The sequence below is a fragment of the Mesorhizobium sp. M1088 genome, from assembly GCF_040318575.1.
GTDB lineage: Bacteria > Pseudomonadota > Alphaproteobacteria > Rhizobiales > Rhizobiaceae > Mesorhizobium.
The window spans coordinates 1-57,671 of sequence record NZ_JAMYMO010000002.1 but is presented as its reverse complement, the minus strand read 5'-3'; the positions used below and the strand labels follow the sequence as shown (position 1 = coordinate 57,671).

Annotated in this window: 46 protein-coding genes and 1 pseudogene (1 of these 47 running past the window's edge); 14 read left to right on the top strand and 33 right to left on the bottom strand. The window is 63.0% G+C overall.

Annotated elements, in window-relative coordinates:
• The 7 genes from NKH49_RS03055 to dhaK form a co-directional block, all read left to right on the top strand.
• A protein-coding gene (locus NKH49_RS03055; protein ID WP_352925172.1) for a dihydroxyacetone kinase subunit DhaK crosses the window boundary here: on the top strand, positions 1-922 show its 3' portion. 722 nt of this gene lie to the left of the window's left edge; 922 of the gene's 1,644 nt are visible here — the last part of the coding sequence; its start codon lies beyond the left edge, outside the window; it ends in the stop codon at positions 920-922.
• 81 nt (positions 923-1,003) lie between these two features.
• A complete protein-coding gene (gene dhaL, locus NKH49_RS03050; protein ID WP_352767236.1) occupies positions 1,004-1,606 on the top strand; it encodes a dihydroxyacetone kinase subunit DhaL in 603 nt (200 codons plus the stop codon).
• A complete protein-coding gene (gene dhaM / locus NKH49_RS03045) occupies positions 1,603-1,992 on the top strand; it encodes a dihydroxyacetone kinase phosphoryl donor subunit DhaM (RefSeq protein WP_352469937.1) in 390 nt (129 codons plus the stop codon). Before dhaL ends, dhaM begins: the two co-directional genes overlap by 4 nt.
• A gap of 22 nt (positions 1,993-2,014) precedes the next feature.
• A complete protein-coding gene (locus NKH49_RS03040) occupies positions 2,015-2,317 on the top strand; it encodes an HPr family phosphocarrier protein (RefSeq protein ID WP_023676329.1) in 303 nt (100 codons plus the stop codon).
• The gene (gene ptsP, locus NKH49_RS03035; protein WP_352849791.1) at positions 2,301-3,917 is read left to right on the top strand and encodes a phosphoenolpyruvate--protein phosphotransferase; all 1,617 of its coding nucleotides are present in this window, start codon (positions 2,301-2,303) and stop codon (positions 3,915-3,917) included. Before NKH49_RS03040 ends, ptsP begins: the two co-directional genes overlap by 17 nt.
• Positions 3,918-3,926: 9 nt before the next feature.
• Positions 3,927-4,349 (top strand): hypothetical protein, encoded by a 423-nt coding sequence (locus NKH49_RS03030; protein WP_352925170.1) that lies wholly within the window; start codon positions 3,927-3,929, stop codon positions 4,347-4,349.
• Positions 4,350-4,375: 26 nt separating this feature from the next.
• Complete coding sequence (dhaK, locus tag NKH49_RS03025) at positions 4,376-5,362, top strand: dihydroxyacetone kinase subunit DhaK (RefSeq protein ID WP_352448464.1); 987 nt, start codon at positions 4,376-4,378, stop codon at positions 5,360-5,362.
• 285 nt (positions 5,363-5,647) lie between these two features.
• On the opposite strand, the gene NKH49_RS03020 is transcribed toward dhaK, so the two are convergent.
• Positions 5,648-6,439, bottom strand: a complete 792-nt coding sequence (locus NKH49_RS03020; RefSeq protein WP_352925168.1) for a DUF2259 domain-containing protein — start codon at positions 6,437-6,439, stop codon at positions 5,648-5,650.
• Positions 6,440-6,609: 170 nt separating this feature from the next.
• On the opposite strand from NKH49_RS03020, the gene NKH49_RS03015 reads away from it, so the two are divergent.
• Together NKH49_RS03015 and NKH49_RS03010 are read left to right on the top strand one after the other, a co-directional pair.
• The gene (locus NKH49_RS03015; RefSeq protein WP_352925166.1) at positions 6,610-8,517 is read left to right on the top strand and encodes a propionyl-CoA synthetase; all 1,908 of its coding nucleotides are present in this window, start codon (positions 6,610-6,612) and stop codon (positions 8,515-8,517) included.
• Between the two features lie 193 nt (positions 8,518-8,710).
• On the top strand, positions 8,711-9,412 hold the full coding sequence (locus tag NKH49_RS03010; protein WP_352769088.1) for a metallophosphoesterase family protein: 702 nt from the start codon (positions 8,711-8,713) through the stop codon (positions 9,410-9,412).
• 15 nt (positions 9,413-9,427) lie between these two features.
• Here the strand turns inward: NKH49_RS03010 and NKH49_RS03005 are convergent, their stop codons facing one another.
• The 6 genes from NKH49_RS03005 to NKH49_RS02980 all read right to left on the bottom strand — a co-directional run bounded on the left by NKH49_RS03005 (position 9,428) and on the right by NKH49_RS02980 (position 17,036).
• Entirely contained in the window at positions 9,428-11,848 is a 2,421-nt protein-coding gene (locus NKH49_RS03005; protein WP_352925163.1) for a polysaccharide biosynthesis tyrosine autokinase, read from the bottom strand.
• Positions 11,849-11,997: 149 nt separating this feature from the next.
• Entirely contained in the window at positions 11,998-12,894 is an 897-nt protein-coding gene (locus NKH49_RS03000; protein ID WP_352540412.1) for a UTP--glucose-1-phosphate uridylyltransferase, read from the bottom strand.
• A 75-nt stretch (positions 12,895-12,969) separates the two neighbouring features.
• Entirely contained in the window at positions 12,970-13,920 is a 951-nt protein-coding gene (locus NKH49_RS02995; RefSeq protein WP_352925161.1) for a glycosyltransferase family 2 protein, read from the bottom strand.
• Positions 13,910-14,860 (bottom strand): glycosyltransferase family 2 protein, encoded by a 951-nt coding sequence (locus NKH49_RS02990; RefSeq protein WP_352540410.1) that lies wholly within the window; start codon positions 14,858-14,860, stop codon positions 13,910-13,912. The genes NKH49_RS02995 and NKH49_RS02990 overlap by 11 nt, the downstream gene beginning before the upstream one ends.
• Complete coding sequence (locus NKH49_RS02985) at positions 14,860-15,852, bottom strand: glycosyltransferase family 2 protein (RefSeq protein WP_352818584.1); 993 nt, start codon at positions 15,850-15,852, stop codon at positions 14,860-14,862. Before NKH49_RS02985 ends, NKH49_RS02990 begins: the two co-directional genes overlap by 1 nt.
• A gap of 11 nt (positions 15,853-15,863) precedes the next feature.
• Positions 15,864-17,036: a glycosyltransferase family protein gene (locus NKH49_RS02980; RefSeq protein WP_352540408.1), complete on the bottom strand. Its 1,173-nt coding sequence runs from the start codon at positions 17,034-17,036 to the stop codon at positions 15,864-15,866.
• A 302-nt stretch (positions 17,037-17,338) separates the two neighbouring features.
• Here NKH49_RS02980 and NKH49_RS02975 point away from each other — a divergent pair.
• Positions 17,339-18,391 (top strand): annotated as a pseudogene (locus NKH49_RS02975) (polysaccharide pyruvyl transferase family protein); the annotation flags it as partial.
• A gap of 222 nt (positions 18,392-18,613) precedes the next feature.
• On the opposite strand, the gene NKH49_RS02970 reads toward NKH49_RS02975, so the two are convergent.
• The 8 genes from NKH49_RS02970 to NKH49_RS02935 form a co-directional block, all read right to left on the bottom strand.
• Positions 18,614-20,077: a lipopolysaccharide biosynthesis protein gene (locus NKH49_RS02970; protein WP_352925159.1), complete on the bottom strand. Its 1,464-nt coding sequence runs from the start codon at positions 20,075-20,077 to the stop codon at positions 18,614-18,616.
• Positions 20,074-21,360 (bottom strand): glycosyltransferase, encoded by a 1,287-nt coding sequence (locus tag NKH49_RS02965; protein WP_352925157.1) that lies wholly within the window; start codon positions 21,358-21,360, stop codon positions 20,074-20,076. Before NKH49_RS02965 ends, NKH49_RS02970 begins: the two co-directional genes overlap by 4 nt.
• 70 nt (positions 21,361-21,430) lie before the next feature.
• Positions 21,431-22,510 carry a glycosyltransferase gene (locus NKH49_RS02960; RefSeq protein ID WP_352469924.1) on the bottom strand — a complete coding sequence of 360 codons (1,080 nt, stop codon included), beginning with the start codon at positions 22,508-22,510 and terminating at the stop codon, positions 21,431-21,433.
• 31 nt (positions 22,511-22,541) lie between these two features.
• Positions 22,542-23,873 carry a UDP-glucose dehydrogenase family protein gene (locus NKH49_RS02955; RefSeq protein WP_352448451.1) on the bottom strand — a complete coding sequence of 444 codons (1,332 nt, stop codon included), beginning with the start codon at positions 23,871-23,873 and terminating at the stop codon, positions 22,542-22,544.
• A gap of 85 nt (positions 23,874-23,958) precedes the next feature.
• Positions 23,959-24,825 (bottom strand): endo-1,3-1,4-beta-glycanase ExoK, encoded by an 867-nt coding sequence (gene exoK, locus NKH49_RS02950; protein ID WP_352872242.1) that lies wholly within the window; start codon positions 24,823-24,825, stop codon positions 23,959-23,961.
• Positions 24,826-24,956: 131 nt separating this feature from the next.
• The gene (locus NKH49_RS02945; protein ID WP_352469921.1) at positions 24,957-25,358 is read right to left on the bottom strand and encodes a hypothetical protein; all 402 of its coding nucleotides are present in this window, start codon (positions 25,356-25,358) and stop codon (positions 24,957-24,959) included.
• A gap of 269 nt (positions 25,359-25,627) precedes the next feature.
• A complete protein-coding gene (locus NKH49_RS02940; RefSeq protein WP_352469920.1) occupies positions 25,628-26,650 on the bottom strand; it encodes a glycosyltransferase family 2 protein in 1,023 nt (340 codons plus the stop codon).
• A 455-nt stretch (positions 26,651-27,105) separates the two neighbouring features.
• Entirely contained in the window at positions 27,106-27,426 is a 321-nt protein-coding gene (locus NKH49_RS02935; RefSeq protein WP_352925155.1) for an exopolysaccharide production repressor protein, read from the bottom strand.
• Between the two features lie 558 nt (positions 27,427-27,984).
• Here NKH49_RS02935 and NKH49_RS02930 point away from each other — a divergent pair.
• Both NKH49_RS02930 and NKH49_RS02925 read left to right on the top strand, forming a co-directional pair.
• Complete coding sequence (locus NKH49_RS02930) at positions 27,985-28,662, top strand: sugar transferase (RefSeq protein ID WP_023676307.1); 678 nt, start codon at positions 27,985-27,987, stop codon at positions 28,660-28,662.
• A gap of 207 nt (positions 28,663-28,869) precedes the next feature.
• Positions 28,870-30,081 carry a polysaccharide biosynthesis/export family protein gene (locus tag NKH49_RS02925; protein WP_352540403.1) on the top strand — a complete coding sequence of 404 codons (1,212 nt, stop codon included), beginning with the start codon at positions 28,870-28,872 and terminating at the stop codon, positions 30,079-30,081.
• Between the two features lie 125 nt (positions 30,082-30,206).
• On the opposite strand, the gene NKH49_RS02920 is transcribed toward NKH49_RS02925, so the two are convergent.
• Positions 30,207-31,478, bottom strand: a complete 1,272-nt coding sequence (locus NKH49_RS02920; protein ID WP_352454701.1) for an O-antigen ligase family protein — start codon at positions 31,476-31,478, stop codon at positions 30,207-30,209.
• Positions 31,479-31,806: 328 nt separating this feature from the next.
• Between NKH49_RS02920 and NKH49_RS02915 the strand changes: the two genes are divergently transcribed.
• Positions 31,807-32,559, top strand: a complete 753-nt coding sequence (locus tag NKH49_RS02915; protein ID WP_352925153.1) for an SDR family NAD(P)-dependent oxidoreductase — start codon at positions 31,807-31,809, stop codon at positions 32,557-32,559.
• 40 nt (positions 32,560-32,599) lie between these two features.
• Here the strand turns inward: NKH49_RS02915 and NKH49_RS02910 are convergent, their stop codons facing one another.
• Both NKH49_RS02910 and NKH49_RS02905 read right to left on the bottom strand, forming a co-directional pair.
• Complete coding sequence (locus tag NKH49_RS02910) at positions 32,600-33,181, bottom strand: DUF1349 domain-containing protein (protein ID WP_352925151.1); 582 nt, start codon at positions 33,179-33,181, stop codon at positions 32,600-32,602.
• Positions 33,182-33,218: 37 nt separating this feature from the next.
• On the bottom strand, positions 33,219-34,655 hold the full coding sequence (locus tag NKH49_RS02905) for an aldehyde dehydrogenase family protein (RefSeq protein ID WP_352454833.1): 1,437 nt from the start codon (positions 34,653-34,655) through the stop codon (positions 33,219-33,221).
• A 175-nt stretch (positions 34,656-34,830) separates the two neighbouring features.
• Between NKH49_RS02905 and NKH49_RS02900 the strand changes: the two genes are divergently transcribed.
• Positions 34,831-35,862, top strand: a complete 1,032-nt coding sequence (locus NKH49_RS02900; RefSeq protein ID WP_352925149.1) for a hydroxyacid dehydrogenase — start codon at positions 34,831-34,833, stop codon at positions 35,860-35,862.
• A gap of 27 nt (positions 35,863-35,889) precedes the next feature.
• Here the strand turns inward: NKH49_RS02900 and NKH49_RS02895 are convergent, their stop codons facing one another.
• The 15 genes from NKH49_RS02895 to NKH49_RS02825 all read right to left on the bottom strand — a co-directional run.
• Entirely contained in the window at positions 35,890-36,375 is a 486-nt protein-coding gene (locus NKH49_RS02895; protein WP_352813841.1) for a hypothetical protein, read from the bottom strand.
• A 104-nt stretch (positions 36,376-36,479) separates the two neighbouring features.
• Positions 36,480-39,311: a nitrate reductase gene (locus NKH49_RS02890; protein WP_352813842.1), complete on the bottom strand. Its 2,832-nt coding sequence runs from the start codon at positions 39,309-39,311 to the stop codon at positions 36,480-36,482.
• 3 nt (positions 39,312-39,314) lie between these two features.
• Positions 39,315-39,644: a nitrite reductase small subunit NirD gene (gene nirD, locus NKH49_RS02885; RefSeq protein ID WP_023676297.1), complete on the bottom strand. Its 330-nt coding sequence runs from the start codon at positions 39,642-39,644 to the stop codon at positions 39,315-39,317.
• Positions 39,645-39,710: 66 nt separating this feature from the next.
• Entirely contained in the window at positions 39,711-42,161 is a 2,451-nt protein-coding gene (gene nirB / locus NKH49_RS02880; protein ID WP_352925147.1) for a nitrite reductase large subunit NirB, read from the bottom strand.
• Between the two features lie 19 nt (positions 42,162-42,180).
• Positions 42,181-43,482: an MFS transporter gene (locus NKH49_RS02875; RefSeq protein WP_352540396.1), complete on the bottom strand. Its 1,302-nt coding sequence runs from the start codon at positions 43,480-43,482 to the stop codon at positions 42,181-42,183.
• 58 nt (positions 43,483-43,540) lie between these two features.
• Positions 43,541-43,738 (bottom strand): twin-arginine translocation signal domain-containing protein, encoded by a 198-nt coding sequence (locus NKH49_RS02870; protein ID WP_352469909.1) that lies wholly within the window; start codon positions 43,736-43,738, stop codon positions 43,541-43,543.
• A 391-nt stretch (positions 43,739-44,129) separates the two neighbouring features.
• Positions 44,130-44,927 (bottom strand): ABC transporter ATP-binding protein, encoded by a 798-nt coding sequence (locus tag NKH49_RS02865; RefSeq protein WP_352681456.1) that lies wholly within the window; start codon positions 44,925-44,927, stop codon positions 44,130-44,132.
• A gap of 11 nt (positions 44,928-44,938) precedes the next feature.
• The gene (gene ntrB, locus NKH49_RS02860; RefSeq protein WP_352925145.1) at positions 44,939-45,835 is read right to left on the bottom strand and encodes a nitrate ABC transporter permease; all 897 of its coding nucleotides are present in this window, start codon (positions 45,833-45,835) and stop codon (positions 44,939-44,941) included.
• A 74-nt stretch (positions 45,836-45,909) separates the two neighbouring features.
• On the bottom strand, positions 45,910-47,226 hold the full coding sequence (locus tag NKH49_RS02855) for a CmpA/NrtA family ABC transporter substrate-binding protein (RefSeq protein WP_352925143.1): 1,317 nt from the start codon (positions 47,224-47,226) through the stop codon (positions 45,910-45,912).
• Positions 47,227-47,585: 359 nt separating this feature from the next.
• Positions 47,586-48,824, bottom strand: coding sequence for a CmpA/NrtA family ABC transporter substrate-binding protein (locus tag NKH49_RS02850; RefSeq protein WP_352925141.1), 1,239 nt, complete (start codon positions 48,822-48,824; stop codon positions 47,586-47,588).
• Between the two features lie 2 nt (positions 48,825-48,826).
• Positions 48,827-49,426: an ANTAR domain-containing response regulator gene (locus tag NKH49_RS02845; RefSeq protein WP_023676288.1), complete on the bottom strand. Its 600-nt coding sequence runs from the start codon at positions 49,424-49,426 to the stop codon at positions 48,827-48,829.
• A 442-nt stretch (positions 49,427-49,868) separates the two neighbouring features.
• Positions 49,869-53,072, bottom strand: coding sequence for an efflux RND transporter permease subunit (locus NKH49_RS02840; RefSeq protein ID WP_352925139.1), 3,204 nt, complete (start codon positions 53,070-53,072; stop codon positions 49,869-49,871).
• The gene (locus NKH49_RS02835; RefSeq protein WP_352470181.1) at positions 53,069-54,175 is read right to left on the bottom strand and encodes an efflux RND transporter periplasmic adaptor subunit; all 1,107 of its coding nucleotides are present in this window, start codon (positions 54,173-54,175) and stop codon (positions 53,069-53,071) included. The genes NKH49_RS02840 and NKH49_RS02835 overlap by 4 nt, the downstream gene beginning before the upstream one ends.
• 411 nt (positions 54,176-54,586) lie before the next feature.
• Positions 54,587-56,086 carry a helicase HerA domain-containing protein gene (locus tag NKH49_RS02830; protein ID WP_352501119.1) on the bottom strand — a complete coding sequence of 500 codons (1,500 nt, stop codon included), beginning with the start codon at positions 56,084-56,086 and terminating at the stop codon, positions 54,587-54,589.
• 150 nt (positions 56,087-56,236) lie between these two features.
• Positions 56,237-57,671: PAS domain-containing hybrid sensor histidine kinase/response regulator family protein (locus tag NKH49_RS02825; RefSeq protein ID WP_352925137.1), on the bottom strand; the 1,435-nt coding region annotated here is incomplete at its 5' end.

Sequence of the window (57,671 nt, the reverse complement as noted above, 5' to 3'; positions counted from 1 at the left end):
CCTTGCCGCGCGGCTCGATCCGGTCAGCGACTACGCCTTGCTGATCAATAATCTCGGTTCGGTGCCACCGCTGGAAATGTTGCTTGTCGCCAATGCGGTATTGGCTTCACCGCTGGCACAAAAGGTGACGCTGACAATCGGGCCCGGGCAGCTTGTGACCGCGCTCAACATGAACGGCTTTTCCCTGTCGCTGATCCGGCTCGATGCGTCGCGCGAAGCGGCGTTGCGGGCGCCGGTAGGCCCTCACGCCTGGCTGCCGGCAAGAGCCGTTCGCCAAGCCAGCGTCGTGCCGATGGCCAAAGCCGCCGGCCCGAACAACGCGTCGAAAGCCAGCCAGGACGCACGCACCGACCGGTTGGTTGTCGCGGTCTGCGAACGGCTGATCTCGCTTGAAGGCGCGTTGAACGGACTGGATGCCAAGGCGGGAGACGGTGACACCGGATCGACTGTGGCGGCCGGTGCGCGCAGCGTGCTTGGCCGCATTGCGACACTGCCGCTCGCTGAGCCTGCCGCAACGCTCGCCGTCGTCGGCGACATCCTGAGCGCCAGCATGGGCGGCTCTAGCGGCGTGCTGTTGTCGATCTTCTTCACCGCCGCCGCGCAGGCGCTGGAGTCTGGCGAAACGCTTCCCAAGGCGCTTCTCGCCGGCCTCGATCGGATGTCCTTCTATGGTGGAGCGAGGGTCGGCGATCGCACGATGATCGATGCCCTGGAACCCGCCTTGAGGGCGCTGGATAGGGGGAGTCTGGAAGATGCGGCGGTCGCGGCGCAACGCGGAGCCGAGGCCACCGCTGCCATGCGCAAGGCCAAGGCCGGGCGGTCCGCCTATATTGGCAGCCAGCTCGACGGCGTGGTCGACCCCGGCGCCTTTGCCGTCGCCGAGGTCTTCACTGCCCTCGCTGCGTTGCTCGAACCCGCTTGACTGGGGAAAAGAATGCTTCAATTGCCGGATATGCAATTTTCTCGTACTGCCGGCAGCGCAGGGGCCAGGAGCATGGGTGACATGGCGGCAGCGGATATTTCCAGGCTGATCGAGGCGGCGGCAAACACGATCGCCGCACATGCCGACGAGCTGACCAGTCTCGACCAGGCCATCGGCGACGGCGACCATGGGCTCAACATGAAACGCGGCTTCGAGGCAGTGCGGGCCGAGGCCGGCGCGTTTGCGACAAAGCCGTTGCCCGAGGCGCTGAAGGCGATCGGCACCAAACTGGTGATGACCGTCGGCGGAGCCTCCGGTCCGTTGTTCGGCACGCTGTTCATGGCGCTCGGCAAGGAGATTTCCGCCGCGCCGGGTCGCGCCGACCTGGCGGCGGCCTTCGGCAAGGCGATCGAAGCGGTTGCCGCCAGAGGCAAGTCGCAGGCCGGGCAAAAAACCATGTTAGACGTGCTGCAGCCGGTGCATGAGGCCCTGCTGCAGGGAAAGACGGCAGCGGACATCGTCGAGATCGCCGACAACGCGGCCGACGCGACCGTGCCGATGAAGGCGCTGCGTGGGCGCGCCTCGTTCCTTGGCGACCGTTCGATCGGTCATATGGATGCCGGCGCACGCTCGACTGCGCTTCTGGTGCGGGCCGTAGCGGAGGCAATCGAGAGGCGCGCATGAGCAATGTCGGCATCGTCATCGTATCGCATTCGCCGCTGGTCGCCGAAGGCACCGCCGACATGGTGCGGCAGATGGTCGGCAACGAAGTGCCGCTTGCATGGTGCGGGGGAAACGGCCATGGCGGGCTGGGAACCAATGTCGAGGCGATCATGGACGCCATCGACAAGGCCTGGTCGGAGGCGGGGGTCGCGATCCTCGTCGATCTCGGCGGTGCCGAGACCAATAGCGAGATGGCGGTCGAGATGATCGGCGAACCACGCGCCCAGAAGATCATCGTCTGCAATGCGCCGATCGTCGAAGGCGCGGTGATGGCGGCGACCGAGGCTTCCGGCGGCGCCTCGCTCAGGGAAGTGGTGGCGACGGCGCACGAATTGTCGCCGTCGTGAACGAACGGGAATTTTGACAAGCATGTCCGCAGCAGCCGAAGCCAGCGTCCTGATCACCCATGAGGTGGGACTGCATGCGCGTCCTTCGGTGAAGTTCACCAAGCTTGCCAAGACGTTTTCGGCCGACGTCGAGATTGCGCTCGCCGCCAACGGGCCATGGTTCGACGCCAAGAGCATCGTCAAGGTGATGGCGGCGAAAGCGCCGAAAGGCACTGTCCTGCATATCAGAGCCAAAGGGGACGGCGCCGGCGAGGCGGTCGGCGCACTGGTCGAGCTGGTGCGGCGCGATTTCGACGAAGGCAAGGACCATGCCCGAACCGCTTAGGCTGCAGGGCATTTCGGCATCGGCCGGCTATGCCGAGGGGCCGCTGTTCAATCTGGACCAGGCTGCTGTGCGTTATGTCCGCAAGGCGACTGCCGCGGACGAGAAGGCGGCGCTTGAGGCCGCCATTTCCATTGCCGCAGGCCGGCTCGCGACATTGATGGAAACCAGCGACAGCGAGGCGGCCGGTATCCTCGAATTCCAGCTCGCCATGCTGGAGGACGACGCGCTGACCGGCCCGGCCTTTGAGCGAATTGCCGAGGGCATGGCTGCTGATGTGGCTTGGCGAAAAGCGCTCGACGCCGAGATAGCCGGCTATGAAACATCCGAGCAGGACTATTTCCGGGCGCGCGCGGCCGACATGCGCGACATACGCGACCAGGTGCTACGCGCGCTTGCCGGGGGCGGCGACATTGCCGCGCCGGCAGGTGCGATCTTCTACGGCGAGGATATCGCACCGACGCGCTTCCTCGAAACCGACTGGAGTGCCGGCGGCGGCATAGCACTTACGGCCGGAAGTGCCGCAAGTCATGTCGCAATGCTGGCACGCTCACGCGGCGTGCCAATGGTGGTGGGGTTGGGGCTCGTAACGCGTGGGGTAGCCGGGCCCGGTGCTTCGCCGGCTCACCTTGCCGGAATCGCACTGCTCGATGCCGAACATGGCGGCATCGTGTTGGCGCCTTCGAAAGTGGAGATCGACGCATTCCGGCGATCGTCGTCGTCTTTCGCGGCGCATCGCGACAAAGCGGCAGCCTATTTGACAAGGCCGGCAGCAACGAAGACCGGCATAGCGGTCCACGTGCAGGTGAATATTGCCGATCCGTCCGATGTCGACCGCATCGATGCTGCGGCGTGCGACGGTGTCGGGCTGATGCGGACCGAATTCCTGTTCGGCAAGACGCTGCCGGACGAGGAGACGCAATATCGCGCCTACCGTAGAGTGCTGGAATGGGCAGGCGACAGGCCGGTGACGATCCGTACTGTCGATGCGGGCGGCGATAAACCTGTGCCGGGCCTGACCGTCGAGGAAGGTAATCCATTCCTTGGCCTGCGCGGGATCAGGCTGTCGCTGATGCGTCCGGAGGTCTTTGGTGTGCAGATCCGCGCCTTGCTACGTGCCGCCATGCACGGCAATCTGAAGGTGATGTTCCCGATGATCGCCGTTCCGGAAGAGTATGAACACGCCACCGCGCTGTTCGCTGAGGAGCAGGCTGACCTTTTGGCGCGCGGCATCGCGCACAAAATGCCGCCGCTTGGCATCATGGTCGAGGTGCCGTCGGTGGCCATCGCACCGGAGGCATTCGCCAAGGCCGCTTTCTTCTCGATCGGTTCGAATGATTTGACCCAATACGTGATGGCCGCCGCGCGCGACAATGCGTCGGTCGCACATTTGAATTCCGTCAGGCATCCGGCCGTGCTCCGGCTGATCGCCTCGGTTGCCGCCTTCGGCCGCGAGCATAATATCCCGGTCAGCCTGTGTGGCGATGCCGGCGGCGACCCCGCCTCGATCCCGGCGCTGCTCGAAACCGGCCTGCGTGACCTCTCCGTCGCTCCCGCCCAACTCGCGATGGCCAAGGCGGCCATCGCGGACGTTTCGATCTAGGGCCCCGGTATGGCAGGCAAGGCGTCGCAATCCGGCCCCGAAGAGGCGATCCGCGCCTACAAGACGATCCTGTCGCAGGTGATCGACCAGCGCCCGTCCGGCATGCGCCAGCGCCTCGCCGATGCGCTGGGCAAGCATCGCAGCTTCGTCACGCAGATTTCCAGCCCGGCCTATTCGACGCCGATCCCGTCGAAGCATTTGCCGGCTATCTTCTCCGTCTGCCATTTCAGCCCGGCCGAACGCGATCATTTCCTTGAGGCCTACCATCGGGCGCATCCGGGAAAGATGTCGCTGGCCGCAGGCTTGCGCAAGACACGCCATGTCTCGCTGATCGTTCCCGATTTCGGCGACGACAAGCAGAACGCGGCGCTCGACCGGGCGGTCAACGATTTCATCCAGAAGATCACCAGCATTGCCGGCAAGGGCAGCTGACGCTGGGCTATTTCGGGAGGACGGCCATGAAGAAATTTTTGAATTCGGTCGATACGGTGCTGACCGAGAGCCTCGACGGCTTCGTTGCCGCGCATGCCGATATCCTGGCGCTTGGCGCGGAACACAGATTTGTCCGCCGCAAGCTGCTCACACCGGGCAAGGTGGCGCTGATCTCCGGCGGCGGCTCGGGTCACGAGCCGCTACATGGCGGGTTCGTCGGGCACGGCATGCTGGATGCGGCCTGCCCCGGCCAGGTATTCACCTCGCCAACGCCTGACCAGATGATGGCGGCGGCCGAAGTCGTCAATACGGGCGCCGGCTGCCTGTTCATCGTCAAGAACTACGAGGGCGACGTGATGAATTTCGACATGGCCGCTGAAATGTCGGAAGGCGTGATGCAAATCGTGACCAATGACGACGTTGCGGTCGAAAACTCGTCCTACACCACCGGCCGGCGCGGCGTCGCCGGCACGCTGGTGGTCGAGAAAATCGTCGGCGCGGCGGCCGAACAAGGCATGGCACTGGAGCCGTTGAAGGCGCTCGGCGAGCGCGTCAACGGCGCGACGCGCTCGATGGGCGTGGCGCTGACCAGTTGCACCGTGCCGGCGGCGGGCAAGCCGACCTTCGATATCGGCGACGGCGAGATGGAGTTCGGGGTCGGCATCCACGGCGAGCCTGGGAGGCGGCGCGACACATTGAAAAGCGCCGATGCTATCGCCGAGGAGATCTGTACCGCAATCCTGGGTGACCTGGGCGACGGTGCCAGAGGCCAGGCGCTACTCTTCGTCAACGGCTTTGGCGGCACACCGTTGATGGAGCTTTATCTGATGTACAACAGCGCCCGCAAAATCTTCGAGAAGCACGGCGTGACGGTGATCCGGTCGCTGGTCGGGTCCTATGTGACCTCGCTCGATATGGCCGGCTGTTCGATCACGCTGAGCATGCTCGACGACGAGGCGGCTGTTTGGTGGGATGCACCGGTACATACGGCCGCGCTGCGCTGGGGCATGTAGCGGCGGAGAATGCCCCAGAAATAGTCGGTGACAAGACCGGTATCGGCAACGCCGCGCATCGCCAGACAGGTTGCCCTCCTCACCCTGCGCAAGATAAAGAATCTGCGGGTTTGGGGAGTTCGAGCATGCGTTACAATTGGGATCGGGCGCCGACGGGTTTCGAGCGCCATGGAAAGGTGCTGGCAGCCGCCTTGCTGATCGTCGGCGGGGTCGGACTTATGCTCGCTGCCCTCCCGCTTTAGGGACAACAAACTCGGGTAGCGGACTACGTCTCAGCGCGTTGCCTCAGTGCGCCTGGCCAGTCACGGCGATGAAACGGCGGTCGCGCCCTTCAAATCCCTGGCTGAAGCGCTGCACGAGCACCGCAAGCACGCCCGGTTTTCCATCCGGGGTGAATGCGTAAGATTCCGACAGGCTGTAGGAAGTCGGGCAATTCCTCGAACCGGGCACCGCCTTGTCCTCATGCAGCAGCTTGATCGGCTTGCCGTTCTGACCCTGCAGCGTCAGGCGAAAGCCGAGCGCCTTGCCGGTCGTTTCGCCTTGCAGCGTCGCGTCGAAACTCGCTGAACAATCCGCCGTGCTGTCGGCACGGATCTGCTCGAGCTGGATGGTGCCAAGCTCGTCATAGGCCGGCGAAAGCCATTTTTGCGAAACCTGCTCGAGGCGCGCAATGTCATTGTAGGCGACCATGTCGTCGGGAAAGGTGAACCTGTCCAAGGCAGTCCGCTCGCCGCGCGGCGCGATGGCATATTTGGCCAGCAAGGGCGCCGCCAGTTCGGCGGCCTGTGCCCTCGCCTGCGCAAGCGTCAATGTCGAATCCTCCGTCTCGTCGGCGATGACGATCGGCTTGCCGCCGACGAACTCATCGGTCCGCGTGTCGATGATGTCGATCTCCGACCAGCCCGAATCCGAAGCACCGGCATCGAGCGTGCCGTACTGTTCGAAGGCGAAGTAGTTGCCGTCTGGCGAAAAGCCGATGACGCGCCGAGCCGCCGCGTCGCCTGCCTGAGCAGCTGAAGCGAGCACCACCGCCAGCGTCGCAACCGCGGCAACCCCAAGCTCATATCGCAATTTCATCGCGCCCTGCCCCTAATGCCGAAAATTCGAACGATACCGGCCCCCAGACCACCATGACCCGCACTTGCGGCCAAGTTAGAACGACGGCAAACGAAACGCACAAATACATGGTTACGCAAACCAGCATACGCTATTTCAAGGACAGCAAACATTCCTGGGGAGGAAGCTGGATGGCGTCACGCTACCACGAGGTCTACGACGGCTGGAAACGCGACCCGGAAAAATTCTGGGCCGATGCCGCGGGCGCAATCGACTGGTTCTCGCCCTTCGAGACGGTGTTCGACGCCAATGCCGGCGTCTATGGCAGGTGGTTCATTGGCGCCTCGTGCAACACCTGCTTCAATGCCGTCGATCGTCATGTGGCGGGCGGCCGTGCCGACCAGATCGCGTTGATCCATGACAGCGCGATTTCCGGCACAATCAGGAGATTCACGTATGCCGAGTTGAAGCGCGAGGTGGTCGCGCTGACCTCGGTGCTCAAGAATCGTGGCATCCAAAAAGGCGATCGCGTCATCATCTACATGCCGATGGTGCCGGAAGCAGCCTTCGCCATGCTTGCCTGTGCGCGGATCGGCGCCGTGCATTCGGTGGTCTTCGGCGGCTTTGCCTCGCATGAGCTCGCCACCCGTATCGACGACGCCAAGCCGAAGCTGATCATCTCCGCTTCCTGCGGCCTGGAGCCAGGGCGCGTCGTTGCCTATAAGCCGCTGCTCGACAAGGCGATCGAGATGTCGCGGCACAAGCCGGAAAGCTGCCTTATCCTGCAGCGCGACCAACTGCGCTGCGAACTCAGGGAAAACCACGATATCGACTATGCCGACGCCGTGGCGCGGGAGCGGGCCGCGGGTGCCAATGTCGACTGTGTTCCGGTGCTTGCCACCGATCCGCTCTACATCATCTACACGTCGGGCACGACCGGCCAGCCGAAGGGAATCGTGCGTGACAATGGCGGCCATATGGTCGCGCTGAAATGGTCGATGGAAAACGAGTTCGGCGTCAAACCGGGCGAAGTGTTCTGGGCGGCTTCCGATGTCGGCTGGGTGGTCGGCCATTCCTATATCGTCTACGGCCCGCTGCTGCATGGCTGCACAACGATCCTGTTCGAGGGCAAGCCGGTCGGCACGCCCGATGCCGGCACCTATTGGCGTGTGATCGCCGAGCATGGCGTCGTCGCGCTGTTCACCGCGCCAACCGCCTTTCGCGCCATCAAAGGACAGGACCCGAAGGGCGAATTCGTCCCGAAATACGACCTGTCCAAATTCCGGACGCTGTTCCTCGCCGGCGAGCGCGCCGATCCCGAAACCATCAAATGGGCGGAGCAGAAATTGACCTTGCCGGTGATCGACCATTGGTGGCAGACCGAGACCGGCTCGCCGATGACCATCAACCCCGCCGGACTGGGCCTGTTGCCGGTCAAATACGGCTCGCCCGGCGTGCCGATGCCCGGTTATGACATCCGCGTGCTCGACGATGCCGGGCATGAGGTCAAGCGTGGTACGCTTGGCAATGTCGTGGTGAGATTGCCGTTGCCCTCCGGCTGCCTGCCGACGCTGTGGAATGCCGACGAGCGGTTTCGCCAAGCCTATCTCGACGAGTTCCCCGGCTTCTACAAAACCGCGGATGCCGGCATGATGGACGAGGACGGCTATCTCTATGTCATGGCTCGCACCGACGACATCATCAATGTCGCCGGCCACCGGCTATCGACCGGCGCCATGGAGGAGATTCTGGCCGCGCATCCCGACGTCGCCGAATGCGCCGTCGTCGGTATTGCCGATGCTATGAAAGGCCAGGTTCCACTCGGCTTCGTCGTGCTGAATGCCGGCGTCGACCGCGACGCCGGCATCATCGAAAACGAGGTTGTCACCCTAGTGCGCGAACGGATCGGCCCGGTCGCTGCCTTCAAGACGGTGGTGACGATCAAGCGCCTGCCGAAGACGCGCTCCGGCAAGATCCTGCGCGGCACCATGCAGAAGATCGCCGACAAGGAGGAATGGGCCATGCCGGCAACGATCGACGACCCGGCCATCCTCGACGAGATCACCGCCGCGCTGAACCGCCGCGGCATCGGCCTGTAATGGGCGCCGAAGCCGAGTTGCGTCCGAAGCTCCGGTATGGAACGACCGGCGCCGGACGTGGTATCCACGCGCGGTGTCGTCATGTTGTTTCGGAATCGAGACGCACCCACAGCCATGCGAGACGCCATACGTGACCCTGTTCCAGCGATCGAGAAAGCCCCAGGCCGCGGCACGCCAGCGGCTGGAGATCGATATGCGGGGCGCAGTCGTCTATGCGATCGGCGACGTGCATGGCTGCTACAAGGAACTCCGCGCCCTGGAGCAGAAGATCGTGCTCGATTCGGCGCCCTTCGAAGGGCGCAAGCTCATAATCATGCTTGGCGACTATGTCGATCGTGGACCCCAGTCGGCGCGTGTGCTCGATCATCTGCTGGCGCCACCGCTCCGTGATTTCCAGCGCATCTGCCTTGCCGGCAACCACGAAGTCGTGATGCTGAACTACGTCGACGGGGTCATTTCGAGAGAGTCGTGGCTGGCGATAGGCGGCCTGCAAACGCTGTTTTCCTACGGCGTCGACCCGTCGCGCATGGCCGATCTCTATGGGTCAAGCGAGGAGGTCGACAAGCGCATTCGGGAAGTCATTCCAGCCGACCACATTAGCTTCATGCGCGCGCTGCCGGTCATGGTCTGTTCGGCGAAATTCGTGTTCGTCCATGCCGGCATCAGGCCCGGCATCGACCTCGCCGCGCAGGACGAGGACGACCTGCTGAATATCCGTTCGGACTTCTTCGACGCTGCGCATCTTCTCGACCGCTATGTCGTGCACGGACATACGCCGGTCGACACTCCGAAGCTCGAGGGACGCCGGCTTGGCATAGACACCGGCGCCTTCCAAACCGGCCAGCTGACCGCCCTCAGGATCGTCGACAACCGCGCCAGGTTGATATTTTCCTGAGCGCGATGTCGTCGCTCAGGCGGCTGCCTTGGTGCGCGCTTCCGATTTTTCCAGATAGTAGCTCGAATATTTGTCGAAGAATTTTTCCGAGCCGCCGATCGCGCCATATTTGGCCAGCTTCTTCAGTTCGACCTTGTTCAGCACCGCGCCAATGATCTTCTTGGCGATGTAGGGCTCCGAGCTGAGCATGGATTGCACCATCGCACGCGGCGTGCGTCCCCATTCGGTGACCAGCACGAAGCCGTCGACAAGCGGAGCGAAGGCCTTGGCGTCGACGACAGGCCCGAGCGGCGGCAGATCGACGATGATGTATTCGAAGGTTTCCTTGGCGTTATCGATGAAACGCCGCATGCCGGCTGAAGACAGAAGCTCGCTGGTATGCGAAAACTGGCCACGCAGGACGGCCGGGATGATAGCCAGCTTGGTCTGCCGGTCGATCTTGCCGACCGACTGCCATGTCTGCCCGCTCACCACAGCTTCCATCAGGCCCTGCTCGGCCTCCATACCGAGGCTGCGGCTGAGGCCGGGATTGCGCAGGTCGCCGTCGATCAGCAGCGTTTTCGATCCGTTGACGGCAAGCAGCCCGGCAAGATTGGCCGCCACCGTCGACTTGCCCTCGCCGGGAAGCACCGAGACCACGCCGATGACCCGGCTGCCCTGGCCTTCCATGACGACATCGAAGGCGATCTTGGCGTTGCGCAGCGTCTCGGAGAACATCGATGCCGGGGCATCGACGGTTACCCGCATCCGCGCACGTTTTTCGGCTGCCGACAATGTTTTGGAGGGCTGGGACTTGGAGGACTTGGCGGTCTTGGATTCAACGACTTTGACGTCAGGCTGACCGCCATTGCGCTGGTCATCCTTGCCAGCCTTGCCGATGACCGGCAGGTAGCCGAGGAATTTGAGGCCGACCCGGTCGCGCACATCCTCGCCGGTCCTGAAGAAGCGTTCCCTGAATTCATTCAGGCCACCAACCCCTGCCCCCAGCATCATGCCAAGCGCCAGCGAAAGCCCCAGCACGATGGCTGTGCGGGGGGTTGCGGCCGACTGCGGCATCGTCGCGTCCGAGATGACCCGGATCTTGCCGACCGGGAAGGATTGCTGCTGGGCGGCCTCCTCATAGCGGTTCAGGAACGTCTGGTAGAGCGTCGACAGCGCCGTCGCTTTTTGGTCCAGCTCACGCAGCTTGACCTGCGACTGGTTGTCGATGGAGCTCTTGCCAGCCGCCAAGGCGACATTTGCGCGGAGCGCGGTTTCGCGCGCCAGAGCGACCTCGTATTCGTTGCGGTAGCTTTCGGTCAGTTGCTTCAGCTCGCCGAAAATCTGCGCCGATATGTCGGCCTTCTCCTTGGCGAGCGCGACGGCCTGCGGATGTTGCGGGCCGAAATTGGCTTCGACATCCTGCTGTCGCTTGGATACGATGAGATAGCGGTTCTTCAGCGTCGTGATGACCGAGCTGCTCGGCTGGTCGTTCGATATCGCAGCGTCCTTGAACGCGTTGTCCGAGCCGCTTTCGACGATCGACTTGTACTGCTGATAGCGGGCGCCGGCACGTGCTGTATCGGCCTGCGCGACGATCAGCTGGGTGTTGAGATCGGACAATTGCTTGTCGCTGATCAGCTGGCCGTCATTGACGGCCAATCCGTGTTCGGCCCTGAACTTTTCGACCGCCAGTGCAGCCGCCTGGGAGCTCTCACGAAGCTCGGTCAGCCGGCCTTGCAGCCAGACCGCCGCCCGCTCGGTCGCGTCGAAGCTGGCATCGAGTTGATCGGCTAGATAGGCATCGGCATAGGCCTTGGTGATGGCGGTCGCAAGCGCCGGATCCGTCGCCTGGAAGGAGATGCTGATGACAAAGCTCCGGCCGATCCGCTCGGCATCGAGTTGGGTCTGCAGTTTGAAGATTGCGTAGTCACGGGGCGATGAGGATGCGGTGATCGCGTCACGCGTCGCAGCATCAAGCTGAGTGACATCGGTTGTGCTAGCGGCGCGCTTGGGGCGGACAGACTGGACGATACCGCGCACAAAGCCAGCAACCTTCGACAGGGCCGACGTCGGAGGGTTCATGAAAGCGTCGTTCTGATCGAGCTTCAGCTTGTCGACGACCACCCCAGCCAGCCTGGCCGACTGTAGTATTTCGATCTGGCTCAGAACGGCGGAGTCGGTCTGCATGCTGACCGACGCCGCCGAAATGTCGTCGACGACCTTGTTCAATCCTTCGTCGATCAGCACGCTGCTCGTCGCCACATAGGTAGGAGGCGTCGTCTGCAAATAGAGCACGCCGAGAAAGAGACCGATGACGGCGCAGGCGGCAACCACTTTCGCCTGCCGCGCGGCCATGCCAAGCAGGCGCTCGATGTCGATGAAGTCTTCGGCGTTTGCCGCATTAGAAGCCGGCAATGGCGTCCTCTTGTCGACAGGAAAATTGGCATAGTTCATCTTCGGTCCAATTCTAGTTTGCAGGCGCTACCGCCTCGAAGGTCGGGACATAGGGTGCAAACCTTGCGCCGGACAGTGCGCGTTACGCGCGGCGCAACGGCCTGTCCTGCGTCATCAGCCGCACCCACAATGCCTCGAAAAAATGGACATTATGCGGCTTCTTCCCGACGCTGATGCGACCGGACGAATTCCTGCAGCATCTCGAAGATCGGGCCCTTCATGTCCTCCCGCGCCAGCGCGAAAGCGATATTGGCCTGGATGAACCCCTCCTTCGAACCGCAGTCGAACATGCGGCCGTCGAAAGGCTGGGCGAAGAAGGCCTGGGTCTGTGCGAGACGCACCATTGCGTCGGTCAGCTGGATCTCGTTTCCGGCGCCGCGTTGCTGGCTGGCAAGCAACGAGAATATCTCGGGCTGCAGGATGTAGCGGCCGTTGATGTAGAAGTTCGACGGCGCGTTGGCAGGAGCCGGCTTTTCGACCATGGCCGTTACCTCGAAGCCCGTGCCGACATCAGCGCCGCGCCCGACAATGCCGTATTTGCTGGTCTCGGTCGGATCGCAACGCTCGACGGCGATGACGTTTGCGCCAGTCCGTGCGTAAAGATCAGCGACTTCGGCGAGACAGCCACGCCCGCCGAAGGACACCATGTCCGGCAAAAGCAATGCGAAGGGCTCGTCACCGATGACTTCGCGCGCGCACCAGACGGCATGGCCGAGGCCTTGCGGCGACTGCTGGCGGATGAAGCTCGTCGCGCCGGCGACGGGAAGCAGGCTTTCAAGCGATTCGAGTTGCGCCTTCTTGCCGCTCTGCTCCAGGGTTCCGATCAGTTCAGGATGCAGGTCGAAATAGTCCTCGATCACCGCCTTGTTGCGGCCGGTGACGAAGACGATGTGCTCGATGCCGGCCTCGAACGCCTCGTCAACCGCATATTGCACGACAGGCCTGTCGACCACCGGCAGCATTTCCTTCGGCATGGACTTGGTCGCCGGCAGGAACCGCGTTCCGAGCCCCGCCACCGGTATGACTGCCTTCCTGACTTTTTTCATTGCATGTTCCTTCTGAGGAGATCGATTTCAACCCTGTCGCAGGCGGCGAAACTGTCTTCATTCACCTGCAGCCCTTCACCTCCCCGCCACTACGGCAAACTGTGCCGCTACCCTTCGCAGCCGGACGGCGATCGGCATGCTCATATGCCGAACCGCCGCCGGATCGCTGAGCGCCGTCCATATCGCCTTGAGCGGCGACCGCGCCTTGATGTGCTGAACCAGCGACAGGAATGATGCCGCCCGCCGCAGGCTGCGAGCGCGCCTGGCGAACGCCGCCTCGGCCGCAGCATCCATGGAATGGGTCGCGGCGAAGGTGGCATCGGCCCTGCGCATCGCCTCGACGTGATGAAGTTCGAGCACCCGGGAGATGGAACCGGTGCGAATGTGGTAGATATAGCCCGTCGTCGGCTCGACCATGCATTTGCCGCCTTTAGCCAGAGCACTGGCCAGGAGGATATAGTCTTCGCCAATGATCAGGCTTTCATCGTAACGAAGCCCGTTCTCGTTCAGGAACCGGCGCTGGAAGATCGGCTTGAGGTAGCCGAGATTGAACCTCGATTCGAAGAGGACATTGCCGCTGATGAAATCTACCAGCGAGATTTCACCGAGGCCTTCCAGATAGTCAGCCGGGAACATCGTCTCTTCGGCAACGCCATCCTCGCGAACGACCTGCAGATTATCGACCGCGATCTCGGCGCCCGCTTTCTCCGCGCGCTCGATCATGGTGCAGAGTCGCCCGGGATAGACCGCGTCGTCGGAATCGAGGACCGCGACCCACCTGCCGCGTGCAAGCTCAAGGCCGGCATTCCTGGCGCCGCCGGGGCCACGGTTTTGCTCAAGCGCGACAACGCGTACGATGTCTTCGGGGTAGGATCTTGCCAGGTCGAGCGTCCGGTCGCGCGACTTGTCGTCGACGACGATGACCTCGACGCTGATATTGCGCTGGGCGACGGCGCTGGCAATCGCCCGATCGATGGTCGCCTCGGCATTGTAGGCGGCAATCACGAAGCTCACGTCAGGCTGCACGCTTGCCCCCTTGCTGCGGCGAAGACAGGCCGTATTGGCGGATTTCACGAACCCCGACGAGGCCGCTGACGACGCCGACATGCATAATGCCGCGAAGCACGCTGCGGTTCCGACGTACGGGGTCGATGGCGACCGGAATTGCCGACAGGAAACTGTAGGCGGCCTTTGCCGCGGCAATGCCGACCTGCTTGAGCCGGGCAAGGCCGTGTGCGTTGCGCCCCAGAAGATGACCATGCGTCTGCCCAACGCGGAACCGGCGGCGGCCGAGCCAGTCGAATGCCGCCCTGGCAGGTGGCACCGCTTCGTCGACCCAAGCCTCCGGCGAAAAGGCGATGCGGCCGCCGGCCTTGACCATCTGGTCGAAGAATTCCGTATCTTCGCCGCCGGTCTGGCCACGCGCCAGGCTGAAGCGCCGGCCGCGCAGGCTCTCAGCGCCAATCCTGAGCAGGACGTTGCAGGTGTAGCCGGTGCGGATTTCGCCGCTCACCCAGACCGGCAAGGTCGAGTGGAAATCGCCTTTGCGCATCCAGGCGGGCGCATCCGGCAGGTAACGGGCTTGCACCGGCCCAAGCACCGTCGCAGCACCTGTTGCTTCCGCCGTCGCCACCAGTTCGGCAAGCCAGCCAGCGGTGGCCGTCTCGTCATCGTCGATAAAGGCGACGAAATCCGCCGCACTGGTATCGAGGCAAGCGTTGCGCGCGATCGAGATGTTTCGGGCCGGGGCGTGCCGGTAGGTCACCGGCAGCTTCAACTCCGCAGCCAGCGTCGTCACCATCTGTTCGGCCGTCGGCGTATCGTCGTTGTCCGCGATGATAACACCGACGTCGAATCCCGCGGGCATATCCATGGCCGCTATGGAGCGAAGCGTGTCGGCAAGCTCCGGCCGGCGAAATGTGCAGACGCAGATATCGATGCTTCGATTTTTCCTGACCGGGTCCATCACGCTACCCCGCGCTGCGGTCGCGGTGCGAGCAGTTGCAGCCAGAAACCGACCGACCAGCCGAAATGCATGACCATTGCCGAGACCCCGGCCAGCGCAATGTCGGCTTTGCGCTGGCTGACGGCGGTCCAAAAGCCGTAGCCGAGGCAGACCGACGCCCATAGCAAAAGCGGTACGGCCGCCAGCCAGTGGACGAAGGAAAAGGCGGCGAGAAGAACCACGGGGAACACCAGAAGCGGCACCATCTGCCGGATCTTCGGGATCATGCGGTGCTTGAGAACGTTCTTCGCCCGGCCACGGCCATAGCCGAGATATTGAAAATAGAGGCCCTTCAGCGAGGAGCGCGGGTAGTAGACCATTTGCGTCTTGCCGGTCATCCAGATGCGGTAGCCGGCCTGGCGGAGCCGATAGTCGAGTTCGGCATCCTCATTGTGGCTGAAGGTTTCGTCATAGCCGCCGACCGCGGTGAACGCCGATATCCGTATCAGTGCGTGGTGGCCATGATCGACCCATTCCCCCGCCGAAAGATGCCGGTGCTTGGAACCGCCGGTGCCGAGCCTGGAGTTCTGCGCCGCTGCCGCTGCTTTCTGAACCATGCCGCTGCCACTGGTCAGCATCGAGACGACGACCGAATCCGCACCGGTGACCTGCGCTTCTTCGACCAGCCGGTCGCAATAATCCGCGGGATAGCCGCCATGCGCGTCGATGCGAATGAGATAGTCGACGCCTTCCCCGAACCTGGCGACGGCGAGATTGATTGCCGCGCTCTGCAAGCGCTTTTCATTGTGCAGCAGGATCACCCGCTGATCTTTTGCGGCGATGTCCGCGACGATCGTCCTGGTGCCGTCCGTGCTGCCGCCATCGGCAACGATGATCACGGCGCCCAGCCTCTCGGCCGCAGGGCGGAGCTCTCGAAGCAACGCGCCGATATGGGCCGCCTCGTTCAGGCACGGAACCACGATCGTGCAGGATGGAATTTCGGTTTGCGTCATCGGCAGTCCTTCTATGCCAATGCTTCGGCAGCATATGGACCGGGAGCCGCAGTCAGCCCGCGGAGCTTTTCGACGAGCGCCCGACAATCGGCGCGGTCGTAGCTCCAGGTGCGCGGATTGCGGGCGAGAACACGCGCCCTCAATGTCCCGAACCGATGCTGCTCCATCGTGCCGACGGCGACTTCGAGCGCCTCGGGCGTGGCTTCTGGCAAAAGAACCCCTATGCCTTGCCGGTCGAGGAACCTGCCGGTTTCGGTGGCTCCCATCGAAATCGGCACGGCTCCGAAGCGGCAGCCCTCATAGAGCCGGTTGGGCAGCAGCCATTCGGAGTTCAGGCCCTGCTCAAAAAAGTCGATGGCCCAGGAAAAGTGGACCTCGCGGTAGATCGCCGCCATATCCTCGGGATTGCGGTAGGGCCCGCCAAACGAGAGCCAGGGTTCCGATTCGACGAAACCGTGGAAATCGGGAAATTCGGACAGCGCCGGGCGGCCCCTGAGGACGATTTCAAAGCGGCCGTCGAGGCGGCGCGAAAATTCGGCCAGAAGCTCCAGGGAACGGCGGCAGCGGAGCGCCCCGAACCAGCCGATCCGCCAAGGCGGCGCTACGGGGTTCTCCGGCGCCGCGCGGTCATCCAGCGAGGCCGCGGCTGGCTCGAAATACTTGTTTTCGAGCAGTTCGACTGGGGCGGCAATCTGCCCGAACGGCTTGAAATAGTTGGCGATGAAGGCCGGAGAGCTGGTCACCAGAAGCTTCACATCCCTAGCCAGGAAGCGTTCTGCGCCGCGCATCGCCCATCCCAGCGGATCGTCGCGAAGCAGCAGGCGATGGATATCCAGGCACTCGTAGACGATCGGCACCGTTGCCTGGAAAGCCGATCTGGCGCGGCGGGCAAGCGCCAGCATTTCCAGATTGCGCGCGACAATGAGGTCGGGCCGTGGCATTGAGCCCAGCTTCGAGCCGGTCGAGACAACTGCCTTCATGATCGCGGCCAGACGTTGGGCGAATCGGCCATCACGAGTCGGGCCGAGATCGATCGGCTGCAAGCCCTCGACATCAGCAACTGCGCTTGCCGTACGACGAAAGCCCGCCAGCGTAACCTGGGCGCCGCCTGCCTTGAGCATTATGATCCGCCGGCGCACTGCCGGGTCGGAGACGTCGTGTACCAAGTACAAGACATGCAGCATGAAAACTCGACCGCTGTTGGCCCGCCCGCGACAATGCTAGTACAGCTCTTGCTGCATCGCAACATTTTTGGTTGCAGCGTAGCAAAGATCCCCGTTTTTTGTTGCACTGCAAAATCGATGGGTTAATCTCGCTCTGCTTGGGCCACATGGACCGCGCGTTGGCCTGCCATCGGGCTGCGCGCCAATAATCACGACGCGAGGACCATCCTTGGCGTGCAGCATTTTCGGCCAACCCGCCTGCAATCCGCCCCTTCGCACCCGTCGATGGAAGCACGGGACTACTCACGAAATGAGGTCATTCCATGAAGATCGCGGTTGAAAACACCGTCTGCCTGAATACCGGGGATGCAGCGATTCTCCTGGCGATCCGCCATGTTTTCAAGACGATCGTGCAAGACGATATCCAGTTCTATGTCTTCGACAGCCAGCCGGAGGTGGCGGCGAGGCTCTACACGAAGAAAGAGTATCCTGATCTCGAATTCCACAAGCTGCTGTCGGAATCGCTGTTCCGCTACAAATACGGCAGCGGGCTGAAGAACCTGTTCAAGCCGATCTACAATCGGCTCATCCTCAATGCCCTGCGGCGGTTCGGCATCCGCGGCGTTCTCGGGCGTTTGTTCAACTCAAGCAATCGCCGTGGTCTCGAGATCTACAAAGACGCCGACCTCGTGGTCACGACAGGCGGAACCTATCTTGTCGAGACTTACAATCTGGAACGGCGACTCAATCAATTCCGGATCGACGCGATTCTGGGGAAGGACCCCGTCTTCTTCACGCAATCGCTCGGCCCGTTCAACAAAAGTTACAATCGCCAGGAGTTGAGCCCAATCTTCGATCGGAGCCCGCTCATCCTGCTGCGCGACGAACGTTCGCGAGGTCACATTGTGGACATGGTGAAAGACCCCGGCAAATGCCACGTCGTGGCCGACGCCGTCTTTGCCTTGGCCGACACCGACAGGATCGGAAAAATTCTGGCCTCCGGCCAGTCGGCGACCGTCACCGGCCGCGTCGCCATTTCCGTCCGTCACTGGAACTATGTCAGCGACGGCGAGGGCGGCATGCGCCGCTACATCGACTCGATCCGCGCGATCGCGACCATCCTGGTCAGGGACCACGCCAAGGAGGTCACCTTCGTCTCCACCTGCCAGGGCGTGCCGGAATACGCCCATGACGATTCCAAGACGGCGCGGGCTATCGTTGCCGAACTCGATCCGGAGATCGCCAAGCATGTCAGCGTGGACGCTTCGTTCCACACGCCGGAGCAACTGATGGCACTGGTGAAAGGCTTCGACTTCGTTGTCGCAACGCGCATGCACATGATGATCATGTCGCTCTGCGTCGGCACGCCGGTGCTGCCGATCGCGTATGAATTCAAGACCAAGGAACTTGCCAAGCGGATCGGCGTCGCCGACCTGCTGCTCGACATCGACACGGTGACGCCCGAGGAAGCGAGCGAGAAGCTCGGCAGACTTACCGCCAATCTCGACCTCTATCGCAGGACGAGCCTTCAGGCAGTGCTTGAGGAGCATGCGTCGGCGATGTCGGCAGGTGAGCTTTTGAGGCCGGTGATTGCCGGCCTAGCGGGCGTTGCGCATGGCGCTGGAAAGCGTGGTGAACAGGGCGCTGCGCGACTGGCGAAGGGCGAGCATGAGGACCAGGCCGATCGAATAATTGAGGGCACCCGCCAGGACCACCGCGAGCAGGTCTGACTGGCTGGTCAGCGATGCCGGCAACTCCCGGTACACGGACCAGGCAAGCAGCGATGACGCGATGAAAAGCCCCTGCATGACCAGGAAGTCGGCTGCGGTCACCGGGCCGACCCGGTGGACAAGAACGGCAAGCACCGGGACGCGCAGCACATAGCCGCTGATCGCGTAGGCCGCCGCGACACCGACGGCGCCCCAGTGCAGGCCGATGACGAAGGCGGCGACCGTCGTCAGCGACGAGTAGATGCCCCAGTGGAACATGGTCTTGGTCTTGCCCTGGCAGATGAAGATCCAGCCGGTGGTGCTCGAGACGGACTGGATCAGGCTGGCGATGCCCAGCCAGGCGAAGATCGGCGCCACCGCTGTCCAGCGCTCGCCGAAGAGAAGCCCGACGACCTGGTCCGACGTCAGCGTCAGCGCCGCGATGCCGGGCATAGTGATGGCCGCCAGCATCCAATTGGTTCGCACATAGATGTCGCGAAACCGCGCCTTGTCCTCATGGATGCGGCTCAGCAGCGGCACCATCACGCGTGTCAGCGGCTGGTTGATGTTCTGCAGCGGAAACAGCAGGAGCTTGTAGGCGCGGTCATAATAGCCGAGCTCGATCGCGCCCGAATATTTTCCGATCAGGATGTTGTCGAGATTGCGCGAGAAGAAGTTGGCCAGATTGAAGCCGGTCAGATTGGCGCCGAAAGACAATATGTCGGTATCGACCTTCAGGTCCGGCCGCGACGGCGTCCAGCGCGCCACCTGCCATGCCGCGGCCAGCGCGACAACAGCCGATACCGCAGGGCCGATGACCAGCGACCAGTAGCCCAGCCCCGCATAGGCGGCGATTGCGGTAGTCGCAAGTCCGGCAGCAGCGGTTATCACGTCGTTCAGCGCGAGTTGGCCAAAGCGCAAGTGACGGTTCATCAGCGCCAGCGGCACCGCGGCGAGGCTGCCAAGCAGCAGCGGGAAGGCAGAGCCGATGGTGATCCCGACCATGCGTTGATCGCCATAGAAGGCAGCGATGGCGGGCGCCAGGCATGCAACCACCACGGCACTGCCCATCCCCACCAGCGCGCTGATCCAGAATACCTGGTTGAGCTGCTCGGTGCTGATGTCCTTGCGCTGGACCACGGCCTGCTGCAGGCCAAGGTTTTGAAGCAGCCCGACAAAGGCCACGATCGGCCCGACGGAAGCCACCAGGCCGAAATCCTCGGGCACGAGCAGACGGGCAAGCACGATGACCGAGAGAAACTGGATCGCCATCTTGAAGCCTTGCGCGCCGATCGTCACCATGCCGCCGCGCAGGGCGACGCGACCGAACTGGGGGGGCGGGTTGGCGTTCATGCCGGCTGCCTGGCTTCGGCCAGTTGAGCAACGATCTGCGCAAAACGTTCGTTGAGTACGTCCGCGTTGAAATCCTGCTCGATCTTGCGGCGCGCCGCATATGCGATGCGCTCGCATTTGTCCGGGTTCTCTGCCACCCAGACAAGCTTGCGGGCCAACGCCGCAACGTCTCGCTCCGGTGCGAGGAAGCCTGTCTCCTGATCCTCGATCAGTTCGGGGATGCCCGAGTGATAGGTGCTGACGACGATCAGCCCGGCGGCCATAGCTTCCATCAGCGCCACCGGAATACCCTCGAGATCGCCATCTCGCGCGGCTACGCTAGGCAGCAGGAATACGTGGGCATTGCGCAGGCGCTGCTTGACCTCGGCATGCGGACGCGGCCCGAGGAAAGTCACCCGGTCGGCAATGCCGAGATTTGCGGCGAGCTTCTTCAACTTTTCCAGCAATTCGCCGCCGCCAATCACCGAATAGACCCAGTCGCGCCGCGGCAGGCTGGCGAGCGCCCGAAGGGCGAATTCGATGCCCTTCTTTTCGGTCAGCCGGCAGACCGAGATGAAGGACAGCGTGTCCCGGTCCCAGGAACGCCAATGGTAGCCGATCTCACCGGGCCGCACGCCCATATGGTGAACCATGACTTGCGCCGGGGGTGCGCCGACGCCGATCAGGGCATCGCGGAAAAACGCGTTCACCGGGAGCTGGAGAACGCCCTTGTCGAAGACAACCTTGTAGCGCGTGAGCGTGTTGTCATGCAGCGGTTCGCCGACATCGCGGCCGTGGAATATGGTCACCAGCGGAGCGGAAATCCGGCCTCGTTTCATGGCGCGGGCGACGCGCATGCCGTTATTGCCGAAATGCGCGACGATCACATCGGCGTTCTGCAACTTGCGCGCAAAAGCGATGTCGACAGCGGTCGAGAGCTTATCCCAGAACCTGCCCGACCATCTCCTGAGCGTCGGCCGAAAGCGCCCCAGCCCGCCCCACCAGCAGACGACCTTGCCAGGGAGAGCCTGCCAGCGGCGATCGTCGATGTTGCTGTCCTTGCCGAAGGACGTCTCGTTGCAGACGACGCCGACTTGCATGCCGCGCTCGAGGCACCCTTCTATCTGGTCGAGGACGAAGGTCTCCGACAAAGAGGGGAACTTATCAACTACGAAGCAAATCTTCATCGAATGGACGATCTTTCGAGGCCGGTCGGCGATCTGCTCGCGCGGATGAGGGATGACGCCCGTCGCCGCCGTGCGAGGCGCCTCAAGCGTCCGGTGTTGTGCGTGTCGTTGTCCCAAAGCAGCTCCCACCCTGGTCAGGCGCGAGAGCCGGCTTTTAGGCGACATGAATGGCGTTGGACGAAATACATCAGGCGGCACGCTCCAGCGCGCCTTGCCTGGCGCGGTCGAGAACGCCGAGAAAAGTCGCGAACTGGCTGTCGGGGTTCATTTGCGGCCGCTCCGAAAACAGCTGCGCCGCCGCCGACAGACGGTCGTACTCGGCCTTGTCGCTCCATAGTCGCCTGACCGCGGCGACCCAGTCGTCGAGCGGTGCGTCATAGTCGAGCACCACGCCGCCGGCGCCAATCGCTTCCGGCAGGCCGCCGCGACGGGACCCGACGACTGGAATGCCGCTGCAATGGGCCTCGGATGCCACCCGCCCCCAGGCCTCTTCCCATTTGCTGGGCGCCAGCAGGATCTTGGTGCGGCCATAGACGGTCTTCATGTCGCTGGTGCGGCTTTCCAGCCTGACGTTGCGCAGCGGGGCGATGATCTGTTCGATCTGCGCCCGATGGTCGTCGTCGAGCTTCCAGCTTTCGACGAACAGGAACGGAATTTCGGGGCATTGGCCGGCGATGCGCACGGCGAGTTCGAACCCTTTTTCGTTGTAAGGATTGATCAGCGTGACGAATTCACCGGTGGTCGGCGTGCTGTAGAGCCCGGGATTGATGGTCGGCGGGATCACGGTCGAGTCGATGCCGAACCTTTCCTTATAGGTGCGCGCAGTGAATTCGGAATTGGCGATATAAAGCGCCGAATGCAATTCGCGCAGGTCGCCGGCCAATTCGTGGAATTCGACGTTCCGCAGATAGACCACCAGCGGTATTCCGAGCGCCTGCAGCGCCTTTCCGATCGGCACCGATTTGTGGCACTGCACGACGGCGACATCGGGATCGAGCCGTTCGACCGCGAAGCGCGCCGCCTCCCAGGGAAACCATGCCCGCACGACCGGATAGCCGGGATAGCTGTCGATGACCGCTCGCTGGCGAAGCAGCTTCATCTTGGCGCGCGCCTTCAAGCCGAACATGCCGTCACCGAACAGCGCCGCCAGAACCGAGGCGTCATGACCGTGCTCGCGCAGCTGCTCGACCAGATGATGCGTGCTCGACTGAACGCCACCGCTGAACTGCGGCGTGTAGCCGTTACCGCCCGCAAACAGAACTTTCATGGACCTGGCTCCTTGCTGGACCGCCCTAGCGTCACGCCGCCATTCTGCCGATGCTGTGGTATTCGATGCCGTGGCGGGCGATGACCTTGGGGTCGTAGAGATTGCGTCCGTCGAAGATAACGGGCGTGGTCAGCGCGTTCTTCAGCGCATCGAAAGACGGCGCGCTGAAGCTTTTCCACTCGGTCACGATCAAGAGCGCATCGGCGCCTCGCAGCGCGGCCTCCTTGGTGCCGCACAGTTGCAGGTCATCGCGGAGCCCGTAGATCGCCTGGCATTCCTGCATCGCCTCGGGATCGTAGGCCTGGACATTGGCACCGGCGGCCCAGAGCGCTTCCATCAGCGTGCGGGCCGGGGCCTCGCGCATGTCGTCGGTATTGGGTTTGAAGGCCAAGCCCCACAGCGCAAATGTCTTGCCTTTGAGATTGCCCTTGAAATAGCGGTCCACCTTCTCGAACAGGACCGACTTCTGCTGGTTGTTGCGCTCCTCGACGGCACGCAGCAGCTTGGCGTCGAACTTGACGGCCTCGGCGGTCTTGATCAGGGCACGCACATCCTTCGGGAAACACGAGCCGCCATAGCCGAGGCCCGGATAGATGAAGTGGTAGCCGATCCGCGGGTCGCTGCCGATGCCCTTGCGGACTTCCTCGATGTCGGCGCCCAGTTGCTCGGCCAGGTTGGCCATTTCATTCATGAAGCTGATCTTGGTCGCCAGCATGCAATTGGCCGCGTATTTGGTGAACTCGGCACTGCGCACATCCATGACGATCATCTTTTCGTGGTTGCGGTTGAACGGCGCGTAGAGCTCGCGCATCACCGCCTCGGTGTCCTCGTTGCTGGTGCCGACGATGATCCGGTCGGGCTTCATACAGTCGCTCACAGCGGACCCTTCCTTGAGGAATTCCGGATTGGAGGCGACGTCGAAAGCCAGATCCTCGCGCCCGCGCGCCTTCAGCGTTGCGGCGATCCTGGCCTTTATCCTTTCGCAGGTGCCGACGGGCACGGTCGACTTGCCGACGACGATCTTGGGCTCGTCCATCTCACGACCGATGGCCTCGGCGACGGCCAGCACATATTTGAGGTCGGCCGAACCATCCTCGCCCGGCGGCGTGCCGACGGCGATCATCTGGATCTGGCCATGCTTGATCGCCGCGGCGGCGTCGGTGGTGAACTTGATGCGGCCGGCGGCATGGTTCTCCTTGACCATGTTTTCGAGCCCAGGCTCGAAGATCGGGACATGACCCTGGTTGAGCCGCTCGACCTTTTTTGCATCGATGTCGACGCAGACCACCTGATGGCCGACTTCGGCAAGCACCGCCGCCTGTACAAGACCGACATAGCCGATTCCAAAGACAGTCAAATTCATTCGGTTTCATCCCTGTTCAAGGCTTCGGGCCTCTTCGAGCTTCGGTTTTCCGACCACCTTCGGCCCGGCCGGTTCAGATGCGCTTCTAGTTTGTCTTGCATGCCAGCGATTCGGGGAATTGGCAGGGCTGGCCAAGTGCAGTGAATGCAACACGATCCACCTGCATGGTGAGCTTGCGGCCCGGATCCGAGAACGGCCCCATCCAGCCCTTCATCGTATCGCTGCCCCACAGGCTGAAATAGATCCTTTGCGAATGGGTGGGCAGCTTCGCCGGATCGGTGATCTCGTGGACAAGCTTGCCGTTGACGTACCAGCGCAGCCGGTCCCTTTCCCAGACGAATGCGTAGTCGTTGAAGGCCTTGTCGGTGCCGCCGGCGACGTCGACCAGTTTCTCGTTCTTGCCTTTGCCGGCTATGTAGGCGTTAACCTGGACCTTGGACGTGTCCTTGGTCAGCACCTCGAAGTCGATTTCATCATGCGGCTGCTTGTCGGCATCGCCGACGAAGCTGAAGAATGCCGCGTTGACGCCAGAGCCCGTGTCGGTCTTCATCCGCGCCTCGTAGGTGCCGTAGCCGAAGCGCTGCTTGGTCTGGATCTCGGCGCAGGCGAATTCGCGATCCTTCAGCTTGCGCTTCTCGAAACCGAGCGTCAGCATGCCGTCGGAAAGCCCGATCAGGCTTTTGGACCAGGTGCAGTTCTGATGCTTGCCGTTCGTCCAGCCGTCGGAAATGTACCAGCGTGCGCGACTGAGGCTGGTGAAATCATCGACAAAGGACGGCGCGGTTGGGAGATCCTGCGCGCCGGCGGGCACCAGGCCCGCAACCAGACTGCCGAGAACGACCAGCAGAAACGCGCCGTCTGAACGGAGCCGCCGCAGCTTGCCTGGGATCGGGCGCGTGAACGGGGTGCCTCCGGTTGCCGGGGCGGGCGTGCTTTTAAGACCTGCGTTCATATCAAACTCACCTTGTGCTGTGCGCCCCCAAAGCGATCGTTCGAACCGTGACGAAACAACCTGATCTTGACCTCTGTCGCTCCCAAGCTCCGTGTTGTGCCTAAAACCATTGCGCCGACCCGGGTGTTCGCTCAGCCTGTGCCGGAATCGGCGGGCTTCACAAAATCGGTCCTTATGTCGGGACCGTTCTGCCGCTTCTCTTCGAAGATTTCATCCAGCGAATGACGGAGATCCTTCATCTTCTGCATCTGGCGCGACAGCGCTGCGATGCGCCGCTCGCAATTCAGGATTGACCTGGTCAGTTCGCCGACTTCGGAAGACCTGCGAGAGGAGACCGTTCCGTTCTCCATCGCCTCAACCAGAAAGGCGGCATTGGTAGCCGTTGTCCTGTAGCGGTTCTCAAGGCCGCTCTTCTCCGCCTCGACTTCGGCCGAGATCTGGTCCAGCAGCTTTGCCAACCGATCAAGGCGCGAGGTGTCGGTCTGCGTGTCGCGCGCCGGATCTCTCGACCGGAAGCGAAAGATCGAGGCCATGCAGTCAGCGCCCCATCATCGTCGAGCTGGTGAAGGGCCTTAGTGCCCGTCCACATTCAAAAGACATTTCTTGCATCGTCCAGCTCCTCCGACAGGGTATGTCTCGGGCCAGTTCGGTTGGCCGTCCAAAATTGCTGCACCGCAACATAGATTGCCATTCCCTGCGCGCATAGGCAACCACCTAGATCGTAAACTCATGAATCTCGTTGAAATGGTGCGAGCCGACCGAAGGGTAAGGGAGTGGCTACCGCCATCGCACGTTGACGGGCCTAGCTTTCGTTGGCCGTGCTGGTTCCGGCCATGAGGAAGCGCAGCGGCGGCACATGCTGACGCTTCGCAGCGAGACCAGCGCGGCGAAACAGCGCATCCAGCTTGTCGGAGGCAACGCCGCGGACGACGGCTGTGAGGTTGGACGAGCCGGCCAAGGCGTAGGCCGCGGCCGGCGCCAGCCCGCGCTCAGCCTTCACGTCTAAAAACTTCCGCAACCGGTATTTGTCGCGGATGTGCCGCTCGTGCCTTCTCAGCGCAGCCTTCGATGCCTCCGGCAAACTGTCGATCGCAAGCAGCGCCAGGTCGGCATCGGCCAGATGCTTCAGGTCCTGGGTCTTGTGCCGTCCGCTCAGCGAATCGGCGCGCACGATCGCGCCGTAGCCACAGGATTTGATGACCTTGAAGCGCGCGCCAAGGGCAACCGCGCGCGCATAGAGTTCATAGTCTTCACCCAGGCGCAGCTTCTCGTCGTAGCGCAGCCCATGCCGATCGAGGAAGGCGCGGCTGATCACGGGTTTGAGGAACCCCAGTTCCCCTCGTTGCACACGGCGCCTGGAGATGTTGGCGTCGATGAAACCCTCGAAATCGAGGAATTCCGGCTCGGGCGAGAACGGTGGAGCCACGATTTTCGAAACGTCGGTTGCCGCGTCATCCCTGACAAGCATGATGTTGTCTGCGGCGAAATCCCAATCGGTGCTGGCGAACAGTCTGTGAAACCTGCCTTCGAAAAAGAAATCATCAGCGTCCAGAATGCTGATGAACGGCGACCTGGAACCGGCAATCGCGGCGTTGCGTGCAAAGGATGGGCCGCGATTGGCGTCGAAGCGGATGACGGAAAGACGGCCCGTGCCGTCGCCGGCCGCGTGGGCGACTTTCGCGGTATCGTCGGTGGACGCGTCGTCGACGACGACAACCTCCGCAACCTCAGGCTCGCGTAATGCCGATGCAATGGCAGCCGGGATTGTCCGCGCCGCATTGCGGGCGGCGATGATCACGCAGACCTGGAATGATGTCATAGACATGCCTCTCGGTTGCAGAAGCCGTTGCGGATTTCCTCGCCCCGTCCGCTCAATGCCCCACCGCCCATCCTGAAATGCATCGGCCCAAACGCCTATGCTGCAAGTGCGAAGCAAGCATCGCCAAAATCATCGGCGCCGTCCAGTTTTTCATTTTGCTGGGTGTCATGGCCCGGTTGGGTAGGCGGCGAGCCTCAATCGGGATGGCTCCAGAAATGCGCCGCTTGGCAGAGCCGTTCCTACACGCTCCATCAGAGCGCTCAACTGGCAGAAACCAGTTGCTGATCCTCGCCGACCGGACGGCGGCGGGGCGGAGCGAGCGCGTCGAGGCCCGCAGTGTCAAGGAATTGAAAGAACAGGAATGCCGACTGCCGGTGTCGTTGAGGTGAGCAATTCGTCAGGGGACCGGCGAGCTTAACCACAGGTCACATGGACATCGCAGACCGCGGCCAGGCCCGAAATCAGTGAAGGCCTCTCCTGGCGCTGAGTTTCTCGGCTTCGGCCGCTTCGTTCGAACTCAGCTTTCGTTCAGCGTCGCGGATTTTGTCGGCCGGGGTCGGGGCATTTCTGGCAACCATGGCAAAGACCAGCAGAAAATAACCCAGTTGGATGACTATAGCGCAGCCGATGACACGAAACAGCGTCGTACCGAGCGAGGCGCCGCCTAAATAGGACCAGACGATCACGATCGCCAGCGCAAAACACATTCCGATAATGACCTTTGGCAGTGACATACCCGATAGCCCATCAACCGGCTCGGGAAAAAATGTCGACAAGCCCACCCCGAGCACCTCCCTTAAACTCTGCGAGCTTATTTAGGTTGCCCGCTTCTGGCCGGTTGCTTCCGGCCTAGCCCAATCTGTCCATAGTCCGACAGAAACAATTTGCAACTCTATTGAGCCGCGCAATAGGCGGCAAGGGCAGCTGCGCAATAAATTTTAAACGAATCCTCGGGATCGACTCTGCCATGGTGCAACGCACACGTCGGCATCACCACTGATTGCCGGATATCGACTCGCTCCAGTAAGATTTATAATATTGAATAGTATTTTAGCATAACATCAGTCATTATCTTGAAATTCTAAATGACGGCAAAGCTCCACAGGAGGGTATAAAGAGCGATTCGCCTAAAATCAGCCCCAAAATTGGACTAGTTTTTCCAAAATTGCCCATAATCTGTCTCTTTTGCGACATAAAGGCGAAATTTTGTGCAGGACGAGTTTATTATTTAGTCAGTTCATGACGCGACTATTACAGCCGTCTGGGAAATTGTGTGTTGCGCTGCAACATTTTTTTGGTATCGTGCGGTAAACCATCCGTTCAACGTATGGAGTTTACGCATGAGGGACGTAGCCAAGCCGGCCGATGCGGATTTTTCGCAGGCCGGCGTCGATTTTCCGCCACCGATTGGCGGCCTGCTCAAACGCAGCTTCGATATTGTCGGTTCGCTGATCGGCCTGGTCGCTCTCAGCCCGCTGTTCGTGATGATAGCGCTGCTTGTCAGGTTTTCCGATGGCGGGCCGATTTTCTATGGTCACAGCCGGATCGGCCGCGGAGGACGGATTTTTCCGTGCCTCAAGTTCCGCACCATGGTTCCAGACGGCGAGCGGGTGCTTGCTGCCTATCTCGCCGCGAATCCGGAGGCCAACGCCGAATGGATAGCGACCCGCAAGTTGAAGAACGACCCGCGGATCACGCGCGTCGGAGCGGTGCTGAGGAAGCTCAGCCTCGATGAGTTGCCGCAGATCATCAACATCCTGCAGGGGGATATGAGCCTGGTCGGGCCTCGTCCCGTGGTGCGCGATGAGCTGGAGATTTATGGCAATTCGGCCGTCTATTATCTTAAATCGCGCCCCGGCCTGACAGGGCTGTGGCAGGTCAGCGGACGCAACGATGTTTCGTATGACAGCCGCGTCGCATTCGACAGGCACTATGTCGAGAACTGGTCGATGTTCGAAGACATCCGCATCATCATCAAGACCGTACCCGCGGTCTGGATGTCGCGAGGCTGCTACTGACGGCCGCTTGCTGGCCGTGCATCGAGGAGCGACTGTCCAGAATTCGGGCCTGGAACTCAGGCCCCTAACTCAGGCATCGGCAGCTCATCGGGCGGGGCAAACCAGATCGGAAACGCTCAGTTGAAAGCAGATATAATCGATATTTTTTGCACCGGTATTCTCTCCAGACGCATGCGGCGAGTACGGCTTTTGACGACTTGCCTTACAATGGCGACCGGCCTGACGCTGTCGCTCGCCTTGCCACAGTTTGCCTTCGCCGACGACTATCGCCTAGGAGCACAGGACAAGCTGACCATTCGCGTGGCGGAATGGCAGACCGTCGAAGGCACGTTCCGTGACTGGTCGGCCATCAATGGAGAATACACGGTCGGGCCCGCTGGAACCTTGTCGGTTCCCTTCGTCGGCGAGATGCCCGCATCCGGCAAGACGACTTCGGAGATCGCCGCATCGCTCGGCGAGGCGCTGCAGCGCAAGCTCGCTCTGGCCGACAAGCCGGAGGCTTCCGTCGAAATGGCACAGTACCGGCCATTCTACATCTCCGGCGAGGTGCAATCGCCCGGCCAGTATCCTTGTGTGCCTGGGTTGTCCGTGCTGAAAGCGATGAGCATTGCCGGCGGAGCCCGGCGGAACCCGGAGAGCGGGCAGCGCTACGACCGCGACCTGATCAATGCGAAGGGCAATTTCGACGTATTACAAGACCAATTGGTCAGGCTGACCGTCAAGCGCGCCCGCATCGAAGCGGAACTGGCGGACAAGCCGGCATTCGCGGTGCCGAAAGAGGTGGCCGACGATCCGAAGCTGCCCAGCATCGTTGCCGATGAGACGGCGATCCTGGCGGCCGACCAGAAGAAACTCAAGCTGCGCTTGCAGGCGCTCGACGATTTGAAGGCGCTGCTGCAGAGCGAGATCGATTCGCTGCAGAAAAAGATCGTCAACCAGCAGAAGCAGGTTGATCTGGCGAAGGAGCAGCTCAACGGCATCGGCTCGCTGGCGCAAAAGGGCCTGGTCGTCAACACGCGGGTTTTGAACTCGCAGCAAACCATCGCCGATCTCGAGGGCCAGATCCTGGATTACGAAACGGCGATTCTCACGGCCAAGCAGTCGATCAGCAAGGCCACCCAGGACGCCATCGATCTCGAGAATACCCAGAACTCCAGCCTCGCGACCGACCGGCAACAGACGGAAGCCGATCTCAACGAGGTGACGCTGAAGCTGAATATGGAAAAGGCCTTGATGTCCGAAGCCTTGTCGGGCAGCCCCATGCCGCAATTCTACGGCAACAACGAACCAGCGGCCTTATCATTTTCCCTGGTGCGGGTGGTCGACGGCAAGACCAGCGAAATCACCGCCGATGAAGACACGCCGGTGCTGCCAGGGGACGTGATCAAGGTCAAACCGGCGCCCCTGGCCATCCAGTAGCTTCTTTCCACCGGAGCAAAGCACCAACCCCGCAGGCAGCGGTCTGCGGGGTTTTTGCGTTTGGGATCTTATGGATCAGAAAACAAGCCGGCCTTCGGGCAACGAACCGCCTGGATCCGCCCGCTCTAGCCTCGCACGGCGTCCGGTTCCTCTAGATGGTTCACGGCGCTCCACCGGGAAGGAGCGACGGCCGGCACCCTCACCAGCTTGAAGTAGCTGTAGTACAGCAGGAACGATCCCATGATGTAGGGATTGAGGGTCTCGACCTCGACGAAGGATCGGATGAACAGAAGCACCATGACGCCGGCAAGAATCACGGACTCGGCTTGCCATGTCCTGAATATCAGCGCCGAGACATGACCCCAGAGCGTGCGCAGGATGATCAGCGAAAGCAGTGTCGCGCCGACGAAGCCGAGTTCCACCAAGGTCTCGATGTAGGTGTTGTGGAAGTGGAAGCCGCTTCGCGCGGCGATATAGAATTCGTTCCACAGCCGCTCGGCCTCGGAGAAGCCCTGCACCCAATAAGCCGCGTAGCCGACGCCGAGGATGGGCGATTGCTGCGCGGCATTCCAGCCCTGTTGCCAGAGGTAGGTTCGTCCGGTGAGCGTCGAATCCTTGCCGAAAAGGCCAAGGACAAAGTCCATCAGCCCGAGATTCAGCGCAATCACGGTGCAGGCGACCAGCCCGCCCGCACCGATCATGAAAATCACCCGGCGATGGCGGAGCGAAAGCAGCTTGCCGATGGAAAGCAGGGCGACCAGAGCGAGAACCGCGGGGGTAGATGCCATCGAAGTGGCGGAATGCGACACCACCAGCAGATAGCCCGATAGAAGGACAATCGGTACGATCAACAAACAGCTTATCCGGCCGCGCCTGAGAAAGGCCAGGTAGACAACGCAGAAATAGATGCCAAGCGATGCGACAAAGCCGATCTGGTTCTTGGAGCTGAACGCGCCGACGAAATTATACGTCCCATCGAGAACATCGTAGGAATAGCTCGCGACCTTGAGCGAGTAGAGCAGGACGACGAAAATCCCGATCAGGGCGCCTATGGTCAAGGTCCGGACGCTGACGGTGCGCGCGGCAATGTAGGCGCAGGCGATATGGGAGCAATATTGGACGGCCGTTCTTGCCGTGGTGCCGGGAGCCGCCGACCAGAACACCGAGAAGCAGACATAGGTTGCAAAGGCCAGCGGAAGCCAGGCGCTGGAAGCGTGCCTTAATATCTTGCGGTAGTCGACCAGGATGAGCGGTAGCCAGACCGCATAGTAGGCCAGGATCATGGCCTGGCCGAAAATGGTCGAGTAGGAAAACGCCCAGATCGAGACGGCAACGGCAAAGCTGCCGTAGACCGTGTTCTTGTCCGGATCGATCAACAGAGATTTTGGAATCTTCATCTCGATAGCGGTTTTCCGTCCTTGCAGCTCAATGCCGATTTCATGGGCCGCTCGTGGGCCGATTCGTCGGATCGATGGGAGCCTCGCCTGCAGGCGCTCGCATTGTGCAGTGCAATATAACCCATCCGGCGCCGCCTGTCACCCGGATGCCAACCGGGCGCGTCGTTCCAGCCGTTCTCTCCATACCGGGCGAGACGATTTGGCCAGAAGGCAGTGCCGTACAATTGACCGGTGCTGGCCCATCATAAGCTGTTCTGAGGTTGCAAGTCCGCGCTTGAACTTGTCCGCCGTTGACTTCACATTCGCCGCCAATTGGGAGGAAGACCACATGCCGATGAGTTTCGCGGGACGATTTGCCGGACGATCTGCTGTTATCGCCGGCGGCGCCTCAGGCATCGGCCTGGCCGTCGCGCAAAGGATCACTGACGAAGGCGGGCGTGTTTCGGTATGGGATCGCGATGCCGCCCAGATCGAGCAGGCCAAGGCCATTGTTCCAGGCCTGCACAGCGTGACCCTCGATGTTGCCGACCCCCTAGCCGTAGAAGCCGCCGCCGGAGAGACGATCGAAGCGCTTGGCGCAGTCGACGTCCTTGTCACCAGTGCTGCCATCACCGGACCGAACATGACGACCTGGGAGTATTCCGTAGAGGATTGGCGCCGGGTCATCGACATCAACATCAATGGCGTCTTCTTCTGCAACAAGGCGCTGGTCTCGCATATGCTCGAACGCAATTACGGCAGGATCGTCAACATCGCCTCGATTGCCGGCAAGGAAGGTAACCCGAACGCCTCGGCCTACAGCACCTCCAAGGCGGCGGTGATCGGCATGACCAAGTCGCTCGGCAAGGAACTGGCCAAGACCAAGGTGACGGTGAACTGCGTCACGCCGGCGGCCGTGCGCACCGCGATCTTCCAGCAGATGAGCCAGCAGCACATCGACTTCATGCTGTCCAAAATACCGATGGCGCGGTTCGGCGAGGTCGAGGAGGTGGCGGCGCTGATTTGCTGGATCGCGTCCGAGGAATGCTCGTTCACGACGGCTGCCGTCTTCGACGTCTCCGGCGGCCGGGCGACCTACTGAGGCAGGCCGGACGCAAACCGCCCGACCGGATCGCGGCGCCTTAGTCGTGAAGCTCTCGCGAGATCGGCGGGCCGATCGAAAAATCGCTGAATGTTACCTCGAAGCCCTCGCGCTGCGGCGAACAGCACATCATGCCGACATCGACCGTTTTCGACGGGGGGAAATAGGCAAGCCGCACCGGTTTCCAGTGCTTGTCGGATGCGTCGCGATACTGGACGCGGATCGTCTCGGCATGGCGAGTCAGGCGGATCCTGACCCCGTCCGGATCGCCCGGAATGCTGGCCAGCGACCAGTCGGAGGCATCGTTGGTGACGACGACGGAAAAATACATCAGCCCGTCGGTGTATTCGATGCCGGCCTTGATCCAGTGCGTCTCGCTCAGGCGGACCATAAGCCCGGCCTGATCGTAAAGCACCTCATAGTGCCCCTTGACCGTGACTTCGGCGCTGAAATCGCCCTCGACCTCACGATAGAGGAAATGGCCATTGTCGCGCCAGAAGCCGTAGAACGTCTCGCGCCAGAAGTCGGTCTCCTCGCCGGTCCGAACATGCACCGTATTGTTGCCGAAGGCGTGGTGCGGCGGCGGATTGAGCCAGGTCAGGTCCGTATTCTCAGATGCCATCGACTTGCTCGCTGCCTGGCTGGTCTGCCGCCTTTTCTTAGCCGGCAAACGTGTAAGCGGTCTTCACCGTGGTGTAGAACTCTGCGGCATAGCGGCCCTGCTCGCGCGGGCCGTAGCTCGATCCCTTGCGCCCGCCGAAAGGCACGTGGAAGTCGACGCCCGCCGTCGGCAGATTGACCATGACCATGCCGGCTTCCGAATTGCGCTTGAAGTGCGTGGCATGCTTGAGGCTCGAGGTGCAGATGCCGGAGGTCAGGCCGAACGGCGTGTCGTTGGCCACCGCCAGCGCCTCGTCATAATCCTTGACGCGGATGACGTTGGCGACCGGTCCGAAAATCTCCTCGCGCGAGATGCGCATGGCGTTGGTGGTTTCGGTGAACAGCGCCGGCTGCAAATAGAAGCCGCGGGTTTCACGATCGAGCCGCTCGCCGCCGAAGGCGAGATCGGCACCTTCCTGACGTCCGATGGCGATATAGTCCTCGTCCTGTTTCAACTGGCTCTGGTCGACAACCGGCCCGATCTGGGTCTTGGCATCGAGAGCGTCGCCGACGACCAACTTGGCCATGCGGTCCTTGAGCGCCTCGACGAAGCGGTCGTGAATGCCGTCCGTCACCACCAGCCGGGACGACGCCGTGCAGCGCTGGCCGGTCGAGAAGTAGGCACCGTTGATGGCGCAGTCGACAGCGACGGCAAGGTCGGCATCGTCGAGCACGACAAGCGGGTTCTTGCCGCCCATTTCGAGCTGAAACTTGCGCATGTGCTCGACGCTGGCGGCGGCGACGCGCTTGCCGGTGCCGACCGATCCGGTGAAGGTGATCGCGTTGAGGTCAGGACTGTCGAGCATGGCCTGGCCGACCACCGAACCTTTGCCCATCACCAGGTTGAGCACACCCTTGGGCAGCCCGGCGCGGTGCAGGATGTCGACAATAGTCCAGGCGCTCTCCGGAACGAGTTCCGCCGGCTTGAAGACGATGGTGTTGCCGTAGGCCAGCGCCGGAGCGATTTTCCAAGCCGGAATGGCGATCGGAAAATTCCACGGCGTGATGATGCCGACGACGCCGACCGCTTCACGGGTGATCTCGACGCCGACGCCGGGCCGCACGCTCGGCACCAGCTCGCCCGACAGGCGCAGCGTCTCGCCGGCGAAGAAGTCGAATATCTGGGCGGCGCGGACAGTCTCGCCGATGCCCTCGACCAGCGTCTTGCCTTCCTCGCGCGCCAACGCCCGGCCGATTTCATCTTTCCGCGCGGTGATCTCGTCCGACGCCTTCCTCAGCACCGCATGGCGGGCCAGCAGGCCCGATCGGGACCACGCCGGAAATGCCGCCTTCGCCGCCGCGATGGCCTGCCGGGCGTGCTCGGCGCCTCCCGATGCATATTCGCCGACCACGTCGTCGAGATTGGACGGGTTGATGTTACGGGAGCCGGCATCGCCTACCCACTCTCCATCGATGAGGTTCTTTCGAAACGGGATCATGTCGCTGTCTTCCTTGTCGTCCTTCGATCGCCGTCTATCTGGACCACCGACCGCCGCACCGCAAGGCCGAAGCCAGGCAAACTTCTCCTCCTCGACAGGCATGTGATAGGTGTCGGGGCGGGAAAGACGATTCCAGTGTGGTGCGACGCGGATCGCACGGGAGGAAAGCATCGTGTCCAACAGCGCCTTGCCGCTGGTGATCAGCGCACCCGAACCGCGCACGCTCGACCTGATCTTCACGCCGGCTGCGCTGGCGAAACTTCGATCGAAATACCGCATCGTCGAAATATCGCCCGAAGCGGTGGCGGCGCTGCCGGCCGATATCCTTGCCGAGGCGCGCTATATCGTCGGCCAGCCACCTATCACGCCGGAGACGCTGGAAAGAATGAAGGCGCTGCGCTGCATCTTCAATGTCGAGAGCAACCTCATCAACAACATGCCCTACGAGACGCTGTTTTCGCGCGGCATCCATGTCGTCACCACCGGGCTGGTGTTTGCCGAACCGGTGGCCGAGCTCGGCCTTGCCATGGCGCTCAACCTCGCCCGCGGCATCGTCGACGCCGATCTCGCCTTTCGTCAGGGCAAGGAGCTGTGGGGCGGCGACGGCAACCGGACGGCACGGCTTCTTTCCGGCGCGGATGTCGGCATTATCGGCTTCGGCGATCTTGGCCGTGCGCTCAACCGGCTGCTGTCAGGCTTTCGCACGCGGACAAAAGTCTTCGACCCGTGGCTGCCGCCGTCGATCCTGATCGAAAACGGCGTCGAGCCCGCCTCTCTCGACGACGTTCTGTCGAACAGCGATTTCGTCTTCGTCGTCGCTTCCGTGACTAGCGAAAACCAGGGCTTCCTCGGCGCCGAGGCGTTTGCCAGGATGCGCAAGGGAGCCGCTTTCATCCTGCTCAGCCGAGCCGGCGTGGTCGATTTCCCGGCGCTGATGGATATCGTCCGCAGCGGCCATATCGTCGCCGCCAGCGATGTTTTTCCTGAGGAGCCGCTTGGCCAGGATCACCCGGTCCGCACATTGCCGGGGTTCCTGCGCTCCGCCCACCGGGCCGGTGCGCTCGACATCGCTTTCAAGCGGATGGGCGACATGGTGCTGGAAGACATGGACCTGGTCGACCGCGGCCTGCCGCCGATGCGTTCGAAGCGGGCCGAGCGTGAGACCGTTTCGCGAATGCGTTCGAAGCCGGTCGACAAGAATTAGGCCGTCTGCCCGACGGGTCGCACATGCTCAGATGGTGAAGGACCAAAACAGGCAGGCCAGTGTCGCTGCGGCGAAGACGACGAAGAACAGGCTTCGCAACAGGATGTTCCGGCGCAGCTCGTTGATGAAGAGATGGCATCCGACGACGGCTGCGACAAACAGGAACCGCCAGTTCAGCAGTGCCGGGAGCACATCGCGCTGACCGAAAGCAAATCTCGCGGCGAGACATCCAACGATGACCGCAAACAACAAGATGACCGTCCAGAAGATCGCATCGGCGGCATGTGTCAGGACGATGCCAGCGAGCCTGATCGGCAGAACCATCATCAGCAGTGCGCTGAAAAAATAGATCGCCGCGAGCGGAATGAACGTCCCCGCATCGGCGATGTCGCTCAAGCGCTTGGCACCGATCGCGCCATAGGGATAGCCATGCCTGGCCACCATCAGGCAGAGCGCCATCAGCAAGGCCGCCAGCGCGGCGGCAAGCGCGAATGAGGTCAGGGCTTTGCTCATGAGGCTCCCGTTCCGAGCGAATCGAAGTCAGAACGTTGGTAGCCCATGGTTTGTAAATTGCTAGTAAGCATCATGCGGCGGCACGGCAGAGTTTCTCGGCGCATTCACTCCGCAGCTTGCAGACGCCGCCCGTCGATAATGGTCTTGATCTCGGCGCGGCAAGAGCCGCAATTGGTGCCGGCGTGAAGGACGGCGCCGATTGCCGCGACGCTGGTACAGCCGCCGCGTACCGCTTCCGCGATCTGGTTGGCACCAACCCCGAAACAGGCGCAGACGATGGCACCGCGGTCGACGCTGTTGCCGCCCGGCCGCCCGGCGACAATCGCCAGCCGCGCCTGCCGATTGGCATGGTCAGCGCCAAGTTGTTCGACTGCCCAGCCGCGCGACACCGCCACCGGGGTTGGCGCAAGATAGAGCGCGCCGACCAGCCTATTGCCTGCGAAACGGGCGAAGCGATGGTGCCCGCCGGCGATGTCGTGATAGGCGAGCGTCTCGCCTTCCATGCCTAATAGCGCGGCGGCAAACCCGGTCCAGTCGCGGCTGTCCTGCAGCGCAATTTCAAGCCGCCAGCCGGCGGGGCCGCGGGCGAGGCTCCAGTAGTCGGCGTCGATCGATGCGGGCCGTTCGGCAAGCACGGCGAAGCCGAAGGCTGTGGCGGCGAACCGCTCGATGCGGGCGGCAACATTCTTCGAGGCCGGTTGGCCTGAAATCGCATCGGTCGTCGGCGCGACCAGTGCATCGACGCGCGCGCGGCCGGAGAACTGATCGGTCCAGTGCATCGGAACGAATACAGAGCCTTGGCGTTGGCGCACCGTCACCAGGGCGCGGACCAGCACCTCGCCATGGGCAGTCGAGACGCGGACGATCTCGGCATCGCCGATGCCGAAGTGCTGCGCATCCGACGGGTGGATTTCGACGAACGGTTCGGCCATGTGCTGCGACAAGCGCGGGCTCTTGCCGGTCCGCGTCATGGTGTGCCAATGGTCGCGCACGCGCCCGGTGTTGAGCACCAGCGGGAAGTCCGGGCTGGTGCGGGTTTGTGCGGCTGGGCGGATGGCAATGAAGCGTGCCTTGCCGTCGGGTGTGTAGAAATTGCCGTTGGCGAAGAAGCGGGTGCTTTTGTCCTCCAGCTGGCGCCGCGCGCGCCCCTCTGGCCTGCCGGCCACCTCCCCCTCAAGGGGGGAGATTGACAGTTTTGCCGGCACCGCCTTTTCAGCAATGGCAACGATTGGCGAAACCGGTGGCGACATCCAATCTCCCCCCTTGAGAGGGAGATGGCCGCCAGGCCAGAGGGGGGTTCCCTGGCTCGGCGCTGGCCATTGGAATGGCGCCAACTCCTCATACGTCCCTGCATCGATCCCGGCGTAGGCGCCGATGTCGAAATCGCGTGCCCCGTCATTCTCGAATGTCGACAACGCGGCATGCTCGGCGAAGATGTCGGCCGGCGACACATGCGAAAAAGCCTCGCCGAAGCCCATCCGCTTGGCGACTTCAGCGATGATCCACCAATCTGGCCTTGCCTCACCAGGCGTGGCCAAAAAGGCTCGCTGGCGCGAGATGCGGCGCTCCGAATTGGTGACGGTGCCATCCTTTTCGCCCCATGCGGTGGCCGGCAGCCGGACATGGGCGTGGCGGACCGTGTCGGTCTTGGCCAGCACGTCCGACACCACGACAAACGGGCAGGCCTTGATCGCCGCCTCGACGGCATCGGCGTCCGGCATCGAATCGACGGGGTTGGTGGCCATGATCCACAGCGCCTTGATGCGTCCGTCGGCCACCGCTTGGAACATCTCGACCGCTTTCAGGCCGGGTTTTTCGGCGGCGGTTGGGGCATTCCAGAAGCGCTGCACGCGTTCGCGGTGCTCGGGGTTTTCGATCTCCATGTGGGCGGCCAGCATGTTGGCCATGCCGCCGACCTCACGGCCGCCCATGGCGTTGGGCTGGCCGGTCACCGAGAACGGCCCGGCGCCGGGCTGGCCTATGCGGCCGGTGGCCAGATGGCAGTTGATGATGGCGTTGACCTTGTCGGTGCCCGAAGACGACTGGTTCACGCCTTGACTGTAGACGGTCACCGTCTTCGCCGTCGCGGCGAACAGGCTGTAGAAGCGGGCCAGTTCGTCCTCACTGAGACCCGTGGCAGCCGCGATGCCGGCAAGATCGAGCGCCGAGGCGGCGAAAAGCGCTTGCCCGAAGCCGGTCGTGTGCGCCGTGATATAGGTGCGGTCCAGCGCGTTGTGCTGGCCGAGATAGGCGAGCAGGCCGGTGAACAAAGCGACGTCACCATCGGGCGCGATCGCCAGATGCATGTCGGCGATGTCTGAGGTCATGGTGCGGCGAGGATCGATCAGCACCACCTTCATCTCGGGCCGCTTTTCCCGGGCGGCGGCAATGCGCTGGTAGAGTACAGGATGGCACCAGGCGAGATTGGAGCCGACCAGCACGATCAGGTCGGCAAGTTCCAGATCCTCGTAATTTCCCGGAACGGTGTCCGAGCCAAAGGCGCGGCGGTGGCCGGCGACCGACGAGGCCATGCACAGGCGCGAATTGGTGTCGATATTGGCCGAGCCGATAAAGCCTTTCATCAGCTTGTTGGCGACGTAATAGTCCTCGGTCAGCAACTGGCCGGAAACATAAAAGGCGACCGAACCAGGGCCGTGTTCGGCAATGGTTTGCGAGAAGGTCGAAGCGACAAGGTCGAGCGCTTCGTCCCAGTCGGTGCGGCGACCGTGGATCTCCGGGTATAGCAACCTGCCGTCGAGATCGATGGTCTCAGCCAGCGCCGAGCCTTTGGAGCAGAGCCGGCCGAAATTCGCCGGGTGGTCCGGGTCGCCGCGAACGGTTATTTCACCGTCCGCGGCGACCTTCGCCAGCACGCCGCAACCCACCCCGCAATAGGGGCAGGTGGTCCTCACCTCGCGCGCTTCATCAATCTGCATGGTTCACGCCGCGCGGCTGGCCAGCGCTTCCAGCGCAATGAACAGCCGCTCGCCGTCGATCCGCACCGCAATGGTGCGCACCGCGCCCTCGTCCGCGCCGAGCGCCTTGCCTGTCTCCAGCGAGATCACCCAATTGTGCAAGGGACAGGTCACCGCCGTGCCATGGACGATGCCCTGGCTGAGCGGCCCACCTTTGTGCGGGCAATGGTCGTCGATGGCAAAGACCTGATCGTCGGCCGTGCGAAAGACGGCGATCTTTCCTTCCGGCGTGGCGACGCAGCGCGCGCCGCGACGCGGAATGTCCGAGAGCGTGCCGATCGATACCCAATTCATGTGGCCATTCCTCTTTTGCGCGTGTTCTTGTCCGAAAACCGCATTCCACTTTTCGGGAACACGCGCCTACTCCGCCGCCTGGGCAAAGCCGACCGAAGCCATCGGCCGGAATTCATGCTTGTCCTTGCCGGAAGCACGTTCCGACCATGGGTCGACCTGGGCGAATTTCTGCGAAAAGACGAAGCGGTCGAAATAGGCTTTGCGCTTCTCGCCATCGTCCATGATCTGACGCTTGATCTCAGCTATGCCGACGCGCTTGGCCCATTTGTAGATACGCTCAAGATAGCGACCCTGCTCGCGATACATCTGCGTCAACGCCACGATATGCTCCAGCGCCTCGTCCTCGGTCTTGACCAGGCCGAGCACTTCGGTGCCCTTGATGTCGAGACCGGCGGCGCCGGCGAAATGGATCTCGTAGCCGCTATCGACGCAGATCACGCCGACATCCTTGCAGGTCGCCTCGGCACAGTTTCGCGGACAGCCCGACACCGCCATCTTGACCTTGGCCGGGGTCCACGAGCCCCACATGAATTTTTCGATACGGATGCCCAAGCCGGTCGAATCCTGCGTGCCGAAGCGGCACCAGTCCGAGCCGACACAGGTCTTCACCGTGCGCAGTCCTTTGGCATAGGCGTGGCCGGAGACGAAGCCGGCCTGGCCGAGATCGGCCCATACCGCCGGCAGGTCTTCCTTGCGGATGCCGAGCATGTCAATGCGCTGGCCGCCGGTGACCTTGACCATCGGGATCTCGAACTTGTCGACGACGTCGGCGATGGCGCGCAATTCGGCCGCGTTGGTGACGCCGCCCCACATGCGCGGCACTACCGAATAGGTGCCGTCCTTTTGGATGTTGGCGTGGACGCGCTCGTTGATGAAGCGCGACTGGTAATCGTCGGCGTATTCGTCGGGCCAGTCGCAGACGAGATAATAGTTGAGCGCCGGCCGGCATTTGGCGCAGCCGCAGGAGGTCTTCCACTCCAGTTCCTGCATGACGGCGGGAATGGTCTTCAGGCCCTTGGCCTTGATCAGCCGGCGGACCTCGTCATGGCCAAGCGCGGTGCAGCTGCACATCGGCTGGACCGCCGCGGGGTTGTATTTGTCGCCGATGGTCAGCACCATCAGCTTTTCGACCAGCCCAGTGCAGGAGCCGCAGGAGGCCGACGCCTTGGTGTGGGCGCGCACATCGTCGAGCGAGGTCAAGCCCCTGGCCGTGATCGCGCCGGTGATCTTTCCCTTGCATACGCCGTTGCAACCGCAGATTTCCGCATCATCCGGCAAGGCTGCAACGGCCGCCATAGGGTCCAGGGGGGCGCCTCCCTGGTAGGACTGGCCGAAGATGAGCGTATCGCGCATCTCGGATATGTCGGTCTGCTTCTTCTTGAGGTCGTTGAACCAGGCGCCGTCCGCCGTCTCGCCATAGAGCACAGTGCCGATGATGCGGTCGTCCTTGAGTACGAGGCGCTTGTAGACGCCGGCCGCGGCATCGCGCAGCACGATCTCCTGACGGTCATCGCCCTCGGCGAAGTCGCCGAGAGAGAACAGCTCGATGCCGGTGACCTTGAGCTTAGTCGGCGTGTCCATGTGGACGAAAGCCGCCGCCTCATTGCCGGCCAGATGGCTGGCGGCGACGCGCGCCATCTCGTAGAGCGGCGCGACCAGCCCGTAGACCTGGCCGTTGACCTCGGCGCATTCGCCGATTGCGTAGATATCGGGATCGTTGCTGCGCATGCCGGCGTCGACGACGATGCCGCGATTGACCGCAATGCCGGTTTCCTTCGCCAGCGCCGCATTCGGCCTGATGCCCACCGCCATGACGACGAGCGTTGCGGGAATGACTGTGCCGTCGGCAAGCTCCACCCGCTCGACCTTGCCGTTGCCGGTGATCGCCTGGGTGTTGGCTTTGGTGATGACCTTGATGCCGCGCTGCTCGACGGCGCGCTGCAGGAGATATCCGGCGGCCGGATCGAGCTGACGCTCCATCAGCGTCGGCATGACGTGCAGCACGGTGACGTCCATGCCCTGCGCGTTCAGACCCGCAGCCGCTTCCAGGCCGAGCAGGCCGCCGCCGATGACGACAGCCTTGGCCCGCGACTGGGCGGCAAGCATCATCGCCCGGACGTCGTCGAGATCGCGATAGGTGAGCACGCCCGGCAGGTCATGGCCTGGCACCGGAATGATAAACGGCACCGAGCCGGTGGCGATGACGAGCTTGTCGTAGGGCTCGGTCACGCCATGATCGGAGGTGACGGTCTTTGCCTGCCGGTCGATGGCGACGATCTTGTGGCCCTTGTAGAGGGTGATGCCGTGCTTGATGTACCAGCCGTCGCCATGGATGATGATCTCCTCATAGGCCTTTTCGCCCGACAGAACCGGCGACAGCATGATGCGGTCGTAGTTCACGCGCGGCTCGGCGTTGAAGATGGTGACCTGGTAGCGCCCAGGCGCCTTTTCCAGGAGATGCTCCAGCATGCGCCCGGGGGCCATGCCGTTGCCGATGATGACGAGTTTCTCGGTCATGTCCTGATCCACTCCGCTCTCACTCAGCCGCGTAGGAAAGGCCTGAAGCTTCGGCAGGCGCCGTGCGCTCCATCCGCCGGATGGAAAGATGCATCCAGGCAAAGCAGGTGGCGACGATGACGAAGAGCAGCATGAAGCAGCTCGACCAGACGCCGGTGAGGTCGTTGAGCACGCCGAAGGCGATTGGCAGGACAAAGCCGCCGAGCCCGCCAATCATGCCGACAACGCCGCCGACCGCGCCGACACTCTGCGGATAGTAGGCCGGGATGTGCTTGTAGACGGCGGCCTTGCCGAGGCTCATGAAGAAGCCGAGCACACAGGCAACGGCTATGAAGGCGAGCGGGCCGATCTCGAAATGGAAGGCGATCGGCCCGCTGATACCGCGCACGACGTAGTCTGCCGAGGGGAGAGACAGAACGAGAGTCGCGACGGCACTGACAGCGAAGGTGCAGTAGAGCACGGTGCGGGCGCCGATCCGGTCGGAAAGCACGCCGCCATAGGCGCGGAAAATACTTGCCGGTATTGAATAGGCCGCGCCGATCATGCCGGCGGTCGCAAGCCCGAAGCCATAGACGCCGATCAGGTAGCGGGGCAGCCACAGCGAGAGCGCCACGAACGCACCGAAGGCGAAGAAATAATAGAAGGCGAAGCGCCAGACCTGCAGGTTCTTGAGCGGCGCGAATTCCTGCAAGAAGCTTCTCTTGGGCGCTGCCTTGCCGGCGCGGCGCTCGCGGATGACCGGATCGTCGCCAGTCGTGAACCAGAAGACGGCGGCCATGACGACGAGTGCTGCCGCCCAGATCAGCGCGACCGACTGCCAGCCCCAGGAGAGAAGCACGAACGGTGCCAGGAACTTGGTGACGGCGGCGCCGACATTACCGACACCGAAAATGCCAAGCGCCGTACCCTGCTTGCCGGCCGGGAAGAAGCGCGAGACATAGGCGACACCGACGGCGAAGGAACCGCCGGCGAGCCCAACGCCTAGTGCGGCGACCAGCATCTGCCCGTAGGTGTGCGCAAAAGCGAGCAGAAAGGTCGCGACCGCCGCCGCAAGCATGGTCGCGGTGTATACCAGCCGTCCGCCAAAACGGTCGGTCCAGACACCGAGCACCATACGCACGAGCGAGCCGGTGAGGATCGGCGTGCCGACGAGCAGGCCGAACTCCGTCTCGTTCAGCCCCAGCTCTTGCTTTATGCGCACGCCGATGATTGAAAAGATCGTCCACACCGCGAAGCAGACGGTGAAGGCGATGGTGGACATGGCAAGCGCCTGCCGGGGAGCGCTGTCCTGGCTGGGCGCGGCTGGGAGATTTGCGGTCATTTTCTGGCTCCGGTTTGCGGCGTGGGAGGCACCGCCCTTGTCTGTTCGTTCGCGACTGTCAGCGGCGCAGCATCGGCGAACTGGTTGAAACCGACCTTTGCGCGGTCACTTCAAGACCCTTGCCGTCAGTCTTGGCGCCGGCGGGAAAGAGGAGGAGCGCGGCGGTGAACAGCGCCGCCGTCAGCGCGCTGGCGGCCAGAAAATCGCGGCGCGTGAAGTCCGCGAGGGACGCGCCAGTTCCGATCCGTTTCGTCATCGTCGTCTCCTGTTGGCGCCGCTTGGGACCAGCGTGTCGATTGCGTCAAAACAAAAAAGCCGCCGGCCAGGTCTTCGCGTCCGGGATTTCGGGAGCGCGTGTGGACCTGAGCGGCAGCTTTGCCTGTGGCGCCCGCCATTGGACGCCGTGTCACTTGGCCCTTGCGGACCCTACATTTTGGAAAGCAGGAAGCGTGCCAATTCGACAGCGCTCTTAATTATAGAATGAAATCAATATGAACCGCAGCCGCGCGACTTTTGACCAAGCTCGGCAGCGGATCAAAGATTAGTCAAAATGCCTTGCACAGCAGCATAATATTTGTGCAATGCGGTAGATTGCCCTTTGCCGATGCAGATTTGCCAATGATGATGACGAGTTTCCAATTATGGCCTTACTCCGCGGCTTCGACGAAGCGGTGGCGTTCGTAGAGGAATTTCAGCACCGCCTCGCGGCAGCGCAGGAAGGTGCGGTCGGAGGAAAGCTCAATGCGCCGACGCGGCCGGGCCAGCGGCACGGGAAGAACCTCGCCGATGGTGGCCGCCGGCCCGTTGGTCATCATGACGATGCGGTCGGACAGCAGCACCGCCTCGTCGACATCGTGAGTGATCATGATCGTCGTCGAGCCGAGCCTCGAATGGATATCCATCACCGCGTCCTGAAGATGCGCGCGGGTCAGCGCGTCGAGCGCGCCGAAGGGCTCGTCGAGCAGCAGGATCTTCGGCTCCATGGCCAGCGCCCGGGCGATGCCGACGCGCTGCTTCATGCCGCCCGAAATCTCGGCCGGACGTTTGTCCTTGGCATGCGCCATCTGCACGAGATCGAGATTGCGCATGATCCATTCATGCCGCTCGGCCCGGCTCTTTTTGCCGCCGAAGACCTTGGATACCGCGAGGTTGATGTTTTCGTAGACGGTGAGCCAAGGCAGCAGGCTGTGGTTCTGGAACACCACGGCGCGTTCCGGGCCGGGGCTGTCGACCTCCTTGTCTTCGAGCAGGACGGCGCCGGCCGAGACCTTGGTCAGGCCGGCGATCAGGTTGAGCAAGGTCGACTTGCCGCAGCCGGAATGGCCGATGATCGAGACGAATTCGCCCTTGTCGATAGTCAGCCGGATGTCCTTCAGCACGTCGCTGACCTGGCTGCCGCGGGCGAAGGATTTGTTGATGTGGTCGAGTTTCAGATAGGCCGTCATCGTCCCTCTCCTCACTTTGCCGTTGTGCCGCGGGTGACGAAGACGCCGACCGCCGCGACCAGGCGGTCGAGGCAAAAGCCGGTGATGCCGATATAGGCGAGCGCGACAATGATGTCGGGCAGGCGCGACGAGTTCCACGCGTCCCAGATGAAGAAGCCGATGCCGACGCCGCCGGTCAGCATTTCGGCGGCGACGATGGCGAGCCAGGACAGGCCGATGCCGATCCGCAAGCCGGTGAAGATGTAGGGCGCGGCCGCCGGCACCATGATCTTCACAAAGAACTCGAACTGGTTGAGCCGGAGGATACGGGCGACGTTGCGGTAGTCCTCGGGGATGTTGCGGACACCGACCGCGGTGTTGATGATGATGGGCCAGATCGAGGTGATGAAGATGACGAAGATCGCCGACGGGCTGGAATCGCGGAACGCCGCCAGCGACAGCGGCAGCCACGCGAGCGGCGGCACCGTGCGCAGGATCTGGAAGACCGGATCGAGACCGCGCATCGCCCAGATCGACTGGCCGACGAGCGCGCCGAGCGCGACGCCGACGATTGCTGCCAGGCCGAAGCCCATGGCGACGCGCTGCAGCGACATCAGCACCCGCCAGGCGAGTCCGATGTCCTGCGGGCCATTGTCGAAGAACGGGTGGGCGATCAGGTCATAGGCCTCGTTCCACACCTGGCTCGGCGGTGGCAGGCTGGCCGTGGGCGACGAACAGGCGACCTGCCAGACGACGAGCATAATGGTGATGACGATGACCGGCGGCACCAGCGTGCTGGCCAGCTTGGCGGCGACCGCGGCCGGGTCGAAGCGGCGCCGCGCCTTGGCGGTCAAGGCGATGACCTCGGCGGGCTTGGCCGGTGCGGGGAACGGCTTCACCTTGCGGTCCTCGATGGCTTGGATAGACATTTCTCGAAAAACTCCTTGGCGGCAGGTGCAAGGCAGGCGGCGCTGCCACCGCCTGCCGCGCATCCCTGTCAGGCTCAGGCCGACACCTTGATTCTCAGGCTGTCGAGATAGGCCGACGGGTTCTCCGGATCGAATATCTTGCCGTCGAAGAAGGTTTCAGTGCCTCGCGACGTAGACGCCGGAATATCGGCCGCGGCGACACCAAGATCCTTGGCCGCCTCGCGCCACAGATCCTCACGGTTTACTTGGCCGACCAGTGCTTTGATGTCGGTGGTCGGCGCGAACTTGCCCCAGCGGATATTTTCGGCGAGGAACCAGCTGTCGTGGCTCTTGAAGGGATAGGACACGCCGCCCTTCCAGAACTTCATATAGAGGTCGGTGCCGTTGGCGACGCGGCCATTGCCGTAGTTGATGTCGCCCTTGAGGCGGCCGATGATGTCGGCAGTCGGCACGTTCATCCACTGCCGCTTGCCGATGATGGCGGCCATCTCGTCCTTGTTTTCTTTTGCCTCGCACCATTGCTGGGCTTCCATGACGGCCATCAGGATCGCCTTGGTGGCGTTCGGGTACTTGTCGATAAAGGCGGCGCGCAGGCCGAGCGCCTTTTCCGGATGGCCCTTCCACAGTTCGCCGGTGGTGGCGGCGGTGAAGCCGACGCTCTGGTGGACGAGTTGCTCGTTCCACGGCTCGCCGACACAGAACACGTCCATGTTGCCGACCTTCATGTTGGCGACCATCTGCGGCGGCGGCACGACGATGGTCGAGACGTCCTTGTCGGGATCGATGCCGCCGGCAGCCAGCCAGTAGCGCAGCCAAAGATCGTGCGTGCCGCCCGGGAAGGTCATGGCGGCCTTCACCTCCTTGCCTGCGGCCTTTTTCACAGCGAAGGCGTCCTTCAGCTTGGAGGCGTCGAGGCCGACGCCGGTGCTGGCATATTCCTGGGCGACGGAAATGCCCTGGCAGTCGTAGTTGAGCCGCGCCACGATCGCCATCGGCAGTGGCTGCTTGTTTTGCGTCACCTTGCCGGTGTGCATCAGATAAGGCATCGGCGTCAGGATATGGGCGCCGTCAATGCCGTTGGCTTCGCCGCCGAGCACCAGATTATCGCGCGTCGCCCCCCAGGAGGCCTGCTTGAGCACCTCGACATCGGGCATGCCGAATTTCTCGAACAGGCCTTTCTCCTTGGCGATCATCAACGGTGCTGCATCAGTCAATGCGATGAAGCCGAGCTTGGCGCCGGTGACTTCCGGCGCGGCGGGCGCCGCATAGGCGCCGGAGGGCAGCAGCGCACGCGCCGCGGCCAGCGTTGCCGCGGTGGCCGCGCTGATCCTCAGGAAATCCCGGCGGCTGATCGCCGTTTGGGCGGAATGGCTATTGGTGCTTTTCGTCATCGTCATCTCCGGTTGGGCGCGGCTTGGGATCGGCGCCGTCGATTGCGTGTTCGACCAAAACAAAAAAAGCCGCCGGCCAGGCCGCGCGCGTCCGTCCATCCGGGATCGCGTGTTGACCTGAGCGGCAGCTTTGCCTGTAGCGCCCGCCATTGGACGCCTATTCCGTGACCCGAGAAGAGTCTGCCTATTACAAAGCAGGAACCGTGCCAGTTTCGGAATGGGTGACAAACATCAATGAGATCAACGGCATGCCACAATCTTCGGCGCGCCGGCCCGCTGGGCGAGCAAGCCAAGGATTGTTCATTAGCGCAGTTGCACGCACATTTTTTGTGCAGCGCACAAGAATGCCGGAGAAATGATCAGGCCTCAGCGCGCGCCAATTTCTGGCCGGCAATGTAGGCGTCGATCTCGTCGGGATCGAATATCTGGCCATCGAAGAAGCCATCGGGACCGAGCACCAGGCTTGCCCCCGCCGAACCGACCGGAGTCGCGGCCTTCAGCGCGCCCTCGACCTTGGCATTGGCACCGGGAAGCGCCACGCCAAGCGGCTTCAACGCCGAGCGGTAGAGATCGGGGCGGTAGCAGTCGCGGGCAATAGCGAGGTTTTCCGGCGTGTGCGGGACATGCCCCCAGCGCACCATCTGCGTGTAGAACCACAGCGCATGGCTCTTCCACGGGAAGTTCGCCGCCTTGTTGAAGGGCAGAAAGAAGTCACCGACGGTGAGTTCGGCGCCGCCGCCGAGCGCCAGATGCCCGCTGAGAATCGGCATCTGCAGCGCCGGCGCAAGCCCGAGGAAGGCCGGCTGCGCCATCAGGGCCGCGAGTTCGTCACGGTTTGCCGGATCCTGGCACCAGCGCGCCGCGTGATGAAGCGCACGCAGCAGGGCTGAAAGCGCGTCCGGCTCTCTTTCCGCCCATGCCTTGCGCACGCCAACGACTTTCTCCGGGCTGGTCTTCCAGATGGCCGCCTTGACCGTGGCGATGCGGCCGGTGCCGGCGACGACCGCGGCACTGTTCCAAGGTTCGCCGACGCAGTAGCCGTCGATCCTGCCGGCGGCGAGCGCGTCGGCCATGAAGGGGGGCGGCACGATGACGATCTCGATTTCACGCGACGGGTCGATGCCGCAGGCGGCGAGCCAGTAGCGCAATTCGTAATTGTGCCCGGAATGCGGATGGACGACGGCGAAGCGCAGCGGATCGCCGCCGCCATTCGCCCGTTCGCGAATCAGCGCTCGCAATGCCTTGCCGGCCCGCGCCGGATCGAGATCGGGTTGGGCGCCGTGCGCGGCCATGCCGGCCCAGACCGCGTTTGAAACCGTCACGCAATTGCCGCCGAGGCCGAGCGAGAACGGCACGAGGGTATCGGAGGCGAGCGGCGTCAGCCCCAGATTGCAGGCGATCGGCATCGGCCCCAGCATGTGCGCCAGATCGAAGTGGCCGATGGCGATGCGGTCGCGGATGTTGGCCCAGGACGTTTCCCGGTTGAGGGTGAGGTCGATGCCTTCGCGCAAAGCAAAGCCGATTTCCTTCGCCGCGACAAAGATGGCGCTGTCGAAGAGCGGCATGAAGCCAGCATTGATCCGGTGCTCGGCCGCCATTCTCAACTCTCCTCGGGATCCAGAAGCCCTGCCGCCGTCACCAGGCTCTGCGCGATTTCGGCGATCTTGCGGTTCTGGTTCATGGCTGTCTTGCGCAGCAGCGTGTAGGCCGCGTCCTCCGACAGGCCGCGCGATTTCATCAGGATGCCCTTGGCGCGATCGATCACCTTGCGGCTCTCCAACTCGCTGCGGGCTTCTTCCAGTTCGCGCGCCATGCGCGAGAAGGCGTTGAAGCGGCTGATCGCCATGTCGAGGATCGGCTTGACCCGCTCCTGGCGCAGGCCGTCGACGACATAGGCCGATACCCCCGCTTCCACCGCAGCTTCGATCGAAGCCTGATCCGAGCGGTCGACGAACATGGCGATCGGCCGCTTCACCACGCGCGAAAGCTGGAACATGTTTTCGAGCATGTCGCGGTTGGGATTTTCGAGATCGATGACGATCACGTCGGGTTCGATCTCGGCGATCCGCCGCGCGATGCCGGCGACGTCGTGGATGACCGTGACCTGCTGATGCCCGGCCTCCCGCAATCCCGCTTCGATTATCGAAGCGCGGATGTGGTTTTCATCGATCACCAGAACAGTGAGGGATTTGCGGATCATGCCGCATTTTGCGCAGGCGAGACGATTGTGCAATGCGGCATGGCGAGATTCACGGAAACAAAGCCGGCGTCCAGGCGCCGCCTGAGGAATTGGACGACGGCCGGCGCCACGAAGTTGACGCCGCGGGCGCCGCACCCGCCTGATCGGCTGCCTGCAGGTCTGTCGGCGCACGGTGATCGCGTCGGGCGGAAGCAGACATCGCAAGCGAGGACTCCGGAGGTCGCGGTTGCGCCCTCAAGCCCCGCCTGGTCGACCAGAAGAAGATCGCATTGGCCTCTCCGCCCGGCATCGTCTCGCTGAACTGGATGCGGCTGTCAGGCTGGATCAGACCGAGCAGGGTCTCCGCGGCACCTCGACGCCGAGGTTGCGCAGATCGTAGCCGTTGCCGCGCCGCGCCGATTTTCTGGAGTGATAACCGCGCTCGCGCGGCGAATTCGTAACCCTACTCGGCGGCCGTCTCCGATGGCGCCTCTGCCGGCCCCGAAGGTTCGGCCTCGGCACGGGGCTTGCGCCGTGAAAACAGCGACCTGAGCGTGACGTAGAACACCGGCGTCAGGAACAGGCCGACGAAGGTGACGCCGAGCATGCCGGAGAATACCGCGGTGCCGAGCGACTGGCGCATTTCTGCGCCCGGTCCCGTTGCGATCATCAGCGGCACGACGCCGAGGATGAACGAGAAGGCGGTCATCAGGATCGGCCGCAGCCTGAGCCGGCAGGCTTCGACGGCAGCCTCGGCGGCCGACAGCCCGCGTTCCTGCGCCTGCCGCGCGAATTCGACGATCAGGATCGCGTTCTTCGCGGCAAGCCCGATCAGCACGATGAGGCCGATCTGCACGAGGATGTTGTTGTCCAGCCCTCGGAAAGACACGCCGAGCAACGCCGCGAGCACGCCGAGCGGCACCACCAGCACAATGGCGAACGGCAGCACCCAGCTTTCATATTGCGCCGCCAGCGCCAGGAACACGAACAGCACCGACAGTCCGAAAATATAGACAGCGGCATTGGCGGTGTTGCGCTCCTGATAGGCGAGCTCGGTCCATTCATAGGAGGTACCGGCCGGCAGCGTCTTTGCCGTGATCCCTTCCATCAATGCCAGCGCGTCGCCCGTGGAAACGCCGGGCGCGGCGTTGCCCTGCAGCGGCACTGAGACGTACATGTTGTAGCGCTGGACCAGCGCCGGGCCGGTGACGTCGCGGATCTCGATCAACGTGCCGAGCGGAACCAGCGCGCCGGTCGCCGAGCGCACCTTCAGTTTCAAGATGTCGGCGCGATCGAGGCGGAACGCCTGGTCGGCCTGCGCCCGCACCTGGTAGACGCGCCCGAACGCGTTGAAGTCGTTGACGTAGGCGGTGCCCAAATTGATCGACAGCGTCTCGAAGATGTTGGGGATCGGCACGTTCAGGATGCGCGCCTTGTCGCGATCGATCTCCAGGAAGAATTGCGGGCTCGACGCGGAGAAGGTGGTGAACACGCCCGTCAGCCCCGGCGTCTTGTTGGCCTTGCCGGCGATTTCGTAGGCAAGCGCCAGGATCTGCCGCATGTCGGCGCTGTTGCGCTCCTGGATCTGCAGCTTGAAGCCGCCGGCATTGCCGACGCCGCGGATCGGCGGCGGTGGCAGTGCGATAATGAAGGCTTCCTTGATGCTTTGCAGGCTGCCGAACAGATTGCCGATGACCTGGGTCGCCGACTTGCCGGCTTTCAGTCGCTCGTCAAACGGCTTGAACCTGGCGAAGATCACGCCCGCGTTGCTGGCGTTGGTGAAGGTCGCGCCGGAGAAGCCGGCGAAGGCGACAGCGTAATCGACGCCTGGCGTTTTCTGGATGATCTGCGACGCCTGCTGGATGACCGAATCGGTCCTCGACAGCGAAGCGCCGTCCGGCAACTGAACGACGACGATCGCATAGCCCTGGTCAAGCGACGGAATGAAACCGCGCGGCACCGCCTGCACCATGTAGACCGTGGCGTAGATGAGGGCCGCGAAAACGGCCAGCATGGCGGCCATCGTTATCCACGAGCCGACCAGCACGCGGATAATGCTCGAATACCAATGGGCGACCCTGTCGAAGCCGCGATTGAAGCCGTCGGCGAGCGCCCGTCCGAACCGCGCCAGGAAAAAGCGCGGCGGCGCCGCCGCGGCGTGATGCGGCTTGAACAGCAGTGCGGCCAGCGCCGGCGAAAGCGTCAGCGAATTGAATGCCGAGATCGCCGTCGACACCGCGATGGTGATAGCAAACTGCAGATAGAACTGCCCAGAAATGCCGGGGATGAAGGCTGTCGGCACGAACACGGCTATCAGCACCAGCGAGATCGCGATGACGGCCGTTCCGACTTCGTCCATGGTCAGGTGCGACGCCGGACTGGGCGCCAGCCCTCTGGCGATATTGCGCTCGACGTTTTCGACCACGACGATCGCATCGTCGACGACGATGCCGATCGCCAGAACGAGGCCGAACAGCGTCAGCATGTTGAGCGAGAAGCCGGCGGCGTAAAGTACCGCCAGCGTGCCGATCAGCGACACGGGAATCGCCACGATCGGCACGATCGCCATGCGCCACGATTGCAGGAAGACGATGATGACGATGATGACCAGCAGCATCGCCTCGAGGATCGTCTTGTAGACCTCCTGGATCGACTCGGCGACGAACTCGGTCGGATTGTAGACGATGTCGTAGCTCAACCCCTTCGGGAAGTCGCGGGAAAGCTCCTTCATCTTGTCCTGGATCTCCGCGGCTGCGGCGAGCGCATTGGTGCCCGGCCGCTGGAAGATGGCGAGCGCCACCGCCGGTTTGCCGTTGAGATAGGAGTTGGTGACGTAATCCTTGGCGCCGAGCTCGATGCGCGCCACGTCCTGGAGCGAGATCAGGCGGCCGTCGTCGGTCGATTTGACGATCACGTATCGGAAGTCGCGTGCGTCGTTGAAGCGGCCTTGCGTTGTGACCGTGTACTGGAACGCCGTGCCGGTGCTGGTCGGCGGCGCGCCGATCGAGCCGCCCGACACCTGGACATTCTGGTCGCGCAGCGCCTGCACCACATCGCCCGAGGTCATCCCCAGGGCGGACAGTTTTTCCGGATCGAGCCAGATGCGCAGCGAATATTCGCGTTCGCCGAAGATGATGAGGTCGCCGACGCCGTCTAGTCTGAGCAATATGTCGCGCACCCGCGAGCGGGCGTAGTTCGAGACGTAGAGTTGGTCGTAGGTATTGTCGGGCGACAGCATGTGCACGACCATCATCAGGTCGGGCGAGGTCTTGGTGGTGGTGATGCCGAGGCGGCGGACTTCTTCGGGCAGGCGTGGCTCGGCGACCGACACGCGGTTCTGCACCAGCACCTGCGCCTGGTCGAGATCGGTGCCCAGCTTGAAGGTGATGGTCAGCGCCATCGCCCCGTCGCCCGACGAATAGGACGACATGTAGAGCATGCCCTCGACGCCGTTGATCTCCTGCTCGATCGGCGTTGCCACCGTCGCTGCGACCGTCTCGGCGTCGGCGCCCGGATACTGGGCGCGAACGACGATGGTCGGCGGCGCGATCTCGGGATATTGCGCGACCGGCAGCTGGGTATAAGCAATCCCGCCGAGGATCAGCAGGACGATCGAAACGACCGATGCGAAGATCGGACGGTCGACGAAGAAATGTGCGAACCTCATTGCTGCAACTCGGCGGTCTCGGCCCTGGGCGGCAACGTCACCATCTCGACCTTGACCTTGGTGCCGGGCCTGGCGTGCATCAGCCCGTTGACGATGATCGTCTCATCGCCGGTCAGGCCCTGGCGGATCACCCGGTAGCCGTCGAGAAGCGGGCCGGTGCGCACGGGCTTCGCCGACACCATCCCGGCCTCATCCACCAGGAACACGATGCGGCGATCCTGATCGGCGCCGATCGCCTCGTCGGGCACCAGCACGCCGCTATGCGGCAGCGACCCCGGCACGTTGATGCGCCCGAACATGCCTGGCTGGAGAATGCCGTCGGCGTTGGGAAACCTTGCACGCACCCGCATGGTGCCGGTCGCGTTGTCGATCCGGTTCTCGGCAAAATCGAGCTTGCCTTTGAATACCGCCTCCGCGCGGTCGGCGACGCGAACCACCACCTCAAGCCCGCCGGCGCCTTCCTGCATGCTGCCGCCGCGCTCCTTCGCGTCGCGGGCGTAGCTGAAATACAGGCGCTCATCGACGTCGAAATAGAAGTCGATCGGATCGCGCGTAACGATGGTCGTCAGCAAGGTGGAATCCGGCTGCACGAGGTTGCCGACCGACACCAGCCGGCGGTCGATGCGGCCGGACAAGGGCGCCTTGATCTCGGTGAATTCCATGTTCAGTCTGGCCGTCGTCAGCGCAGCCGTCGCGCCCTGCATCTGCGCCTGCGCCGAAAGGTATTCCCGCCGGCGGTCGTCGACCGTCGCGGTTGAGATATTGCCGGTCTTGGCGAGTTCGTCGGCGCGATCCAGCTGCATCTTGGAGAATTCGAGCAGACTCTTGGCGACGTCCACTTGCGACTTGGCGGCATCATAAGCCGCCTGGTACGGACGCTGATCGATGGTGAAGAGCAGGTCGCCCTTGTTGACCAGTGCGCCGTCCTGGAAGCTGACCTTGTCCAGATAGCCGCTGACGCGCGAACGGATGGCGACCTGGTCGAGGGCTTCGAAGCGCCCGACGAACTCGTCGTCTTCGACGATTTCACGGACCACCGGCTTGGCCGCCGTCACCACGGGTAACTGCTGGTCCTGCGCAAACGCAGTGCTGCTGAAAGCCATGCCGAGCACGAATGCCGCCAACACGGCGGCGCGGGTAAGCCAGCCGGCCGATCGACAGGGTCGCCCGCCCGCGTCGCGATGCAATTGCCCATTCTCTTGGGTGTCCATTTGCGTCCTCGCTCGCTGGACCCGGAGGTCGGTTGATCCGCTTCTACGCTCAGGCTTTTCGTCGAAATCAGAGCACTACAGTGTGTGCATGGCAACATGATCATTTTCGATGTGGGCTGAAATGTCCACCCTGTGGCTGCCCCGCCACCCGCCACTTGCGATGCATATCCACCGGGCGGTCCGGGGATGCCATTGAGAGGGGCGGCTAGACCTGGGAACAGACCTTGGTCCCGTCGGCTGAACGTCCGCAATCCTTCTTCAAACGTTAAAGCCGCCATTTCGCTATCGGAACCGCATCAGCCCTTACACCGCCAAACTCCCCTGCTCCGCGTCCTCTGCATTGGGATCGCCCGGCGCGGTCGCCCAGGCGAGCTCCACCAGCGTCACCGTCCGCCTTCCAACCCCGTCGAGCTGGCAGACGATCAGCCCCTGCTCCTCGATATATATCAGCAGGCGCCGGGCGCGGCGTAGCGAGTGCGAGCCGTAGGCGCGGGCGATCGCCGCGTCGCTCGGGCAGGGCCAGCCTTCCTTGGCGGCGCGGGCGATCATCATGAACACGCCTTGCATGTCCTCGGGGAGCAGCGAGGCGCGCGCCGAGACGTCCTGCCAAGCGTCATCGCCTGCCATGTCGGAGCCGAGGCCGGCGCGGGCGCGGGTCAGCATGCGGCGGAACTCCGGCAGGTCCGGCACGACCGAGGCGAGGCCCTCGATGCGGCAGCGGACCACGAACTCCTGATAAAGCACGCCGATGACCCGGAAGCCGGCATCGGGTTGCGCCAGCACGGCGCGCAGCACCCGGTCGACGCGCTCGCGGCGCTCCGCCAAATCCTCGGCGCTGATCGGCGGCTCCACCGCTTGGGGGCGGATTTCCAGCGCCGCCGATTTCGCCGCCATCAGCTGGTCGAGCAGGTCCGGCGACGACCGGCGCTGCGGCCGGACGGTTTCGGGCGGCGGGGCCGCCAGGATGATCGCGCGCGCGTCCTCCAACGCCGATTCCGGCAGCGGCATCAGGCGCGGGGTCGCGTTGCGCGGACTTGTATCGGTCGGGCCGATCCGCAAGCCCAGCGGACGGCGCGACAGCGCCGGGCCGAGCGCCATGAATTGCCCGCGCTCGAGGTCGCGAAAAGCCTCCGCCTGGCGCCGCTCCATGCCGAGCAGGTCGGCGGCGCGCGCCATGTCGATATCGAGAAAGGTCCGGCCCATGAGGAAATTGGAAGCCTCGGCGGCGACGTTCTTGGCAAGCTTGGCCAGCCGCTGGGTGGCGATGATGCCGGCCAGCCCGCGTTTGCGGCCGCGGCACATCAAATTGGTCATGGCGCCGAGCGAGAGCTTGCGCGCCTCGTCGGAAACCTCGCCGGCGACAGCCGGCGCGAACAGCTGCGCTTCGTCAACCACCACCAGCATCGGGTACCAGTGGTCGCGGGCGACCTCGAAAAGCCCGCCGAGAAAGGCGGCGGCGCGCCGCATCTGGTTCTCGGCGTCGAGCCCCTCGAGATTGAGCACCGTGGAGACGCGGTGGATGCGCGCCCGCTCGCCGGCGCTCTGCAGGCCGCGCTCGGTATGCTCCTCGGCGTCGATCACCAGGTGGCCGAAACGGTCGCCCAGCGTCACGAAGTCGCCTTCGGGGTCGATGATGGTCTGCTGCACCCAGGGCGCGCTCTGCTCCAAGAGCCGGCGCAGCAGGTGGGACTTGCCGGAGCCCGAATTGCCCTGCACCAAAAGGCGGGTCGCCAGCAGCTCCTCGAGATCCAGCGCCGCCGGGGCGCCTGCGCTCGTCTGGCCCATCTCGATCGCAACGGTCATGTCTCGACTCTCCTTGCGGAGAGGGCTTATCAATCGCATCACAGCCCGTCGAGCGCGGCATGGCCGGCGCTCCGTGTTGCGCACAGGCTGGATGTCGCGGGCGATCGAGGATACGGAACGTACCGTTTCGATTCGATGAGGCTTGTCTCCTCAGGTCGAAAACCGGTACCCGCCTTTCACCGGCTGGGCCTGCCTGGCTTTCTGCGAGCCGGCGCGCGCGGCCGCTGCAAGAATGCTCTCCACAAGATCCTTGTCGCGCAGCGGTTTGCCGAGCAGCGGCACGTCGGGGGGCCGGCCGGCGATCGCGTCGGCATCGGCATATCCGGTTATCATCACCGCCGGCCAATCGGCCCGCAGATTGCGGGCGAACCGAATGACCTCCAGGCCCGAGACGAGCGGCATGGCAAAATCGGTGACGATGACATCGAAATCGTACGGCGCGCGCTCGATCATCGCCAGCGCTTCGGCACCGCCCGCGGCACAGGTAACCGCAAAGCCGTGTTGGCGAAGCGATTGCGCCGTCAGTTCCCGCAGTACGTTGCTGTCGTCGATCAGCAGGACCGATGGATAGTCCTCGCCGGCATTCACGACGCTGTCGTCGGCATCGGATTTCTCGGGGATTTCGACCGGACGCTCGATTGAACGCGGCAGCCAGAGCTGGACGGATGTTCCACTGCCGACGGTGCTTTCAATGCGAAGCGTGCCGCCCGATTGCTTGACGAAACCATGCACCGTGCTCAGACCGAGGCCAGTGCCCTTGCCGACCGGTTTTGTGGTGAAGAACGGTTCGACGACCTTGGCGAGAATGTCAGCCGGTATGCCCGACCCGGTGTCCTTGACGGTGACCACGACATAGTCGCCCGCCGAAATATCCTCGGCTGCACGGCCTAGCGTTCGATTTTGCGCCTCCACGATTATCGTGCCGCCGGACGGCATGGCATCGCGCGCGTTGAAGACCAGGTTCATCAGCGCGAGCTCCAGCTGGCTGGCATCGACATGCGCCGGCCACACAGTGTCGTCGACAAGCCAATCGAAACGGATCAGGCCGCCCAGGACCGGGGCCACCAACCCGTTCATTGTATCGCCGAGCGCGGCGAGGCGCACGGCCTGCGGCCTCAGCGTCTGGCGGCGCGAGAACGCAAGCATGCGGTTGACGAGCTCGGCGCCTTGTTTTGCCGACCGGCGTGTCAGTTCCAGAACCTGCCTGGTCTGTCCATCGAACTCGGCGTGGCGCTCGAGCAATCCCAATCCGCTGAGAATTGCGGCCAGCAGATTGTTGAAATCATGCGCCAGCCCGCCGGTAAGCTTGCCGATCGCGTCGAGGCGCTGCGATTGCAGCAGCTGGTTCTCAAGCTCGCGCCGCTCGGTAACGTCCAGCAACGTGCCGAGGATCTCAGGCTCTTTGCCGTCGGAGCCATTCGACAGGACGCCCTGGTCGAGAAAAATCCGGTAATTGCCGTCGGCGCATTGCCAGCGGAATTCGCAGGTGTAGGAGCCGGCGGCCTTGGCTGCGAGCAGGACCTCCCTCACTCTCGGCAGATCGTCGGGATGAACCCGGCTCAGGCCGAAGCCTGGATCGGCGCTC

What these genes read in the sequence shown, in the direction of transcription:
- dhaL (WP_352767236.1), top strand. Translation starts at nt 1,004, where the DNA reads ATGGCGGCAGCGGATATTTCCAGGCTGATCGAGGCGGCGGCAAACACG.
- dhaM (WP_352469937.1), top strand. Translation starts at nt 1,603, where the DNA reads ATGAGCAATGTCGGCATCGTCATCGTATCGCATTCGCCGCTGGTCGCC.
- NKH49_RS03040 (WP_023676329.1), top strand. Translation starts at nt 2,015, where the DNA reads ATGTCCGCAGCAGCCGAAGCCAGCGTCCTGATCACCCATGAGGTGGGA.
- ptsP (WP_352849791.1), top strand. Translation starts at nt 2,301, where the DNA reads ATGCCCGAACCGCTTAGGCTGCAGGGCATTTCGGCATCGGCCGGCTAT.
- NKH49_RS03030 (WP_352925170.1), top strand. Translation starts at nt 3,927, where the DNA reads ATGGCAGGCAAGGCGTCGCAATCCGGCCCCGAAGAGGCGATCCGCGCC.
- dhaK (WP_352448464.1), top strand. Translation starts at nt 4,376, where the DNA reads ATGAAGAAATTTTTGAATTCGGTCGATACGGTGCTGACCGAGAGCCTC.
- NKH49_RS03020 (WP_352925168.1), bottom strand. Translation starts at nt 6,439, where the DNA reads ATGAAATTGCGATATGAGCTTGGGGTTGCCGCGGTTGCGACGCTGGCG.
- NKH49_RS03015 (WP_352925166.1), top strand. Translation starts at nt 6,610, where the DNA reads ATGGCGTCACGCTACCACGAGGTCTACGACGGCTGGAAACGCGACCCG.
- NKH49_RS03010 (WP_352769088.1), top strand. Translation starts at nt 8,711, where the DNA reads ATGCGGGGCGCAGTCGTCTATGCGATCGGCGACGTGCATGGCTGCTAC.
- NKH49_RS03005 (WP_352925163.1), bottom strand. Translation starts at nt 11,848, where the DNA reads ATGAACTATGCCAATTTTCCTGTCGACAAGAGGACGCCATTGCCGGCT.
- NKH49_RS03000 (WP_352540412.1), bottom strand. Translation starts at nt 12,894, where the DNA reads ATGAAAAAAGTCAGGAAGGCAGTCATACCGGTGGCGGGGCTCGGAACG.
- NKH49_RS02990 (WP_352540410.1), bottom strand. Translation starts at nt 14,860, where the DNA reads ATGGACCCGGTCAGGAAAAATCGAAGCATCGATATCTGCGTCTGCACA.
- NKH49_RS02985 (WP_352818584.1), bottom strand. Translation starts at nt 15,852, where the DNA reads ATGACGCAAACCGAAATTCCATCCTGCACGATCGTGGTTCCGTGCCTG.
- NKH49_RS02980 (WP_352540408.1), bottom strand. Translation starts at nt 17,036, where the DNA reads ATGCTGCATGTCTTGTACTTGGTACACGACGTCTCCGACCCGGCAGTG.
- NKH49_RS02970 (WP_352925159.1), bottom strand. Translation starts at nt 20,077, where the DNA reads ATGAACGCCAACCCGCCCCCCCAGTTCGGTCGCGTCGCCCTGCGCGGC.
- NKH49_RS02960 (WP_352469924.1), bottom strand. Translation starts at nt 22,510, where the DNA reads ATGAAAGTTCTGTTTGCGGGCGGTAACGGCTACACGCCGCAGTTCAGC.
- NKH49_RS02955 (WP_352448451.1), bottom strand. Translation starts at nt 23,873, where the DNA reads ATGAATTTGACTGTCTTTGGAATCGGCTATGTCGGTCTTGTACAGGCG.
- exoK (WP_352872242.1), bottom strand. Translation starts at nt 24,825, where the DNA reads ATGAACGCAGGTCTTAAAAGCACGCCCGCCCCGGCAACCGGAGGCACC.
- NKH49_RS02945 (WP_352469921.1), bottom strand. Translation starts at nt 25,358, where the DNA reads ATGGCCTCGATCTTTCGCTTCCGGTCGAGAGATCCGGCGCGCGACACG.
- NKH49_RS02940 (WP_352469920.1), bottom strand. Translation starts at nt 26,650, where the DNA reads ATGTCTATGACATCATTCCAGGTCTGCGTGATCATCGCCGCCCGCAAT.
- NKH49_RS02930 (WP_023676307.1), top strand. Translation starts at nt 27,985, where the DNA reads ATGAGGGACGTAGCCAAGCCGGCCGATGCGGATTTTTCGCAGGCCGGC.
- NKH49_RS02925 (WP_352540403.1), top strand. Translation starts at nt 28,870, where the DNA reads ATGGCGACCGGCCTGACGCTGTCGCTCGCCTTGCCACAGTTTGCCTTC.
- NKH49_RS02920 (WP_352454701.1), bottom strand. Translation starts at nt 31,478, where the DNA reads ATGAAGATTCCAAAATCTCTGTTGATCGATCCGGACAAGAACACGGTC.
- NKH49_RS02915 (WP_352925153.1), top strand. Translation starts at nt 31,807, where the DNA reads ATGCCGATGAGTTTCGCGGGACGATTTGCCGGACGATCTGCTGTTATC.
- NKH49_RS02910 (WP_352925151.1), bottom strand. Translation starts at nt 33,181, where the DNA reads ATGGCATCTGAGAATACGGACCTGACCTGGCTCAATCCGCCGCCGCAC.
- NKH49_RS02895 (WP_352813841.1), bottom strand. Translation starts at nt 36,375, where the DNA reads ATGAGCAAAGCCCTGACCTCATTCGCGCTTGCCGCCGCGCTGGCGGCC.
- NKH49_RS02890 (WP_352813842.1), bottom strand. Translation starts at nt 39,311, where the DNA reads ATGCAGATTGATGAAGCGCGCGAGGTGAGGACCACCTGCCCCTATTGC.
- nirD (WP_023676297.1), bottom strand. Translation starts at nt 39,644, where the DNA reads ATGAATTGGGTATCGATCGGCACGCTCTCGGACATTCCGCGTCGCGGC.
- nirB (WP_352925147.1), bottom strand. Translation starts at nt 42,161, where the DNA reads ATGACCGAGAAACTCGTCATCATCGGCAACGGCATGGCCCCCGGGCGC.
- NKH49_RS02875 (WP_352540396.1), bottom strand. Translation starts at nt 43,482, where the DNA reads ATGACCGCAAATCTCCCAGCCGCGCCCAGCCAGGACAGCGCTCCCCGG.
- NKH49_RS02870 (WP_352469909.1), bottom strand. Translation starts at nt 43,738, where the DNA reads ATGACGAAACGGATCGGAACTGGCGCGTCCCTCGCGGACTTCACGCGC.
- NKH49_RS02865 (WP_352681456.1), bottom strand. Translation starts at nt 44,927, where the DNA reads ATGACGGCCTATCTGAAACTCGACCACATCAACAAATCCTTCGCCCGC.
- ntrB (WP_352925145.1), bottom strand. Translation starts at nt 45,835, where the DNA reads ATGTCTATCCAAGCCATCGAGGACCGCAAGGTGAAGCCGTTCCCCGCA.
- NKH49_RS02855 (WP_352925143.1), bottom strand. Translation starts at nt 47,226, where the DNA reads ATGACGAAAAGCACCAATAGCCATTCCGCCCAAACGGCGATCAGCCGC.
- NKH49_RS02850 (WP_352925141.1), bottom strand. Translation starts at nt 48,824, where the DNA reads ATGGCGGCCGAGCACCGGATCAATGCTGGCTTCATGCCGCTCTTCGAC.
- NKH49_RS02845 (WP_023676288.1), bottom strand. Translation starts at nt 49,426, where the DNA reads ATGATCCGCAAATCCCTCACTGTTCTGGTGATCGATGAAAACCACATC.
- NKH49_RS02840 (WP_352925139.1), bottom strand. Translation starts at nt 53,072, where the DNA reads ATGAGGTTCGCACATTTCTTCGTCGACCGTCCGATCTTCGCATCGGTC.
- NKH49_RS02835 (WP_352470181.1), bottom strand. Translation starts at nt 54,175, where the DNA reads ATGGCTTTCAGCAGCACTGCGTTTGCGCAGGACCAGCAGTTACCCGTG.
- NKH49_RS02830 (WP_352501119.1), bottom strand. Translation starts at nt 56,086, where the DNA reads ATGACCGTTGCGATCGAGATGGGCCAGACGAGCGCAGGCGCCCCGGCG.